This window comes from Methanospirillum lacunae (genome assembly GCF_003173355.1).
GTDB classification, from domain to species: domain Archaea; phylum Halobacteriota; class Methanomicrobia; order Methanomicrobiales; family Methanospirillaceae; genus Methanospirillum; species Methanospirillum lacunae.
The window spans coordinates 1-57,671 of sequence record NZ_QGMY01000014.1; the positions used below are offsets into that span (position 1 = coordinate 1).

At 41.1% G+C, this 57,671-nt stretch carries 41 protein-coding genes (1 of these 41 running past the window's edge); 27 read left to right on the forward strand and 14 right to left on the reverse strand.

Annotated features, from left to right (window positions below; all coding sequences use genetic code 11):
• Positions 1–185: 185 nt before the first annotated feature.
• Positions 186–539, reverse strand: coding sequence for a winged helix-turn-helix transcriptional regulator (locus DK846_RS14815; RefSeq protein WP_109969779.1), 354 nt, complete (start codon positions 537–539; stop codon positions 186–188).
• 97 nt (positions 540–636) lie between these two features.
• Here DK846_RS14815 and DK846_RS14820 point away from each other — a divergent pair, with 97 nt between their 5' ends.
• The 3 genes from DK846_RS14820 to DK846_RS14830 all read left to right on the forward strand — a co-directional run bounded on the left by DK846_RS14820 (position 637) and on the right by DK846_RS14830 (position 5,865).
• Positions 637–1,287 carry a DUF1847 domain-containing protein gene (locus DK846_RS14820; protein ID WP_109969780.1) on the forward strand — a complete coding sequence of 217 codons (651 nt, stop codon included), beginning with the start codon at positions 637–639 and terminating at the stop codon, positions 1,285–1,287.
• A 109-nt stretch (positions 1,288–1,396) separates the two neighbouring features.
• Complete coding sequence (locus tag DK846_RS14825) at positions 1,397–3,724, forward strand: PAS domain S-box protein (RefSeq protein WP_109969781.1); 2,328 nt, start codon at positions 1,397–1,399, stop codon at positions 3,722–3,724.
• Positions 3,725–4,107: 383 nt separating this feature from the next.
• Complete coding sequence (locus tag DK846_RS14830) at positions 4,108–5,865, forward strand: C1 family peptidase (RefSeq protein WP_109969782.1); 1,758 nt, start codon at positions 4,108–4,110, stop codon at positions 5,863–5,865.
• 114 nt (positions 5,866–5,979) lie between these two features.
• Here DK846_RS14830 and DK846_RS14835 read toward each other — a convergent pair whose 3' ends face one another.
• Positions 5,980–6,726: a hypothetical protein gene (locus tag DK846_RS14835; RefSeq protein WP_109969783.1), complete on the reverse strand. Its 747-nt coding sequence runs from the start codon at positions 6,724–6,726 to the stop codon at positions 5,980–5,982.
• 202 nt (positions 6,727–6,928) lie between these two features.
• On the opposite strand from DK846_RS14835, the gene DK846_RS14840 reads away from it, so the two are divergent.
• Positions 6,929–7,390 carry a hypothetical protein gene (locus tag DK846_RS14840; RefSeq protein ID WP_109969784.1) on the forward strand — a complete coding sequence of 154 codons (462 nt, stop codon included), beginning with the start codon at positions 6,929–6,931 and terminating at the stop codon, positions 7,388–7,390.
• Between the two features lie 227 nt (positions 7,391–7,617).
• Here DK846_RS14840 and DK846_RS14845 read toward each other — a convergent pair whose 3' ends face one another.
• Positions 7,618–8,067, reverse strand: coding sequence for a response regulator (locus tag DK846_RS14845; RefSeq protein WP_109969785.1), 450 nt, complete (start codon positions 8,065–8,067; stop codon positions 7,618–7,620).
• A 325-nt stretch (positions 8,068–8,392) separates the two neighbouring features.
• Here DK846_RS14845 and DK846_RS14850 point away from each other — a divergent pair, with 325 nt between their 5' ends.
• Positions 8,393–9,796, forward strand: coding sequence for a PAS domain-containing protein (locus DK846_RS14850; protein ID WP_181391809.1), 1,404 nt, complete (start codon positions 8,393–8,395; stop codon positions 9,794–9,796).
• Positions 9,797–9,894: 98 nt separating this feature from the next.
• On the opposite strand, the gene DK846_RS14855 is transcribed toward DK846_RS14850, so the two are convergent.
• Both DK846_RS14855 and DK846_RS14860 read right to left on the reverse strand, forming a co-directional pair.
• Entirely contained in the window at positions 9,895–11,943 is a 2,049-nt protein-coding gene (locus DK846_RS14855) for a methyl-accepting chemotaxis protein (RefSeq protein WP_109969787.1), read from the reverse strand.
• 142 nt (positions 11,944–12,085) lie between these two features.
• Positions 12,086–14,383 carry a sensor histidine kinase gene (locus DK846_RS14860; RefSeq protein ID WP_109969788.1) on the reverse strand — a complete coding sequence of 766 codons (2,298 nt, stop codon included), beginning with the start codon at positions 14,381–14,383 and terminating at the stop codon, positions 12,086–12,088.
• An 858-nt stretch (positions 14,384–15,241) separates the two neighbouring features.
• Between DK846_RS14860 and DK846_RS14865 the strand changes: the two genes are divergently transcribed.
• From DK846_RS14865 to DK846_RS14885, 5 genes are all read left to right on the forward strand, one after another.
• A complete protein-coding gene (locus tag DK846_RS14865) occupies positions 15,242–17,476 on the forward strand; it encodes a PAS domain S-box protein (RefSeq protein WP_109969789.1) in 2,235 nt (744 codons plus the stop codon).
• A 76-nt stretch (positions 17,477–17,552) separates the two neighbouring features.
• Positions 17,553–19,961, forward strand: a complete 2,409-nt coding sequence (locus DK846_RS14870) for a methyl-accepting chemotaxis protein (protein ID WP_245926574.1) — start codon at positions 17,553–17,555, stop codon at positions 19,959–19,961.
• A gap of 9 nt (positions 19,962–19,970) precedes the next feature.
• Positions 19,971–20,537 carry a chemotaxis protein CheW gene (locus tag DK846_RS14875; RefSeq protein WP_109969791.1) on the forward strand — a complete coding sequence of 189 codons (567 nt, stop codon included), beginning with the start codon at positions 19,971–19,973 and terminating at the stop codon, positions 20,535–20,537.
• A gap of 47 nt (positions 20,538–20,584) precedes the next feature.
• Positions 20,585–22,813: a methyl-accepting chemotaxis protein gene (locus tag DK846_RS14880; protein ID WP_109969792.1), complete on the forward strand. Its 2,229-nt coding sequence runs from the start codon at positions 20,585–20,587 to the stop codon at positions 22,811–22,813.
• 8 nt (positions 22,814–22,821) lie between these two features.
• Entirely contained in the window at positions 22,822–23,328 is a 507-nt protein-coding gene (locus DK846_RS14885; protein ID WP_109969793.1) for a chemotaxis protein CheW, read from the forward strand.
• Positions 23,329–23,410: 82 nt separating this feature from the next.
• Here DK846_RS14885 and DK846_RS14890 read toward each other — a convergent pair whose 3' ends face one another.
• Positions 23,411–24,685 carry an ABC transporter substrate-binding protein gene (locus DK846_RS14890; RefSeq protein WP_109969794.1) on the reverse strand — a complete coding sequence of 425 codons (1,275 nt, stop codon included), beginning with the start codon at positions 24,683–24,685 and terminating at the stop codon, positions 23,411–23,413.
• 571 nt (positions 24,686–25,256) lie between these two features.
• Between DK846_RS14890 and DK846_RS14895 the strand changes: the two genes are divergently transcribed.
• The 5 genes from DK846_RS14895 (at position 25,257) to DK846_RS14915 (ending at position 32,703) form a co-directional block, all read left to right on the forward strand.
• Positions 25,257–28,037 (forward strand): methyl-accepting chemotaxis protein, encoded by a 2,781-nt coding sequence (locus DK846_RS14895; RefSeq protein ID WP_109969795.1) that lies wholly within the window; start codon positions 25,257–25,259, stop codon positions 28,035–28,037.
• An 8-nt stretch (positions 28,038–28,045) separates the two neighbouring features.
• Entirely contained in the window at positions 28,046–28,552 is a 507-nt protein-coding gene (locus tag DK846_RS14900) for a chemotaxis protein CheW (protein WP_109969796.1), read from the forward strand.
• Positions 28,553–28,809: 257 nt separating this feature from the next.
• Complete coding sequence (locus DK846_RS14905) at positions 28,810–29,448, forward strand: cobalamin B12-binding domain-containing protein (RefSeq protein ID WP_109969797.1); 639 nt, start codon at positions 28,810–28,812, stop codon at positions 29,446–29,448.
• Positions 29,445–30,485: a uroporphyrinogen decarboxylase family protein gene (locus DK846_RS14910; protein WP_219970728.1), complete on the forward strand. Its 1,041-nt coding sequence runs from the start codon at positions 29,445–29,447 to the stop codon at positions 30,483–30,485. Before DK846_RS14905 ends, DK846_RS14910 begins: the two co-directional genes overlap by 4 nt.
• A gap of 7 nt (positions 30,486–30,492) precedes the next feature.
• Positions 30,493–32,703, forward strand: a complete 2,211-nt coding sequence (locus tag DK846_RS14915) for a PAS domain S-box protein (RefSeq protein ID WP_181391810.1) — start codon at positions 30,493–30,495, stop codon at positions 32,701–32,703.
• Between the two features lie 228 nt (positions 32,704–32,931).
• Here the strand turns inward: DK846_RS14915 and DK846_RS14920 are convergent, their stop codons facing one another.
• Complete coding sequence (locus DK846_RS14920) at positions 32,932–33,600, reverse strand: flavodoxin family protein (RefSeq protein WP_109969799.1); 669 nt, start codon at positions 33,598–33,600, stop codon at positions 32,932–32,934.
• A 138-nt stretch (positions 33,601–33,738) separates the two neighbouring features.
• Here DK846_RS14920 and DK846_RS14925 point away from each other — a divergent pair, with 138 nt between their 5' ends.
• The 7 genes from DK846_RS14925 (at position 33,739) to DK846_RS14950 (ending at position 40,966) form a co-directional block, all read left to right on the forward strand.
• Positions 33,739–34,308, forward strand: a complete 570-nt coding sequence (locus DK846_RS14925; RefSeq protein ID WP_109969800.1) for a flavin reductase family protein — start codon at positions 33,739–33,741, stop codon at positions 34,306–34,308.
• 820 nt (positions 34,309–35,128) lie between these two features.
• Positions 35,129–36,067 (forward strand): ABC transporter substrate-binding protein, encoded by a 939-nt coding sequence (locus DK846_RS14930; RefSeq protein ID WP_181391811.1) that lies wholly within the window; start codon positions 35,129–35,131, stop codon positions 36,065–36,067.
• A 201-nt stretch (positions 36,068–36,268) separates the two neighbouring features.
• Entirely contained in the window at positions 36,269–36,400 is a 132-nt protein-coding gene (locus DK846_RS18175; RefSeq protein ID WP_281269851.1) for a hypothetical protein, read from the forward strand.
• Between the two features lie 84 nt (positions 36,401–36,484).
• Positions 36,485–39,862, forward strand: coding sequence for a PAS domain S-box protein (locus DK846_RS14940; RefSeq protein WP_181391812.1), 3,378 nt, complete (start codon positions 36,485–36,487; stop codon positions 39,860–39,862).
• A gap of 263 nt (positions 39,863–40,125) precedes the next feature.
• Complete coding sequence (locus tag DK846_RS18375) at positions 40,126–40,302, forward strand: PocR ligand-binding domain-containing protein (protein WP_394339601.1); 177 nt, start codon at positions 40,126–40,128, stop codon at positions 40,300–40,302.
• Between the two features lie 300 nt (positions 40,303–40,602).
• The gene (locus DK846_RS17785; protein WP_181391813.1) at positions 40,603–40,773 is read left to right on the forward strand and encodes a hypothetical protein; all 171 of its coding nucleotides are present in this window, start codon (positions 40,603–40,605) and stop codon (positions 40,771–40,773) included.
• Positions 40,727–40,966: an ATP-binding protein gene (locus DK846_RS14950; protein ID WP_109969805.1), complete on the forward strand. Its 240-nt coding sequence runs from the start codon at positions 40,727–40,729 to the stop codon at positions 40,964–40,966. The genes DK846_RS17785 and DK846_RS14950 overlap by 47 nt, the downstream gene beginning before the upstream one ends.
• Before the next feature lie 97 nt (positions 40,967–41,063).
• Here DK846_RS14950 and DK846_RS14955 read toward each other — a convergent pair whose 3' ends face one another.
• Positions 41,064–43,169, reverse strand: a complete 2,106-nt coding sequence (locus tag DK846_RS14955) for a cation:proton antiporter (protein ID WP_109969806.1) — start codon at positions 43,167–43,169, stop codon at positions 41,064–41,066.
• Between the two features lie 162 nt (positions 43,170–43,331).
• Between DK846_RS14955 and DK846_RS14960 the strand changes: the two genes are divergently transcribed.
• Complete coding sequence (locus DK846_RS14960) at positions 43,332–44,939, forward strand: S8 family serine peptidase (RefSeq protein ID WP_109969807.1); 1,608 nt, start codon at positions 43,332–43,334, stop codon at positions 44,937–44,939.
• A gap of 246 nt (positions 44,940–45,185) precedes the next feature.
• Here the strand turns inward: DK846_RS14960 and DK846_RS14965 are convergent, their stop codons facing one another.
• From DK846_RS14965 to DK846_RS14975, 3 genes are read right to left on the reverse strand one after another with little or no spacing between them, the layout of a single operon-like run.
• Positions 45,186–45,863 carry an ABC transporter ATP-binding protein gene (locus DK846_RS14965; RefSeq protein ID WP_342769674.1) on the reverse strand — a complete coding sequence of 226 codons (678 nt, stop codon included), beginning with the start codon at positions 45,861–45,863 and terminating at the stop codon, positions 45,186–45,188.
• On the reverse strand, positions 45,860–47,059 hold the full coding sequence (locus DK846_RS14970; protein ID WP_109969808.1) for an ABC transporter permease: 1,200 nt from the start codon (positions 47,057–47,059) through the stop codon (positions 45,860–45,862). Before DK846_RS14970 ends, DK846_RS14965 begins: the two co-directional genes overlap by 4 nt.
• Positions 47,056–48,336: a COG1361 S-layer family protein gene (locus DK846_RS14975; protein ID WP_181391814.1), complete on the reverse strand. Its 1,281-nt coding sequence runs from the start codon at positions 48,334–48,336 to the stop codon at positions 47,056–47,058. The genes DK846_RS14970 and DK846_RS14975 overlap by 4 nt, the downstream gene beginning before the upstream one ends.
• A gap of 81 nt (positions 48,337–48,417) precedes the next feature.
• Here DK846_RS14975 and DK846_RS14980 point away from each other — a divergent pair, with 81 nt between their 5' ends.
• Positions 48,418–48,993, forward strand: coding sequence for a TetR/AcrR family transcriptional regulator (locus DK846_RS14980; RefSeq protein ID WP_181391815.1), 576 nt, complete (start codon positions 48,418–48,420; stop codon positions 48,991–48,993).
• A gap of 128 nt (positions 48,994–49,121) precedes the next feature.
• Here the strand turns inward: DK846_RS14980 and DK846_RS14985 are convergent, their stop codons facing one another.
• Both DK846_RS14985 and DK846_RS14990 read right to left on the reverse strand, forming a co-directional pair.
• Positions 49,122–50,507: an NAD(P)H-dependent oxidoreductase gene (locus tag DK846_RS14985; protein WP_181391816.1), complete on the reverse strand. Its 1,386-nt coding sequence runs from the start codon at positions 50,505–50,507 to the stop codon at positions 49,122–49,124.
• Between the two features lies 1 nt (position 50,508).
• Positions 50,509–50,751, reverse strand: a complete 243-nt coding sequence (locus tag DK846_RS14990; RefSeq protein ID WP_109969812.1) for an AbrB/MazE/SpoVT family DNA-binding domain-containing protein — start codon at positions 50,749–50,751, stop codon at positions 50,509–50,511.
• 136 nt (positions 50,752–50,887) lie between these two features.
• Here DK846_RS14990 and DK846_RS14995 point away from each other — a divergent pair, with 136 nt between their 5' ends.
• On the forward strand, positions 50,888–52,414 hold the full coding sequence (locus DK846_RS14995) for a hypothetical protein (protein WP_109969813.1): 1,527 nt from the start codon (positions 50,888–50,890) through the stop codon (positions 52,412–52,414).
• A 153-nt stretch (positions 52,415–52,567) separates the two neighbouring features.
• A complete protein-coding gene (locus tag DK846_RS15000; RefSeq protein WP_109969814.1) occupies positions 52,568–54,010 on the forward strand; it encodes a PAS domain-containing protein in 1,443 nt (480 codons plus the stop codon).
• A 68-nt stretch (positions 54,011–54,078) separates the two neighbouring features.
• Here the strand turns inward: DK846_RS15000 and DK846_RS15005 are convergent, their stop codons facing one another.
• Complete coding sequence (locus tag DK846_RS15005) at positions 54,079–55,206, reverse strand: MarR family transcriptional regulator (RefSeq protein ID WP_109969815.1); 1,128 nt, start codon at positions 55,204–55,206, stop codon at positions 54,079–54,081.
• Positions 55,207–55,345: 139 nt separating this feature from the next.
• On the opposite strand from DK846_RS15005, the gene DK846_RS15010 reads away from it, so the two are divergent.
• Positions 55,346–57,671, forward strand: the 5' portion of a protein-coding gene (locus DK846_RS15010; protein ID WP_109969816.1) for a PAS domain-containing protein. 1,877 nt of this gene lie beyond the right edge of the window; only the first 2,326 of its 4,203 coding nucleotides appear in the window; its start codon is at positions 55,346–55,348; its stop codon lies off the right edge, out of view.

The window sequence follows — 57,671 nt, forward strand, 5'->3', positions numbered from 1 at the left end:
TATTTTGGAGGATTCAAACATCACTAATAACACATTTATTTTGATTAGTGGCAAAGTTGGGTTCTAATATCCCCATACATTGCATATCGTGAAAAATCCGGGTAAATTTCTCTTATTATCTGAATCCAGATACAATATTTGATTATATCAACGGAGTTATTTTAAAAAATACTGGTGAGGACTGGTTAACAGACATCCATTGTCATTCCTTCAGACTCCAGATACTCAGCCCCCCAGACTCTGATAGCATCAAACACCGGAAAGAGGGCTTTTCCATGTTCAGTCAGGGCATATTCTACCCGGGGAGGGATTTCAGGAAATATGGTTCGTGTAATGATCTTCTGATTTTCAAGTTCGCGGAGATTGAAGGTGAGGGTATTTGAATTCACATTATGCATCTTTTTCTGGAGGTCAGTAAATCTCAGCGGGGAATTTCGAAGGTGCCAGATGATGAGGATCTTCCATTTGCTCCCAAGAGTTTCAATAAACAATTCAACCAGGCATTTTGATTTAATTTCATGTTTTACCGATGATTCCACAATAGTTATTTTTTGATTACTATATTAATTCTGTTTCTCTGCTTTGAATAAATAACTAAAGGGATAATAAGAACGGTATTCTAAAAGGAGTCAAATCATGGATAAAAATAGCCCTCAATGTGCCAAGTGTCAGATGATGAGATGTGGGTCTCAGGATAAGACCGGTGGTGTCCCATCCTCCTGTCCAACAGTCCGGTATGCAGATCTCATCGAAGAAGTAAAAGAAAAATACCAGCTCTCTGAAAACCAGGCCGTTATCCAGGGGTGGTATACATTGATGAGTACTATCCTGGATCCTCAAAAACCACGTGAGAAACTATCCTGGACAAGAGTCGATGAGATCATGGAGTATGCGAAAATCCGGGGCATGACAAAAATCGGGATTGCGACGTGTTATGCACTGATGTTTGAATCGAAGTTGCTGACAGATATTCTGGAGATAAACGGGTTTCGGGTTGTTTCAGTCTCATGTCTCTGTGGAGAGATAGATCCAGAAAGCATGGGAATGCACGGGCCAGTGTTTTGTAACCCAATATTGCAGGCAGAAGTACTGAATAAAGAAAAAACCGAGTTAAACATCATGGTAGGCCTGTGTGTCGGTCATGATATTCTGTTTCTCCGGTATTGTACTGGAGAAACAACACCTTTGATTGTCAAAGACCGGGCACTGGGTCATAATCCCGTTGCTGCTTTATATATGAGCCAAAATGCATTTTACCGGGATCGATTCATACGGAACCGTTCATGATCTACCCATCATCACGGATTTGTATACTCAGTATCGGTCAGGTGAGCAGAATTGATCATAGTAATAGTGTCAGCTCAAGAGCCTATTAATCCTTGAAAAAGAAGTATTAATGCAAATGTCCTTGTTTATATCTGGGGTAGTTATTTCTGATGAACGACCGCTAATGCCAGTAATACCCAGGTTTCACAAGAATTATTCTTATATTGTCAATATCGGACTCATTATCTTTATCATTTTGGTTTTGATACAGGCATTATGTCCTGTAGTATCTGCAGAAGATCCAACTCACTTTCAAAACACATCACCAGTTTTAGATCATCCTAAAAAAACTATCCTCTTTGTAAGCGATACATCAAATAAATACCCTATATTCCAACTTTGGGAAAAGGGACTGGCACAAGGACTAGCAAAAGAGAAGGACTTTACAATTGATCTTGTTGTTGAACCCCTGGATATCATCCGATATAAGGACCCCGTATATATTGATCAGATGATCACTCTCTATCAATATAAACTTGAAAAGTTGAAACCCGATGCCATATTTACATTTAATCAAGAATCACTGGATATTTTACGTCGCACAAATAGTACATACATACAAAACATTCCCATTATCACCACTCGGATGAATGGTACAGATAATCCACCAAATATCCTCCTTATCCCATCATTTCCCATTTTTTTTAACCAAACCATCGAAATGGCTCTCTCACTCTTACCTGATACCAGGCATGTTTACATCATCGCTGGAAATAACCCATCAGACAATGCTGATACCCTTCAAGTAAAACAGTCAATCGATCAAATGGAACTGAAAGTTCCTGTTGAGTATTTAACAAATCTTACACTTGAAGAGTTAGAACAGCGGGTATCCAGTCTGCCAGATAAGTCAATTATCTATTATATAAGATATTCAGGTGATTCACAGGGCAATTATTACATCCCTACAGATATTGTTAGCAAAATCAGGGAGATAACAGATGTTCCGATATTTGGCGGAACTGATACATATATTGGTAAAGGAATCGTAGGGGGTTATATCCCCAGTACTCCCATTAGGGGAGAAATGGTTGCACAGACCATTATTGATTATTTACATGGTAAAACTCCAGGAGATTCATATTTCCGTCCTTCTGAATATATGCAATATGTTTTCGACTGGAGGGAGATCAAACGGCTTGGGATTAATCAATCAAATCTCCCAAAAAATGCTCAGATATTGTATAAAGAAGACAATATCTACGAGAAATATTACGGCCCCATCCTTCTGGTCATTTTTATCATTTTCGTAGAGTCACTTCTCATAACCGGGCTTCTCATCAATCGAAGAAATCGTATTCTGGCAGAACGAAATCTCAAAGAAAGTGAAGAAAGGTTCCGTGTTCTTGTAGAACAGGCACCTGAAGCCATTACCGTGATTGATATTGAGAATAACCAGTTTATTAATGCAAATAGGAATGCTGAACGATTATTTGGATATAATCGGGATGAAATACTCAAACATGGCCTGAACCTGCTTTGTCCCCCTGACTCAACAGACTCCATACAGATCAACCGAAGTATACAAGACAAGATGGAAAAAGTAATGAGTGGGGAAGAAGTCATTTTTGAGCAGACTATCAGGAGTATAGATGGCGTCAGCACTCCCTGCGAAATTAGATTTGTCAAACTCCCTTCTCAAAAAGCACAATTAATCAGGGCTAGTTATATCGATATCTCCAGTTATAAACAGACAGAGGCAGAACTTGAACATCGGGTACAAACCCGAACAAATGAGTTACAAATCGCTCAGGAAGCATTCAAACAGGCCAATATCAAGTTGAATCTGCTTTCAAGAATTACGAGGCATGATATCCTGAACGGGGTTACCGCTCTACTTGGATATCTTGAGATGTCCCGTGATTTGAAGCCAAGTGAACAAATTGATGAGTACCTGAAGAGTTGTCTCAATATCACGAAGATTATTCAGAGCCAGATTGATTTCACCAGTGTTTATGATAACATCGGAACAGAATCCCCTAAATGGCAGAATATTGAATTAATTCTGGAAAAAATTAAGAGTAATTTTTCAACTCAACTCAATTTCCATGGTAATGTACATGGTATTGAGATCTATGCAGATCCGCTCCTGGAGAAGGTATTTTTCACATTTATTGAGAATACTATCAGACATAGTGTACATGCAACAGACATATGGGCATCATATGAATTGAACAATACCGATCTCATCATACGGTATGAGGATAATGGCATTGGGGTGCCAAATTCAGATAAAAAGAAGATATTTAAACGAGGTTTTGGAAAAAACACGGGATTTGGACTTTTCATATCTCAGGAGATACTTGCCATTACACAATTAAACATTGAAGAGAATGGCGAAGAAGGTAAAGGAGTACGATTTGAAATTACTGTCCCACAAAAACAGTATAAACTCTGAATCGCACTACATATTCCTGAACTTAATGAATCAGGTAAAATATCAAGTATCTGGAGAAAAACCATAATCCATGAGATGTCTTCCGATAACAAAAGGAAAAACACGCAATGGTATAATCTGGGCTGTATCCCCACCAGTCTTCATGGATTATGGAATTAAAAGTACTGATAGTGTTTCCTATTTTTCAATCAAGATAACATCACGTTAAATCTGTTTTAATGCAATATTTCACCGGTTGATAATCGTTAATTTGAGTATGTTCTTTCATAACATTTGAGCGTTCTGATACACAATTCAAAAGATTTAGTAAAAGATCTGTATTATATCTCATAATCTCATCATATACATTCAGAGCATTGAATTTCATTTCAGGGGAATCTCATATGACCATCAAAATAACCACAAATCCCATTCAGAGTGGGCAGGTAATCCATAGAAAAAAATTCCCCTTCAATGAAAGAGTAATATCAAAATGTTTAGTTGTTTTTATACTCTTTATCCTTTCAGGCTGCATACTCCTTGTAGTATCTCCAGCAGCGGCACAAAACCCGGATAATAATAATACATCAGGAAGCAATTTCAGTTTGAATGGTTTATCACAGGGTCTTCAGACAAACAATTCATCCATTGTCCCCCAGATTTCAAATCATACCAATGCTTCATCAATACCAGAATCACAGGAGGATGTTTCTGAACAGACAATTCACAACTGTGTAAATTGCACGACCAGTAATGAATTGTACACCAGTTGGGATAAAATGCCCCGGATTAGTCAGAACGAAGAGACAGAGAAAATTGATGCGATAAATAAGAATATTACCAGGGAACGGAGGGACTGGGTGGCCGGTCATACTTCGGTCTCAAACCTGACACCAAAAGCATTCAACCAGTTACTGGGATTTAAACTTCCAGCAGAACTGAATAACACATTCTCCTCAAACTTAACCGTATCAACAGAGGCTGCAGATGATGTATCTTTTAGTTCACTCCCATCCTCTTTCACCTGGAGGGATAATGGTGGTGATTATACAACACCAGTCCGTAGTCAGGGTTCCTGTGGTTCCTGTTGGGCATTTGCCTCAACGGCAGTATTTGAATCATTTTATGAACGCCTATACCAAAACCCATCATTAAATCCTGATTTTTCAGAACAGTACCTGGTGAGTTGTTCAGATGCAGGATCATGTGCTGGGGGATATAATGCAATCAGATACTTCATTGACTATTCAGGAGGCGGAGGAGTCGGGACTGTCCTGGAGTCTGTCTATCCCTATACAGCATCCGATTCAACGTGTATTAATTTGAATGGGTATACCCGATATAAGGCACCAAGCGGAACATTCTCAAGTGGGGCAACATTCCCCTCTGTTACTCAACTGAAGCGGTATTTGTATACCTACGGCCCTCTCCTGATTTCTCTTGGAGTAGATAGTTCCTTTAGTGCATACACCGGGGGGATATACTCCAGTTCATATAGCGGAGAAGTCAATCATGTTGTCCTTCTTGTTGGATGGGGAACAACAAGCAGTGGTTCTACGTATTGGATCTGTAAAAACTCCTGGGGATCAGGATGGGGGGAATCTGGTTTTTTCAGGATTCTTGATGGTTCAAACTATATTGGCACGTATATTGCCTATATGGGATATTCCTCCCTGACTAAACCGACAGTTTCATCAATCACACCACCCACAGGAACCACGGGAACAACAATATCAATAACAAATCTTTCTGGTTCGAATTTTTATACTGATTCTCATATAACGCTGACTAAATCAGGATATACTACCATTGATGCCACCGATGAATCATTAAGCTCAACAATGAAAATGACAGGGAAGATAGATCTTTCAGGGGCAGTCCCTGGTTCCAGGAATGTAGTGGTGACCAACTCAGATGGAACGACCGGGACACTGACTAACGGGTTTACCATACTCCCAAATATTTCTGCACGATTTTTCGGTGTTCCCGAGACCAGCGTCTATCCCTATACTGTGCATTTTTATGATGTATCTGAAGGTAATCCAATCTCCCGGATTTGGAATTTCGGTGATGGAAATACCTCGACCGAAAAAAATGTCACCCATACATACACGAAGGTAGGAAACTCTACAATCACCTTAACTGTGTATGATGGATATTAATCGAGTATATGGATTTAAAGAGTTTTCAAGCCGTATCCTAATGATACTCCTTTTTTAAATCCCTGAATAGATGCATTCCATACTCCTCTATCTCCAGTTTTATCGACTTGAAAATTACTCCCGTACAATGGAGTCCTCTGCCTCTGTAAACGGATTTGTCCTGATTGCAAGTGAGAACAGGTATGGATAATCAGCCTTTAAGTATTCCAGATATGTTATCCATACCGGAACAATTTGGGAATAGATCCGTGTTATGTCACCTGAAAGGTGGATGAGATCACTATCAGGCAAGTCTTCACACATTCCACGGTGTTTTAATTCATCGGTCAGATGAAACACTGCCTGCAGAACATCAGTGAACGATTCATGCTCTAATAGAAAGGGATTTTCCAGTAACCTGACGAGGAAATCCTCTTTGCTTATAAGCATCTCCCGAAGAATAAGAAGATCATTGCATGAGAACTGAACTTTGTATTGGGCCTTCATTGACTCTTTTTTCTTACGGACATATATAGAGTGATCCCAGGTTTTCAATGATGAATAAAATTCCATTTTAGCCTGAAAATCCATGTCCCGGATTGAGAAAAATCTCATAAGAGGTGCTCCTATCTCTGAAAAAAACAAACCGATAACCATATTGAGTTTATTGAGTTTGCTTTTTCGGGCCTGTCTTTCCAATAACTGGTGAAGAATGAGGGTGACAAGAAGAACCTCAATCGGGAGGAAGGCAAGATCATGGAGAGTATATATCAGAATGTGATCAAGGTCATGAAATGCCAGGTAATGGAGAGCAAACAGCGCTAAAGAGGAGAAGAGAAGACATATTGCAAAAACCGTGAGCCAGTTTTTGTTTGATACCATGCACATACATTAGGGTTAGCAAGTATGTTTCTTTCGATAATGGATGATCCGAACACCCATCAAATGTATCAGAGTTCTGTATGAATGCATATGTGGGTGGTGATGCAAAATAACAGGATTAATAATGTATTCAATTCTCATTATTATCTATAATCCTGATGTCGGTATCAGGATGAATCCGTGTATATCAGATTGAGGTACCATGAGTAATAATGCAATTAAAGTTGTAAGTATCCTTTTTGCTGTAATGATAATACTGCTCCCAATGAGTTGGGCATTTGTTGTAACTCAGACACCGGGACCGTATTTTGCAACCGAATCAAACCAGGTGCTTGATGCATTAAAGGCAGCAGGCCTCAATTATTGTGAACAGACCGAATCAACCTGGCAGGTTACCGGAGCTCAGGGAGGAAAGAGTGTCCGTATCTCTTCTGACTGTTCCAAGAAGTCATCTGACACAACGATATTCATCCACACTCAAAAGTTTGACTCAGCCCAGGATCGTGACGACGCGGTCAGATTAATACAGAAAACCATAAACATGAACGACCTCAACGGAGGAGTCTACACCTATGGTTCATATGTCATTGCAGTTCAGGGACCAACCGGAGGAAAACCAATATCTGAAACACTGAGTCAGGTAAAGGCTGCATTACAGAAATAACACATCTTCTTTTTTTCTCAAAAACGAGTTTATTGTAAACCAACATCAGCCACAATATATTTGCTTTTCTATAAAAACCATTAACATCGAGACGATATGAGTTAAAAAGAAGAAAACAGGAAATATATTTGCATATATCAAAAAAGGGGACTATTCAAAGTTTTAATGCGGATCTGAGAAAATATAATTCTACTTAAAAGCAGAGTCACGATCAAATTTAATACGGGTCATTCATAGGATAACCGACGATTAATACACCCTATCAATGTATCATACATGCACCGAGGTTCTGTCCCTTTCTCCAGAAACAGTATTTTCTCTGATATTGTGTGAATACTTTTAATTTCAGCCTCGGTTTTGTGTGAATGAATGACAAATGGAGTTGTATCACCTCTATACCTGATAGTTTCTAAAAATGCAATTCCATTTACCACTGGCATTTCATAGTCTGACATGATGACATCATACCTGCACTCCTTTAATTTTTCAAGACCTATTTGAGCTGAACAGGCAGTATCTATCACAAAAATGCTGAAACGTTCAAGTAAACGTTTTGTTATAAAGAGAATCTCTTCGTCATCATCAACAATGAGAAGGTGAAACTGAGGGAACGGATGAATACGGTCATACATATGCATTGGATACAGGAAATCCCTGGAAGATGCAAATTCATCCATGCAATTCACCACAGTCTCTATATATTATCTTCAAAGAACCCGGAGTTTTATTAGAGATACATGAAACAACAAAGGTATCATGATATTGGAGATGCAAAATGGGTTTTTTTGCATAATGATGAGATCATATTTCTCCCCTAAAAAACTTTCAATACTTTTTTGCAAGCCAAGTATTTATATTATTGACTAGTGGCGCCACTTAGCATTCAAGTATATATTGAATAATGTGGTTTATCGTATGGATACAGAACAGAAAAAAATATTTTCAATCTTATCATCTGCTACAAAACCGTTAATGATATCAGAAATCGCTAACATATCCTCAATGAACCGCCATACTGTTGCAAGAAAACTTGATTGCCTGGAGATACTCGGGAGGGTTAGAAAGATAGAAATTGGAAATGCCAAAAAGTATTTTGCAACCAAGGCAGTTCAAATCTCCAGTATCATAGATATCAGTACTGACCTCATCTTTATACTCAATGAATCCTGGGAGATTCAATATGTGAATCAGGCTGCACAGAACTTTTTTGAAATATCTCATACGATGGTGGGAGGAAAACGGTTTGATCTCCTCAATCTTGAGATCTTTTCATACCCTGAAATTATAAGAGAATTAAAACGGTTTTCATTCGAGAGAGTATCCAGAGTTCGTGTTCCTCATACAATACATGATGAAACGCAGTGGTATGAAATCTCTCTTATGAACATCTCACTCAGACCAGGATCAGTGTCTATCGCCTTGATTGCTTCCAACATAACAAAGGAGTATCAGACTGAACAAAGGCTTCGTGAAAATGAGGCTATGTATAGATCCCTTTTTCAGTATGCACCCATAGCAATAAACGAAGCAGATTTATCCCAGGTTAAAATATACCTTGACAATCTTGAAAAAACAGGGGTCAATAACATCAGGTCTTTTATGGATACGCATCCTGAAGTTCTGAAAGATTGTATGAACCTGATACGTATTAATAATATTAATCAAAAAAGTTTAACCGATTTTGATAACATCTATATAAGCCAAAAAAATGTGTTATCCTATCTGTACCCGTATTACACTCCTGATACACTGGACAACTTCAAAGATTTATTTATAACTCTGAAAAATGGGTCGGAATATGCACATTTTTACTCAGAAATCATCAGCATAACAGGGAAAATCTGGTATTTTTCAAATTATGTTTCGGTTGCATCTCCTGATCATGATCTTTCACGAGTATATATTTCATATCTGGATATTACCAAACAGAAAAATGATCATCTTCAGGTACTCAAAACAAATAAAGAACTCATTGATGTTAGTGAAGAGATAATAGCAAGAGATCGTGAGATAAAGGAACTCATCAATAAACAACAGACAGAGATACATAAATTAAGAACCTTTCATTCACTTTTCTCAGACATTCTCCATGCAACCAACCTCCCTATCCTTATCTGGGATTCATCCCTGACAATTATCTGGATTAGTGTAACATTGGAGAATCTCTGCGGATACAAGGAATTACATCTCTTAGGAAAACCAATATGGAAATTATTCCCCAAGTCCCTCCAGACTTACCAGACTCAACTGATATCAAATTCTCCCAATAAAGATGAGATAGGGCTTGTCATAACCTTGACAGATAAATCAGGAAAAGAGAAAATGTGCCACTGGAAATGTATCAAAAAAATAGCAATACCAGATTCCAATGAAATGTCAGGAGCTATCCTGAAGGAAATTTCCTGATATCAACACAATCAGATCCATAATCTTCACTGCAACAATGAGGAAAAATCTTTTCTGCATATGAAAAGAGCACGAAAAAAGGAGCCAGGATGCGAAAATCAGGCATTGAGCCTTGACATGGATTCATTTATCCGGGTTGCAATAATTGAGAGATTTCGCACCACCGTGGAGACCTGGTGAATACCAGACGATGATCTCTCTGATGCAGCAACAACTCCTTTTGCATCGGTGACCATCTCTCTTGAAAGACTATCCACTTCGGTAATACTGGCGGTGATCTTTTGAGCTGCAGCAGTTCCTTCTTCGGTCAGATCCGCAATTTCGGTCATATGATCTGAAATTTTCCTGACCTGTCCTGCTATACTATGGAAATTATTGATAGAATCAGTGATAGCCTTAGAGCCTTTTCCTACTTCAGAAGTTGCCAGATTCATGGCACTCGCTGCATGTTCAGACTGCTTTTGAAATGATGATATGATTGCTGCAATATTTTCTGATGAGTTTTGAGACTGCTGAGCAAGAACTTTGACCTCATTTGCGACTACGGCAAATCCTTTTCCAGCATCTCCAGCACGGGCAGCCTCAATTGCAGCATTTAACGCAAGAAGATTCGTCTGGTCAGCAATATCACTGATAATTTCAACAATATTTCCGATTTCATTCATTTGCTCTGTTATTTCATTGATGATAGTATCCACATCACTCACTGCACTATGAATCCCTTTGATCCCATCTTCAGCAATAGCTACCTGGGAGATTCCATTGGATGAAATGACATTCGCTTCCTGACTTATCCGGTTTACCATCTCAACTTTGGATGCTATTGTAGAAACGGATGATGCCAGTTCATCCATTGCACTCATGACATGCTCTACAGAATCAAGATTGGTTTCAGCATTCGTACTGACTGATGCTGAGTTCTGCATAACTGAGGTGAACTCTGTTGTCACCTGATCAACATGTTCTGTGACTTCCTGGGAAGTCGCACTCAATGTATTGATTTCATGTGTTACGTCCCTGATTGCTGCTCCGAGTTCAGTTCCAACATGAATACCAATCTGATTTATCTTTTCTTTGAGCACCAGGAAATCTCCCTCTACTTGTAGGGATTCATCAAATCGTGCGCTAAAATCTACATGTGCATACCGTTCTGCTACCCTCAGAGTTTCATTGACCGGCTTGGTTACAGTATCAAGCAAATCATTTACATTTTGCACTGTAACAAGATATTCTCCATCAAAATTCTGTGCCTCAATTTTTGTATCCAGAATCCCGCATTTTATGTCATGAGCCGTTTTCATAATCGCTGCATTGGTCTGCTTTGACATCTCCATATTTCGTTTAATTTCGTTATTGTCTGCCTGAATCCGCTCGGCCATAGTATTAAACGATCTTCCAATCTGGGAGATTTCATCATTTCCGATAATATTAATCCTGTATGAGAGATTTCCGTCCCCTATCTCTTTCATACCCTGGAAAAGAGCATTGCATCTTCGTGTGAGATTACGGATAATGAACCAGGAGATAAATAGGAGAAGTATTGAGCAGATGATGGTTATGATGATGGTTGTGACTATTAACGATTCGTATATGGAATGACTGTCACTATAACTCTTGTATGCACTCTGATTGTTGAGTTGAATCAATTCCTGAAGTTTTCCATAGGCTTTCATCCGTGGTGGAATCGCTACCTGAGAATACTTTGCATTTGCTTCATCATCTTTCCCTTCAAGTCTGAGTTGGTTTATCTGGGAAGCTGCAGAGAAATATTCTGATGAGCCTTGCTTAAGATCGTTGAAGACTTGTTCCTCATCACCGGTCATTTGAACAGATTTATACTCATCCAACAGTTTCTGATATGAGATAACTTTAGGATCGACCTGAGTGGTAATGATATCCTTCTTTTTGGTCAGGTTTGGTTCCAAGGACATTTGATAGGCAGCAATCGCATATGAAAGCATTTCAGAATAGGTATTGAGCGCAACTGTAGAATGATAATATTTGTTTTGGTACAGTTCCTCCATCTGTGAGTTTGCTTGCTGGGTAGAGTATACTCCGAGTACCCCGACAATAACGATGACAATAATGGAAAAAGCTACCAAAATGAAGAGTTTTTTCCGTAATGTCAGATCATCGATATGGATCATTACGTGAAGGTTTCGGTGTACTGGTATAATAGAAGATTGATTTTTATCTCTATCGTTATATATATAATATAGAAAATCCTTACAAGTTTTTTAATTACTCCTCATCAGCCAGGAATCCGGGATCCGATGAGGAATTTGCCTATCATGTGGTCAAATTAAAAATTACAGATTTCCATTTTCCTGTTGGAACAACCATCTCAAACCTTACCCCTTCTCCGGGTACTCCGAATTCCCTGATTGTCACTTCACTTATCGCCAGGATCTGTTTTGAGACGAACAGTCCAACCCCGGTATGCTTTCCAAATGACCAGTCAAAGATACGGGGTTTATCAGCCTCAACAATCCCAACTCCATTATCCTCATATTCTATGATAAGATCTGAATCCCGGATTGTTGCTCTGAATGTGATATCAGTCACATGACCACCATGTCGTGATGAGTTTTCTACGAGAGTGTAGAACACCTTTTCAAGCATCGGATCAGCCAATATCTCGACAGGTACAAGATCAAGATGCCATTTGAATGTAATTGTTGGAAGAAGCAGGTGAACACGGTTAATGAGTGTTTCCAGGTTTTGCCAGATTGGATCAGTTGTTCCGATGTTTTCATAGACCCTGGTAAATTCTATTTGTGCCTGAACAGCCCGGGTCAGATTCATGCAGGATTGCAGGTATGATCTGATATTATCTTTGGTAGTATCCTCAAGACACAACTCCAGATATCCCAGAAGTCCGGTAATCTGGTTGAGGATATCATGACGGGTTATACCAGTCAGGAGGTTTAGCCTGATATTTGCCTGTCTGAATGCTTCCTGAGTTGCATGAAGTTCCCTGGTTCTCTCTGATACAATGGTTTCAAGATCCTCATACAGTCGGGTCAATTTGTCTTCGGCAATTTTTCGAAGAGTGATATCAGTAAAACTTGCCCTGATTACTTTTGGACCAAGATTTGGGAGGCGAACAATGGTTACGTCACAATAGATCTCTTTTCGATCATATGTGGTTATGACCCGCTCAAAACCAACAACCTGTCCTGAAAAGATCTGTTCAAGATGCTCCTGAACAATTACCGGTAGATTACTATCAAGCTCTTGTGCTTTGGCATAAAATCCGGAATAATCCAGAGAGCGTAACTGCTCCATTGAGCATCCAAGCAGACTCAATGCTTTGGGATTGGCTTCAATAAATCTATTCTCACCAAGATCATACACAATGATGGCATCAGGGGCGTTGTTTATAAGTGTCCGGTACCTCTCTTCGCTTTCATGAAGACGTTTTTCTGCTGATACCCGTGACCTCCGGTTTAGTACAAGTCCGGCAATAAGCAGAGTTTCAGAAGCGATGATGATGAGAATTATAATAATCGGTAGCGAGTATTTATCCCAGACAGACTCCTCTTTGTCAACAAGGATGCTCTCCTTGGGAATGCGGGAGAGATCAATATTAAACCGGGACAGTTCTTTCCAGTCAAATTTGTATACTCTGATCTTATCAGGATCGACTATTTGTGATACCGGGAGCGTTCCAGATAATGATTCTAGAGCAAGAGACCCAACTTCATTTCCATACTTTTCTGGGCTGAGCAGGTACCCTCCGACTATCCCACGCTGAATATATGATTCGCTTGGCCCAAATATGGGAGCCCTGGACTTTGAATATATCCGGATAAGAGAGTCTTCAGGGCTAAAATGGTTTCCTTCTATGTCCTGTGCGAAACTAATGTAATAGATTGCCGAATCAGAAGTAATATTTGATATTTCAGGCAATAATTCGTCATGGGTCTGATTAATGAGGTAGGTTACCGGAATTGACAGGTTCATCCCAGAGATCTGTTTTTGGAGTACTGTTAATTCATCAATTTCATCACGACCGAATCCTGATATCACATAAATGTGTTTTACATGAGGAAGAAGAGATAAGATCACACGGATATTTTTACCAGAGTCATATCCTTTTTCAGTAACAACAGGGATAATCGTCAGGTTTTCTACAGGCCCTGGATCAACATCACTGATAATTGGAATACCTTTGACAAGTTCCGGTGGCATTCTTGATAATAATTCAATAGCCAGAATATCTTTGGTAATGATTACATCAGGCTTTAGGGTTTCAATTTTATGCCGGTACAGATCATCAAGTATTGAAAGATTATTGTCGTTACGATAATCAGGAATATTCAGATATTCTGTTACGAATTTTAATTGTACCGAGGTATTTTTCTCAAGTTCTTCACTAATGCCTTTGATGAACAGTGATTCATAAGGGCTCTTCCCATCAGTTGAAACAAGTAACAATACCGTTTTTGAAGAGTAATCCTGAAAATTCAGGGATTTTTGATTGTCAGATGGAATAATAAATTCAGCTGATACCTGAAATGAAAAACTACAGAGTAAAATCAACACAAGAATAGTCTGCTTTATAGCCAGCGTATAGGGAATCATGTATCAATAAAAACGATTTTTGAATTAATCAGAATCAATGGAGAGCTTTAATATCTATATTGAATGTAATCATTGTTCAACGATTTTTAAAAAGGTTGTTGTAACCATATTCCAGGATACTTGGTTTCCCGGCAGGATCATCAGATGATAGTAAATGAATTCATTTGCCGTGAATTATTCTTAATTGATACCATTGTATCTGTAATGGCCTTGGTTTATCTGGTCAATTGAAGCTGTGACCTCTTTTGTTGCTACTGCTGATTCGTTTGCTTCTTCTGCAGTCTTCTGCACCGCCCTGTTCTTTGATCGATCTGATATCTTCCATCATTTTGTAATCTACCTCTTTAATTATCCTAACTATCTGGTCAAAAAATTCAAGTACTTCAGTCACAGCATTGTTTCCTTCCTTGACTTCTGTTGCTTAAGTATTCATAGAGTCTGATACAAGTTGTAACATTTTCTGAAGGATTCCATTCATTTTTTTACAATATTTTTTAAGACTATATTAGTCCCCAATCTAATATTTGATACTTATAACTACTACAAATGAACAACCATCTTCATCTACTTACCAAGTTTTGATGGTTACAAAAGGAACATGGTGAATTATAAGATCTGCAATATCGAGAATCTACACGATGGTCGATATCTTTTATCTTTTTTTTGAGCAGTGTAACACATTTCATTTTCTGAATCGTTACTTTATTCAATCTAAATTTAAAGATCTAAACCACACGAAAAAATAATAATATATGAATATTATTATAATCAGTGCATTACCTAAAAAGATCGGATACCGCTATTTCAATCCGCATGGATCAACAATTGATTTAAATACTAATAGTGGAAGGAATAGATATGGCCTCTTCGATGAAGGAGAATACCACCCCCCAAAGGATTCTCTCTTATCTGAAGGAATGTCCAGAAGGGGCCAACATTATTGAGATATCAAAACAACTTGGTGTTGGGAGAAACCAGGTTGCCAGACATCTGGCTAACCTCAGTCAGGTTGGTCGTCTCGACCTTTTTACAGATGGGAATAATAAGATCTACCGGCTTGCCCACCGGATACCGTTTCATTTATTTTCCGTATACCCTAAGGGGGGAGCGATCGGGTTTAATCGTTCACTTCTTGTACAGGAAGTGTCAGAACGGGCTCTTACCATTCTTGGATGTTCTGAATCTGATCTTATCGGTACATGGATTGAAGATCTGCCTCAACCCCTGTTTCAGGAATTGAATCTTGGCTCTGTCACCCGGGGGATACTTGATGAAAAGATATCAACCCCACATACTGTTACCGGTGAAGTTGGGGGAAGATTTCTGGAAATTTCACTCTCCCCTTGTATCTTTGATGATTCAACAACAGGCGTAGTTGTTGTCATTTCTGATCTTTCTGATACTGAAAAGATACTGGAAACAGAGCGACTATTATCAGATCGGTTTGATGCACTCATGAGAGAGAGTGAGGAGTTTATAGCTGACCTTGATGCAAATGACCGGATTATCAGGGCAAATTATGCACTTGCACGTTGCTTTGATACTGATCCCACCAATCTGATTGGTTTACTCGGGCTTCCATCTATCTCCCCGGAAGATTTGCTTTTAATTAAACAAACAGCATTTTCAGATCCAAATACTTCAGGCAGGACCTCTGCCCCGGTTGAAGTCAGGGTTATCACACATGATGGAAAGATCAGATACCAGAAATGGCTTGCATATCGTGAAGAAAGGAATGGGATCCTCTGGTCATTACACTGTATCGGTTCTGATATAACAGAGCAAAAAATACAGGATGAACGAATCAGGCTCTATGAATCCGGCTTATCTGCAATAGTAGATGAGAGGACGAATGAACTTCGGGAGATTATAAAAAATTTAAAGTCCCAGATTGATGGTCTACAGAGAATCGAACAGCAACAATACATAAACGAAAGCAGGTATTCGAGACTTACCGAAACCGTCAGTGAGATCATCTGGGAGACTGGTGAAGAACACCAGTTTACCTATGTAAGTGATAAAGTTCAGGAGAGCATTGGGAAAACTTCCGAGAACCTGATTGGAAAACATTTCTTTGATCTCATAGACGATTCAGTTGGACAGGCCAGGGCGTTAGATTTTGTCTCTCTTTTGATATCTGGCAAACCAATTGATCGGATGGTTACACCCATACGAAGTGTCGACGGTTCAACCCGCTGGTTCGAGATATCGGGTGTCCCGAATATCGGTCCTGACGAAAGTTTTCAAGGATATTGTGGAATTGCAAATGATATCACCGAACGGGTACTGCAAGACGAGTTAAAAACAGAACTTCTCTCAATTATTGAATCGGCAGCACATATTGTTGCAATTACACGCGAAGATGGTTTCTTTTCGTATCTCAACAAAGCAGGTAGGAAATTTTTCGGCCTCTCTAATAAATCAGACATTACTAAGGCCTGTTTTTTCTCCTTTATTCCAGAATCAGATTACCAGGATTATCTTGCAAAGAGAGCAGAAGCCGTCGAGATTGGGTACTGGATGGGCGATTCCACCATTATGTCATATGATGGAACATTGATCCCGGTTTCACAGATTATTCAGTATCACCGGCATGAATCAACGAAAAAATCCTATTTCTCAACGATAATCAGGGATATTTCCGATCGTCTGGCTTTTGAACAGGAACTCGCAACTGCATATGAATATTCACGGATGCTTACCGAAGTCAACCCTGATCTCATAGCCACATTTAGTGTTGAAGGAAAAATCCTTGATGTGAATGCCGCTGTAGAGCGGGTTACCGGATATCATAGACAAAAACTCATAGGAAATGAATATTTTCAGTTTTTTTCAGAACCTGAAGAGATTAAGACATTACATGGCAAGGTGCTTACCCAGGGTTCAGCAATTGAGTTCACAGCAGAGATTACTCATAAAAACGGGAGGAAAACTCCAGTAATCGGAAGATCTGTTGCATTCAGGGATCAGTCAAAAAACATGAGAGGGGTGTTTGCAACTGCAAGAATAATTCAACCCGGGTCTGAAGAAAAAAGCAGAGAGAAAGGACCTAAAAAACTAAAAGATAAACTCCGGAAACCTCCTCCCGGATAAAAATTATCATTGCCCAGGTCTGGAGGAAACCTGGCGTAGTCATTGAATGAAGAGGAGGCTTAGTGAGGTGGAAATTATGAGGAAAATTGAATTCAAGTCTATTAAAACAAAATTAATCGTATCGATGGTTGCCCTTGTGCTGGTCAGCTGTATCATCCTTGCATCGGTGAGTGCAATAAACGCACGGAACACTGTTGAAGGGAAGATGCACGGAACGTATAACGCTGTCGGGCTCAATTCTGCCGGACAGATGACCCTTATCCTGCAGGAAGGATTGGATCTCGTAAACATGGTGGCAACAAGACCAGCAAGCATCGACCTTCTTACAATAGAACAGAAATCCGGAATAAATCAGGAGAAACGTACAATCAGTAATACTGGATTTAAAACGTCTGCTGACAGGACCAGTGACGCATTTGACAATGTCATGCTCGTCAACCTGGCAGGAGATGTTATCTCATCTAACAAGCCGGAGAACATCGGAAAAAGTTACAAGGATATTCCATTGTTTACCGAGGGCCAGAAAGGCAACTATATCTCAACCCCGTATCTTGACGATAAAAAGGTTCCAACACTTGGATACGCAACCAATGTCATAGACTCAGAAAATAAAACTGTAGGAGTGGTGTTAGTCACTACACCGATGGAATCGGTTGAAAAGATCGTCCTCGATCCATCGGGCTTAGGTTCAACTGGCAAAGGAATGATTGTTGATCTCAATCAGGGAGGTCTCATTATCAGTCATGTTAGTGGTTCAACTGATGCATTCCTGAACAAAAAAGCCAAGATAGACATGATCCAGGAAGGAAAACTCAATTACTGGAACAATTTTATGGGTGAGAATGTTCTTGGGAGCAGATACGCGGTAAAAGAAAAACCCGGATGGTTCCTCGTGTACATGGAAGACCAGGGAGATGCTCTCAAAGATATCAATGCCATGATCATGATGATGATCATCATCACGATCCTGATCATCATCGCCGGCATTGCATTTGCCTATTATCTCGCAAGGAGTATCGCAACCCCGATCATCGCTCTTTCAAAAGCATCTGACGATCTCGCTCTTGGAGATGTCAACCAGGAGATCACATACGTTTCACCGGATGAACTAGGTACTCTGGCTGATTCATTCAGACGAATGATCGAGAATTTTAAAGGAAAAACACAGGTCGCATCAGCCCTTTCAGTGGGAGATCTGAATGTTACGGTTCCGGTTGCATCAGACAAAGACTCACTTGGCCTTGCCATGAGCCAGATGAAAGATACCATTACCGATATGGTCACCACCGTTAAGCGAATTGCAACCGAAGCAGAAGCAGGACACTTACAAGAGAGAGGAGATACGGCTCTTTTCAACGGTGAATACCAAAACATCATTTCCGGCCTCAACAACACCCTTGATTCAGTCATTAATCCGGTTAATGAAGCCATGCGACTTGCCGGATCCTATGCAGAAGGTGATTATACAGATAGAATCGATGAAAACCTTGTGGTTAAAGGAGATTTCATTCCATTCAAAGAAGCCTTAAACCAGATTGGTATCGCAGGCAGTGTGGCGATTGGCGGAGTGAAGAGTGAAGTTGAGAGCCTCACTGCGGGAATGGAAGAGACCACTGCTAGTGCAGAAGAAGTGGCGGGCGCCACAAACACTGTTGCACAGAGTTCTACTACTGTAAGCACCCTTGCCGAAAGGAGTGGAAATGGTATTATCCAATCCCTGAAAGCAATGGAGGATCTCTCCAATACCGTGACCGAGGTTGCAACAAAAGCTGAGCAAGCTTCAGCACTGGCTAAACAAACTGTTGAACTATCAGAAAAAGGTGCAACACTTGCCGGAAAAGCAGAAAAAGGAATGGAAGGGATCATGCTGTCAGTTGATGAAACAAATGAGATCATCACTGATATCACCGGTCAGATGGAAGAGATCGGCAAGATCGTGGACGTTATCACAGGAATATCAGAACAAACCGGACTTTTGGCCCTCAATGCAGCTATTGAAGCAGCTCGTGCCGGAGATGCAGGAATGGGATTTGCAGTTGTTGCTGATGAAGTCAAATCCCTGGCTCTTGAGTCTCAGAAATCAGCGGAAAATATCGCTTCAATCATCGGAAACCTTCAGAAGAAGTCACAACTCGTATCAGACTCCATGAAGACTTCAGCTACTGAAGTCAAAGCAGGAAACAGTGCTGTCACTGAAACACTTGATGTTTTCAACGAGATCGTCATGGCAATCAATGAGGTTCATCACAACATGATGGAGGTTGCCGGAGCAACTGAGGAACAGGCAGCTGCAGTTGAAGAGATTACTGCAAGTGTACATGAGGTTGGAAACCTGGTGCAGAAGACTGCAGAAGAAGCAGTTGGTTCTGCAGCAGCCACAGAGGAGGTCACCGCCTCAATTGATCAGATCTCAAGAGCCATTTCAGAAGCTTCTTCATCGATTCAGAGAATTTCAGAGGAGATGAATCGATTCACGACTGCCTGATGAAACAAGATGAAACATATTACAGTTGAGAAGAGAGAAATGGAGCAAATAATGCCTGAACCAGGTATAAACCGGGGGAGAGGTCTTACCTCCCGTTCCCGGATCAAAGATACTGAACAGGTGGTGGAATTTGTTATCGGGGATGAGATGTTTGCAGTAGACCTCTTTGATACCAGAGAAGTGATCACTACTCCTGATGTTACACCAATTCCAAATGTACCTCCTTTTATTACCGGGATTATCGATCTCAGGGGCGTCATCACTACAATCATAGACCTTCGGGTGATGATGCATATCACCCGGGAATCAACAGGAAAGAAACAATCAAGGGTGATTGTTCTTGATAAAACGGTGAGTGAGAAGATGATTGGAATCCTCGTGGATGATGTCTATTCGGTTACAACCTATAGTAAGAAAGATATTGATCAGGAGGCTCATTCATCAAACGAGGGTTCACGTGATATTCTTGGAGTAATACGCAAACATCGCAAGGATGGGATGGGAAAAGATAAGAATATCCTTGTGATATGGCTTGATATAAAAAAGATGATACAGCGAATAGAGACGGATCTTTAATCATAGAGAACCAGGACGTTAAAAAAACCACAATATTAGGAGATATAATGGATTTGAACAATGTTGATCTACTGAGCACTGAAGAATTAAAAGCAGTAATTTTAACCCTTCAGGAAGAACGTAAAGAATTAAGCATTTTTGTTGAAGAAATGGCCCTGATGAGGCAGAACCAGAAAGCCGGGGATATAGAGTGGTTCATGCCTGTAGACAGATTCACCGGTGTGTACCGCACCATGGCAGAAGGGGTGAATGAGCAGGTACGTGATCATATTGGGGTTAAAAAACGAATTGTAGAAGTAATACGACATTTCGGAGAAGGGGATTTCTCTGTTGAGATGGAACAGCTCCCAGGGAAAAAGGCATTTATCACTCATGATGTCAACATGTTCAGATCCCGGATCCTCGAACTCTTCTCTGTTCTCAATGATTTAACCACCGCTTCAGCAGAGGGAAAATTATCAACCCGGGCAGACATCTCAAAATTTGAAGGAGACTGGAAAAACCTCGTGCAAAATATCAACAAGATGCTCGATGCCATCCTTCTCCCTATTGGAGAAGGAAACCGGATACTCCGGCAGATCAGGGGAGGAGATCTGCGGGAGCGGGTTGAGATTGAGTGTTATGGCGATCATGAGGAGATGAAAAACGCCATCAACGGAGTGCATCAATGGTTATCAGAACTCATCGAGTATGTCACGAAGATCTCAGCCGGAGATATGACTGCCCAGATGAGTATGGCATCTGATAAAGATCAGATCTATGAATATCTAATACAGATGAAAGAGAGCATCAAAGCACTTGTTGCAGATGCAAACATGCTCTCTCAGGCAACCATTGACGGAAAACTCGAAACACGTGCTGATGCCACAAAACACAGGGGAGATTATAGAAAGATCATAGAGGGAGTCAATAAAACTCTTGATGCAGTCATTGGACCTCTTAATGTGGCTGCAAATTATGTAGACCGAATCAGTAAAGGTGATATTCCGGTTAAGATCGCCGATTCGTATAATGGTGACTTTAACACGATCAAGGTTAATCTCAATATTTGTATTGACGCAGTCAATGCGTTGGTTGCTGATGCAAATCTGTTATCTAAAGCGGGAGTAGAAGGGAGACTTCAAACCCGTGCTGATGCTTCCAAACATCGGGGTGATTTCCGCAAGATCGTGGAGGGAGTAAACGAGACACTTGACAGTGTTATCATCCCGGTCAATGAAGCACTCAGAGTATCAAAAGAGTATGCAAACTCTAACTTTTCTGCACGGGTTGATCCCTCTCTTAATGTATCAGGTGACTGGATAGCATTCAAAGATGCCCTGAACAACATCGGAATCCAGGTATCAGAGGCAGTCGGGCTCATCAATAAACAGGTAATAGATCTTGCTTCTAATGCAGAAGAGGCAACTGCAAGTACTGAGGAAGTGGCAGCTGGTGCACAACAGGTAGTGCGAATCACCGGGGAAGTCAGCAGTAACTCTCGGCAAGGAGAAGATAGTATCATCCAGGTACTTAAGGCAATGGAAGACCTGAATATCACTGTAGCTGAAGTATCAAGAAAGGCAGAACTAGTCTCCATGACAGCAACCCAGGCCAACGACTTTGCAAAGAACGGGGTAGAACTCGCTCAAAAGTCTGAAACTGCAATGAATGAGATTAAACGTTCATCGTCAGAGGTTGATCAGATTGTTAAAGACATTAATCAGAAGATGGATGAGATCGGTAAGATCGTCCGTTTGATATCTGACATTGCAAATCAGACCAACCTATTAGCCCTGAATGCTGCAATAGAAGCTGCACGGGCAGGTGAAGCAGGACGTGGATTTGCTGTAGTTGCAGCTGAAGTCAAATCACTGGCACAGGATTCTCGCAGTTCGGCTGAGAATATCGCAGATATGATAACTGATCTGCAAAATAAAGCTAAAATGGCGAATACTGCAATGGGGCATGCAGGTGAGACAGTGGAGATGGGCAGTTCAGCCCTGCTTGAAACCCTGGATGCTTTCAACCAGATTGCATTATCGATTGATGAGATAACCAAAAATGCAACCGATGTAGCATCTTCATCTGAGGAACAGGCTGCATCTGTAGAGGAAGTCACTGCAAGTATCAATGAAGTGAGCAGTCTTATTCAGAATACTACAAAAGATGCAGGGGATGCTGCTGCAGCAACTGAAGAAGCATCAGACGCTATTGAACAGGTTAACAGAGTTATCGGGAATGTGAGCGGGATCGCAGATGTAGTCTCAAAGGAGATGGCAAAGTTCAGGATTTAGGAGCGAAGATGGAACTTGCTAACAGCAGAACACAATCAGGAAAGGAGACTCAGGAAGATGAAGTACAGGTTGTCGAATTCATTATTGGAGAAGACAAGTTCGCGGTCAATCTTTTTGATGTCAGGGAGATCGTAGAGGCTTCAAAGATCACTCCTCTTCCTCATGCCCCATCCCATGTCAGAGGAATTATTGATCTACGTGGTGAAATAACGACCATTGTTGATCTTCGGCAATTACTCAGAATAAAGGCATCTAAAGATACATCCACTGCTGACCTCAGGTTCATTGTAATGGACGATACGGTCTCTTCACAGAAAACCGGTATCGTCGTTGATGAAGTAACTTCAGTTCTGACTGTTCCGGTTACCGATATTGATCAAACTACGAAAGGTGGAACTAATGAAGGAGGACACATCCTCGGGGTAATTAAGAAAGAGGTTGGAGAGCGGGGAGAAAGTAGAAAAGAACTGGTTATCTGGATTGATGTCAGGGAATTAATCTCCAACATGGGATAAACAGTGATGAGTCCGGGAAAACCTAGTTAATTCTTTTTTTTAATTGGCTCTATGAACAAAAAAAGGGACCAGGTTCTGGTCATTATTTTTCTGGATAAAAAACTACTACCGGATTGGCACCAAAATTATACCAGAATGCAACTTCTGCAAGCACTTTCTGGCTATACTCTCCGTTATTCTTTACCATTCCCCAAAGAGCATAATGCCCTTCTCTACTATCTCCTGCTGAATTTTTCGCTGATAACCCTGCAACTCCCACATATGATTCTGAAAGATCAAGTATCTCATCGCGAAGTATCTTTGCATCGGTATTTCCATCCAGATTCAGAGCCATAAACGCAATTTTTGTTGCATCATAGCACCCATATGCATATCCATCAGGCTCTTTTCCAAGTGTTTTCTTCAGAGACTGGTATATAGGATTGTTTTTGAAATTAACTCTCGGGCTGATAGAAAGAGCGGTAAAGTTACATGTATATGCATACTCAGGCACTTTACCTGAACCAGTCAAGGCAGGTGTCAGAGCATTACCATCACACCCAATCCATCTCACCTTATCAAGATATGGATATTTATTTTCGGATGCTTCTTTCATAATCTGCTCTAATTCGCTAAAGGATACCACATACACGGCGACATTTTTACCGTCTGTTGTTTTCAGACTCTCTCCGACTAATTTGTCGAGATTTTTGAGAGAATCAGCATATGATGTTGTGGTAGGATCATACCAGATTCCTTCCTCCATTGTCATGCCTTCTGAAAGATTCCCTTTCACCGCTTTTACAAGACCCTGACCCCAGATGTCATCTCTTGCGTAGGGAATTATTGCGGTGATACCATTCTGTTTGAATAGTTCAATGGTTGAGAGAGCCTGAACAGAATCATCAGGATTAAACCGAAGGATATTATCATCTGGTATTGATAATTCAGGAGCTGAGGATCCGGCTGAAAGTATGAGAACTCCGTTCGAATCTGCATATTCTTTTATAGCCTCTACCTGTGCACTGGATATATACGAGATAACCATCGTAACACCAGATTCGTGAAGCTTTTTAATGGCTTCAAGGGCCGAACTAGGATCTGAACCGACATTTGTCGCCACTCCATTTACATGGATTTTTGATCCACCCTTACTCAGGAATGTATTAATATCTGATATTGCAAGATTGAAGGCTGCCTGAGAGGATTCTCCACCAGAAGTCAAGGACCCGTTTGCCGGGAATACACCATTAAGAGTAATTGTCGAATTATCAGAACAGCCACTTTCCGCAACACAAATGGAACATACACACATCCCAATAAGAAGAACTACTCCGGTGATTACCCGAAATGTGTGTTCCTTACTAAAAGATAACATAAACTAAATCACGTGTTGAACATTTTATATTTTTGATTTATCCTTTTGATAACCGGCCTTGTCTGATGGTTCGATGCACACAAACACGAAAGAGGATAAAACAGAAAAACCGGTGCTCGTTGATTGATACGTACACCCTCGTTAAGGCTCCAAAAACAGGTGAGAATTGTCACCGATAAATCACTGAACTGATAAAAAAAGAGACGTTTTTCCAAAGATGGGGGTATGAATATAAAACACCACTATCCTGTGAACATTACTGACAGTGCGACAATTATTTATAAGGATCACGATATTGAACAGATACTCTGATCAATCATTACACACCATAATCCTGACTGTATCATATTGAAAATTAAAAACCAAAACAATTTGCATTTTTAGATAGAATCCATTACTATCACTCTGAAAATGTTATCTTATCTCAAGATGCTTCGGATAATCCTAAAAAAAGTTCGTTCCATTTATATTGGAGGAGCAGAGAATATTACTCAAATGAGTCATTAACAATAAGATCGTCCAAGAATCGCCTGAGTGAACATCAATTTCAGAACCTTTACCGCATAATATAATGAAAAATACATTTGCTGATTATATCACCGCAATTCGTGATGGAGATTACGAAGCAGAGATTAATATTGAAACTGTTACGGATCTGAGCCCAGACCTTGCTATACTAATCCGGGATACTATCTCAAAACTCATCGCAAAAAATGAGTGGTATGAATCTATTCTTGATGCAGTCCCATTTCCTATGTCAGTAACTGACAGGGATATGAAATGGACCTTCATTAATCGTTCTACTGAAGATATGATCCATGTATCACGGAAAGAGGTCGTTGGAAAGCATTGCAGTAACTGGGGAGCTAATATCTGCAACACCCCAGAATGCGGTATTGAATTGCTTAATAAAGGCAAATCATCTGGAATATTTAAACAGGGAGATGGATTTTACCAGACAAACGTTGCGTATGTTCAGGCAAAAGACGGGAGTCGAATCGGACACATAGAAGTTGTCACTGATGTTACTGATGTAACCAGGATGAATAACTACCTGCGAAAGGAGATAGATCATACCACTCTTAACCTATCTAAACTTGCAAAAGGAGAACTGAATCTTGATTATTCACTCACCAAGGCCGATGAATACACAAAAGATGTATCAGATCTCTTTGTTCTCACTAATAATAGTCTGAAACAGGTTGTAGATGCCTTGTCTCTGATGACTTCAGATGCATTAATCCTTTCCAGGGCAGCAATTGAAGGGAAACTCGATGTTCGAGCAGATGCAACCAAGCACCATGGCGATTTCCGTAAGATTATCGAAGGGGTAAACGAAACCCTTGATGCAGTCATCAACCCCCTCAATGTTGCTGCAGAATATGTGGATCGGATCAGTAAAGGAGATATTCCGCAAAAGATTACAGACTCATATAATGGAGATTTTAATGAAATTAAAAACAATCTGAATGCCTGTATCGATGCGATCAATCTCCTTGTTACTGATACATATTCTCTTGTTAATACAACGATTGAAGGACGCCTTGATGCCCGTGCTAATGGTACAAAACACCAGGGAGATTTCCGTAAGATTATCGAAGGAGTAAATTCCACGTTCAACATTCTGGTAGGATATTTTGATAGAATGCCCCTTCCCTTGATGGCAATCGATCGTTCTTTTAGCATATTATTTATGAATAAAACCGGGGCAGATCTTCTCGGGACGAGTAGAGAAGACCTTATCGGGAAGAAATGTTACGACCAGTTCAAAACAACCGACTGCCATACCCAAAATTGTGCCTGTGCACGGGCAATGGAGCAAAATACTGATGTAAACCACCAGACACATGCAAAACCAGCAGGAATGGATCTTGAGATCTCATATACCGGAATCCCGATACGAAACAACAGAGGGGAGAGTACCGGTGCATTTGAATTTATCCAGGACCAGACTGCTTCAGTCAGATTGTCTGATTATCTCAAAACTGAAATAATGAAGATTGGTGAAAACCTAAACCGTCTCAGTAAAGGGGATACAAACCTTCAGACTGTCGTCACCGATGCTGATCAATATACCCGGGAAGCACATGAGAATTTCGTCGAGATTAATAAGAAACTGGACCAGGTAAACGATGCAATAAAACTTCTTGTTTCAGATGCCCTATTGCTTTCAGAGGCGGGAGTTGCCGGAAAATTAGAGATACGTGCTGAAACAACCAGACATCACGGGGATTATCGCAAGATTGTGGAAGGATTTAATGAAACGCTGGATAGTGTTATCCTTCCGGTCACCGAAGCACTCAGAGTTTCAAAAGAATATGCAAACTCAAATTTTACTGCCCGGGTAGATACCTCTATCGAGGCATCAGGAGACTGGATTGCATTCAAAGATGCTCTTAATGAGATTGGGATTCAGGTATCAGAGGCTGTCAGAGTTATCAATAAACAGGTGTTGGATCTAGCCTCAAATTCAGAAGAGGCAACAGCAAGTATTGAGGAGGTATCAGCTGGTGCACAACAGGTTGCAAGAAGTACCGGAGAAGTTAGCAGTAACTCATTAAAAGGAGAAGATGGGATCATCCAGGTGCTCAAAGCAATGGAGGACCTGAATATTACCGTTGCTGAGGTGTCAAGAAAAGCGGAACTTGTCTCGGTCACGGCAACCCAGGCTAACAACTTTGCAAAGAACGGGGTTGACCTCGCTAAAAAATCTGAAACTGCAATGAATGAGATAAAACGCTCAACTGCGGAGGCTGATCAGATCGTTAAGGATATTAATCAGAAGATGGAGGAGATTGGAAAGATTGTCCGTCTCATTTCAGATATCGCAAACCAGACAAACCTCCTTGCCCTGAACGCAGCAATTGAGGCAGCACGGGCAGGTGAAGCGGGACGGGGATTTGCCGTTGTTGCATCTGAAGTGAAATCTCTTGCCCAGGATTCCCGCAGTTCAGCAGAAAGTATTGCTGATATGATTACTGATCTGCAGAATCAGGCTAATATGGCGAATGAAGCAATGAGTCAGGCTGGTAAAACGGTTGAGATCGGCAGTTCAACTCTACTTGAAACCCTGGGAGCATTTAATCAGATTGCAACGTCTATTGATGACATAACCCGGAATGCAACAGATGTGGCATCTTCATCAGAAGAACAAGCTGCATCTGTTGAGGAAGTTACCGCTAGTATCAATGAAGTGAGTAGTTTGATCCAGAACACTTCAAAGGAAGCAGGAGATGCAGCAGCTGCGACCGAAGAAGCATCGGCTTCTATTGAACAGATTGCTAAAGTGGTCGGGAATGTGAGTGGGATTGCTGATGTTGTCTCTAGAGAGATGACAAAATTCAGGATTTAGGAGCGAAAATGGAACTTGCAAATATCAAAGCACAGTCAGGAAAGGAAGTAAAGGAAGATGAAGTACAGGTTGTCGAGTTTATCATTGGAGAAGATAAATTCGCAGTCAACCTGTTTGATGTCCGGGAGATTGTAGAGGCTTCAAAGATCACTCCTCTTCCTCATGCACCATCCCATGTAAGAGGGATTATTGATCTCCGTGGCGAGATTACTACCATTATTGACCTTCGTCAGTTACTCAGGATAAAAGCAGCAAAAGATGTATCAACTGCAGATCTCCGGTTTATTGTCATGGATGACACAGTATCTTCGCAGAAAACCGGCATTGTCGTTGATGAGGTAACCTCGGTGTTGACCGTCCCGGTGACAGATATCGATCAGGCAACAAACGGAGGGGCCGATGATAGAGGGCATATCCTCGGGGTTATTAAGAAAGAGGTAGGAGAGCGTGGAGAAAGCAGAAAAGAACTGGTTATCTGGATTGATGTCAGGGAACTCATCTCAACCATGGGGTGAGATCAGGTCAAAGGCTGAAAGACGAGTTGAACACCAGTCACATGTATGTACCAAAGAACATCATAGGTTCAACTGAATAGATCTCAATAGTAATGAAGGCATAACGAGAGATTTTTATAATACCACCGTGAGAACAGCAGGATAGGGTTTAAATTTAAATTTTTTATCCACCTTCTCTCACCTGTGACACGAGTCAGTTCTTGTTTTCTTAAATATATTACGAAAGGTATAGAAATACAAACTACCTATGTGATGTCATGGCCCTTGATAAGATTGACAACCGGGTTGTAGATCTTATTACTGCCCTTATCAACATGGATCGATTGAAGATAAGGGAGATACTGAACCCTGAGGATGGGGTTATATTTAAGGAACAAATCATCGATACAATAATAGTTCCTGCCCTGGATGAGATTGGCAAAAGATGGGAAGAGGGAACGGTTGCCATCTCACAGGTATATATGGCTGGAATCCTCATCGAAGAGATGATCTCCAGCATGGTTCCGGATATCAAATCTAACCTGAAAAATGAGAAGAAATTAGCTACAGTTGTTCTTGAAGACTATCATATGCTTGGAGAGCGGATCGTATCTGCGTACCTCATAGGTGCAGGATATACTCCTATTCGATACGGGCGACGAAATGTTCAGGAGGTACTCTCGCTCGTATCTCATGACAATATCAAATATCTTATTATTTCTACGCTTATGCTCCCTTCAGCTTTACGTATCAAGGAGGTTACGACCGGACTTGAAGGAAAGGGAGTGAAGGTAATAGTGGGGGGAGCACCTTTCAGATTCGATCCTGAACTTGGGAAAGAGGTAGGAGCGGACAGGGTATGTTTTACCGCATCCGATGCTGTTACTGCAATTCGTGAGTTGGAGATAATGTCATGACAATGACTTCCAGAGAACGAATTTTGACAACGCTCAGCCATAAAGAACCTGACCGTGTTCCGCTTATTCTCAACCCTACCATGCATCCTGCACGTGATTTGGACATTCCATTAAGAGAATACTTCAAATCACCTGAACTCGTTGCCCAGGGGTTGATTACTTCCCGGGAGAAGTTTGGTACCGATGCATACATCGGATTCCATTACACTCCGGTAGAATACGAAGCATTCGGCGGGAACGTCATATTTAGAGATGATGGCCCTCCAAACAGTGGAAGACCGGTTATCAATACCGGGGAGATAATTGACAACCTGCAGGTTCCCAATATCCATGAGACACCCTGTCTTCAGATGGTTCTGGATATGATCCGGATCCTGAAAGCAACATCACCTGATGATGCACCGATATTTGGTGTGGCACTTTCTCCCCTCTCACTTCCGGTCATGCAGATGGGATTTGAAGATTATATCAAACTCATTTACACTGACGAGATTAGGTTTCAAAAGCTTATAGCCGCGAACAGCCGTTTTTTTCTGGGTTGGGCAACCGCACAGATAGAAGCAGGGGCCGATGGAATTATCTATTATGATCCTGTCTCATCTCCTACGATTATTCCACATGAATTGTATCGGAAAACTGGGCTGAAAATTGCACAAAACCTCATTCCTCAGGTACCAGGGCCTGTCGTTTCTGCTTTTGCTTCAGCCAGGGTACTTCCCATCATTGACGATGTTCTCACAACAGGGACTATTGGCGTCGCAGTTTGGGCCGGAGGAAATGAAGATCTCAACGAAATTAAAGTGAAATGTTCTGGAAAATTAACAATCATCGGAAATTTGAACGGCATAGAAATGCGGCACTGGACCCGTGAACAGGTCTTTTCTATTGTAAAAAGAACGATACGAAGTCTTGCTCTGGGAGGAGGATTTATCATGAGTGATAATCATGGGGAGATTCCGCTCCAGGTACCTGATGAGGTGCTGTATGCTATCCGGGATGCAACTAGAGAATATGGGGGGTATCCGATCTCTGTCTGAAGATCCAATGAGTGATCTTATACTCTTTATTTGTGAGACAGTTAAAGAGGAGATCACCAAAGTCGTTGCCGATATTCCTGTGCAAAACATCAAGATCTGTGTGTTTCCCCATTATTGTACTTCTGGCACTCATCGGCCAGACAGTATCATCTCATTCATGAGTGAACAGATTCAGCCTGGTCAGACAGGGCTCTTCTTTGGTGATACGGATCTCTCAAGAAAAGGCCTGTTGCCACCCGGGATCTCTCATGTTGGTCCTCATACATGTTCAGGACTTCTCGCTCCGGAAGATTTTATTCAATCATTCATCTCCCAGGGATCATATGTCATTAATCCGGGATGGTTATCTTCCTGGGAGAGATATGTTACAGAAATGGGGTTTAATCCCCAGTCATCCACCTCTTACTATTCTTCAAACCTGAAAGAGATTGTTGTCCTTGATACAGGGCTGGTGCCTATCGCCGAAGAACGAATCGCCTCACTGAAGGTTTTTTCTGGACTGCCAATCAGAGTCATTCAGGTTGGTATTTCTCATCTCTCTGGAATTATCCGTGCTGAGATCCTTCAGTGGCAGGCTGACCATATCCAGGCCGACTGCAAAAAAGAAGTCTCATCAGCATTAGAGACCACCGCTCGTCAGATGGCGGTGTTAACATTACTCAGTGATATCTCTCAGGTTAGTGAAGAAAAGGAGGTTATCTCCCGCATACTCACGACCTGTCAATTATTGTTTGCACCTCATTTCGTGGGCTATCTTCCATTACAATCAGATGGTCCGGAAGAAATGATTCGTATGCCACCCGATTCAGAGAGTGGAATGAATAACGAACTGCTCTTCTCGGTTACTGATAAGGACTATCTCTTTTCTCCGGATGGAACCGGGTTCTGCGTTCCTATTATTAATCTCCAGGAAACTGTGGGCATTCTTGAAATATCCGGGGTGTCAGTTCCTAGCCGGATCAAGGAGTATCTCAACCTGACTCTTTCATTTACCCGCTTCCTTGGTCTTGCGATCAAAAATGCCAGATCCTGGCAGGAGTTAAAACAAACCCGGGATGCCCTTGAGTCTGCAAATAGTGAATTGCATGATAAAAATGAGGAGTTACTTGCTATCTCCCAGGAACTCCAATCATCAAACCAGGAACTGATTACCAGTCAGAAAGAACTGAGGGAGAGTGAACAATTTATCAAAGGAATTGTAAACTCTGCACAGGCGGGAATTGCGGTTTTAGATCATGATTTTCGTATTTTGTTCTGGAATCCTGAGATGGAGAGGTTGTTTGGTATATTCTATACTACCATTATGGGAAAAAGTATTTACGAGATTATTCCTCATTTTTTATTGGATCAGACAAAATCCCTTCTTATTCAGGGACTTTCAGGTAAAACAGTGCAGGCACCAGATTATGAACTTCCTGCATCCTCATCAGGAAAGACAACCTGGATATCAGCAATTTTTAATCCCATATTTGATATCAGTCAGAACATCATCGGAGTCATCATCAATGTCTACGATATCACACAGAGAAAGGAATCTGAACATGATCTTGAACGTGCATATGATGCCATCCATATTGCTCAATCCAAACTTGCAATATTAAGTAGTGTCACAAGACATGACATCCTGAACCGGGTAATGGTCATATCAGCTTACAGCGGAATGCTCTTAGAAAACGTCTCTGACGAAAAGGCATTAAAACAATTAAAGAGTATGGCGATTGCCAGTAAAGATATTCAACATCTCATTGAATTTACAAAGGAATACCAGGAACTTGGATATAAGAAACCTGCCTGGCAACTGATTCGTAATGTCATTAACAGCCGTTCTATTCAGTCTGTTCTGACAGGAATCGAACTCTCGATTCAGGGTGATCCGGTTGAAATTTACGTGGATCTCATGCTTGAAAAAGTTCTGTATAATCTGGTGGAGAATTCAAAACGCCATGGAGAAACGGTTACTGTAATTACCATTAAAATTGAGGAGGCCGGAGAAGAACTGTTAGTAACGTATTCAGATAATGGAGTCGGGGTGGCAGAAGATGAGAAGAAACTTATCTTCAAGCAGGGTCATGGAAAAAATACCGGTATGGGCCTGTTTTTGATACGAGAAATCCTGGGATTAACTCATATTACCATCAGGGAATGTGGAGTGCCTGGTGAAGGAGTCAGGTTCGAGATGAAGGTTCCAAAGGGTGGATGGCGCAGGATCACAGAATAACATCCGTATCTGCCATACATATCACCAGACCTTCCACATAGAGTTGTGCATTCTGCTACTACCTGGAGATTTATCAGGATAAAACCCGGGGTTGTCACTCCATCGGCATGCAGTTGTAAGGATATTCATGACATATATGTAATAAAGAATCTGAACTGTGGAGTCAGGACCCAATGAGAGTTCCAGGCATCAAAATAAGTATTATTTTCCTCTTGCTCTTTTCCTCTCTTATTTCATCCAGCCCCTATCAACATACCAGTCATACTCGTGGGCAAACCGTTCTTTATTGTATTTCACTAGTTGACAGAAGTAATCCCTGGTTTGAGCATGCATCTCATCCTGTTCAGGATATGAGTGTTCTCCCCTGATTGACTGAACCAGTTTTTTCCCGAGATCAAAAGCCTCTTTTCTCGCTGGCTCAAGTGCAGCCGGGTTCCTTCCAATGGCAACTCCCACACCACCAACAACAGTTACTCCCAGTGTTGTCAGGACACTGTTCATGTACCCGACAACATCCATCTCATGTGCTCCACCTGCTGTGCAGACAGAACAGCCGTATTTTTTGTAAAACATCTGGCAATGGATTGCATCAGCCATCCGATCAAACATTGCCTTCATCGGGGCAGATACCGAGTTGATGTAATTTGGTGAACCAAGGACGATACCATCAGCATCCATCATCTTATCAAACAGATCTGAGAAATCATCTAGAAGGGGACAGTCTCCTTTGGCATAACAGACCCCACAGTCGTTACAGTACAGAATTGTGTACTGATACAAGTCAAGAGACTCAATCTCAGCTCCTTCTGCTTTCGCCCCTTTCAACACTGCCTCGACGAGTTCAAGCGTTCTGCTCTCATTACCCTTTGGGCTGGCATTTATCCCGATAATTTTCATGGTATACCAGACAGAGGATCAGCTCTATCAGGAGAAAAAAGGATCATATTCTGTATGTTCCCCATTACTGGATAAATCAAAACGTTCAAAATAATTCAATGATAAAACAAGAGATCACAGGCAGTTGAGGGAGAGTACATGGTAAAACTATCTGGAGGCAACAATGTTGCAATTTGTCCAATGCCCGTTACTTTGGTGGGATCTATTGTTAATGGGCACCCCAATTTTATGGCTGTAGGTTGGATCGCAAGAGTAAACATGAGCCCCCCATTAGTAAGTCTGGGACTCAATCATGGATCTGCAACAAGGAGTGCGATTCTTGAAAATAAGGAGTTTAGTATAAATTTTCCATCATCAAAGATGGTCAGAGAAACAGATTATTGTGGGCTAACATCAGGAAAAAAGATTGACAAATCTAATATATTCACGGTATTCTATGGTAATTCCCACCAGGCACCCATGATCTCTGAATGCCCACTCTCACTAGAATGCACATTGATAGAATCACATGATTATGCCTCTCACACTTGTATTATCGGGGAGATCATCGGTTCTTATATTGATGAATCCTGCCTTACTGACGGGAAACCGGATCAGATCAAAATAGACCCACTCCTTCTTACCATGCCTGATAATACCTATTGGCGGATTGGAGAAAAAGTCGGAAAAGCGTGGCATGAAGGGAAGTCATTGATTGATAAGGATTGAGAAAAACCCCTTGTAACGGGTGGTATATTATACCTGATAATTAAACATCAGACAAATTACAATTAGAATAGGATAACACCATAAGGACCTGAACAAGAAGACAGAGAGAGAATCAAATTTCTGGATTCATAAGGCAGAATTTACTTGCTAAAGTGAAATGGATGGTTAATTATTTGGTTTTTTTCATATGAGACAATCCATTTCACAGGTGTATTAGAGTTGCTTCTGGTTATAGATAGGTTCTTTGTTTGTTCTGTGCCTCCTTGCTTTTTTATAACACAGTTGCGGAACAAAACTGGTTCACCTGGACTTTGTTCAGATGACCACAATACATATGTAAAGAACATTTTACATATACTTTCTTCTCAAGGTACAAATATTCAAAATGCAAGATCGTTTCTAAATTTGTGATAAAAATTACATGAGTTATAATTCCTAAATTCAATTTCTTACTTGGTTTTTCACTGGATCTGTATTTGGGATTCCCAAAAATATTTTGTTTTATTATTTTTGATATCCACATATCGGGCAGTTTTTTATAGTGAGTTATACGTTTTCAAAATATTATGAATTGTGTTCATTTTTACTTGAATAAACACTCGGGGATTTTTTTCAAAGATTTATTATTTTAAGTTTTTTTATTAATATTAATAGACTGATTTATTAATATGAATCAACTAAAAAAGTACACGGTATTTTTATAATGAAACTAAGATCTTTGAGCAAAACTAAAGTATTATTCTTAATTCTCATTTTGTCTGTTTCTACATCAGTATATGCTGATGGTTCTCAATCTCATAACGAACGGACAATTACTGATATGGACGGAAATATCGTTACTATTCCAATTACAATAGAACATACAGGGACATCATGGCCAGGATTCACCGATGTTTTACTTAGTATTGGAGCATATCCTAAAATTGTAACAATTTCAAGTGCTGAAAATAATTATCCCTGGGCTCTAAAGATATTCCCAGATCTGAAAGATGAAACAAAACAGTCGTTTGCAACAGATGGGGCTAATATCGAACAATTAATTGCAAATAAACCTGATGTGCTCTTCTTGCGATCAAGTGATCCAGTGGATAAAGTGAAAGCTACTGGTATCCCAGTAATTATGATAAATAACACCAATAGTCTGAAGACAATGGCCTCTTCTCTCAAACTTGCAGGTGAAGTTCTCGGAAAGGATGAATTAGCCCAGGCTACATCTTACACTGATTATCTCAATAAAACAATCGACGATATTACCTCAAAGACAGGTGGAATTTCATCTGATTCAAAACCTAAAGTGCTTTACGTTTCGATTAAATCAGGAAAAATTTCAGTATGGGGTAAAAATTTACTTCAGGATGAAATGATTACGAAAGCAGGAGGAGTTAATATTGCTGCAGGTGATGTAACTGGTTCGAAAGAGATATCACCAGAAATGCTATTAAAATGGAATCCAGACATCATTATAGCGGATAATCCCCAAACATCCAAAGCTTTATTTGAAAATGCAGATTACGAGAACAGTTTATCAGCACTAAAAAATAACAGAGTCTATGTTGCACCAGCGGGAGTATTTTACTGGACTAATATGGGAGCAGAATGTGTCCTGCAACTTCCATGGCTGGCTCAAAAAGTTCACCCAGAATTGTTTACTGATATTGATATGGAAAACATAACGAAGAATTTTTACTCTACATTCTTTAAATACAATCTATCTGATGACGATACCCAAAAAATACTAGCAGGACAACCTCCAGAATAATCCTGTTTATAATTTTTTTCTCTTTTTTACTAGATTGCTATATCGTATTTCATAGTATACTCAAATATTCAGGAGGATATAGGATCCAATACAGCATTAGGTTTTCTGCACTTTTCTTCCCATCATTCCCAATTATATTTAAATTTCAGGGTAATGACCGTGATTGCGTTGACATTCTCACATTTTGGGGGTATTTCTATCATGCCTGTAATTCTTGCAATACTCGGGAAAACCGAGGAAAAATTGGGAGATCCTTCTCCTGCTCTAAACGAAAAATTTATCGAACATATCACACAAACTCTGACGATTTATTATGAATTCAGGATAGAATAAGTTTAATTAGATACAATCATCAATAACAGCATATCGATGCTGATATTTCTGAAACGCATTGAGGCAATCATCCAGTCAGGTCCAATGAAAATTTCAATAATATACCTGACCATCGGCCTGCTCTGGATTTTTTTTTCTGATAGAATTGCCTTTATTATTGCCGAAAATGAACAGGATCGCTTTCTCTTTCTCTCAACTTTTAAAGGTTTTGGATATGTATTCGCTACGGCAATTTTGCTGTATACTTTGATACGATATTATTTTCAGAAATTTTCAGAAGAACAAGGTAAGGTTAAAGAAACTCTCCGGACCAGTGAATCTCTTTTTAGAGGAATATTCAATACCATGCCATCAGGGGCGATAATCTATTCAGTCAAAAATGATGGTTCACGGGGCAGTGACTATATCGTTACTGATATTAACCCGGCAGGTCTGTCTATTGAAGGGATATCAAGGGAAAAAATCATCGGAAACCCAATTACTGTCATCAGGCCGGGAATCGAAGATTTTGGTATCATCACCATTTTTCAGAGGGTCTGGGAAACAGGTGAAACAATATATTATCCTACAAAGGTTTACCCGGGTAGCACCACGATAAACTGGTTTGAAAATTATATCTTCAGGCTGCCTGATAACCAGATCGTCGCCATTTACAATGATGTAACAGAAAAAATGCGAACTGCTGAAGCCCTTTCAGCAAGTGAAGAACGGCTCCGTCTCTCACTGGAGGCTGCAAACGATGGCATATGGGACTGGGATATTAAAACCGGTTTAGTCAATTGCAATCCCCAATGGTATACCCTGCTTGGATATGTTCCCGAAGAGATGCCCGCTACCTACGATACCTGGAGAAACCTCCTTCACCCGGAGGATCTGGAAGAGGCCGAGCAAACCATCCAGGAGCAAATCCACCAGGAAAACGGGAAATTTTCCCTCGAACTCCGGATGAAAACCAAACAGGGAGAATGGTCGTGGATCCTTACAAGAGGGAAAACAGTAGCATGGGATGAGGAGAACAACCCTATCCGGGTAGTCGGAACTCATACTGATATCTCAAATAGAAAAAATGCTGAATTGAAACTGATCGCAAGCGAAGGGAGGTTGCATACACTCATTCAGACAATCCCTGACCTGGTGTGGCTCAAGGATATCAATGGTGTCTATCTTGCCTGTAACCCGATGTTTGAACGATTCATAGGCAAGAAAAGTGAAGAAATTGCCGGAAAAAGTGATTACGATTTTTTTGAGAGAGAACTCGCTGACTTTTTCAGGAGTTATGATCAAAAGGCTATCGATGAAGGAGAACCATCTATCAATGAAGAATGGATAACCTTTGCCGATGATGGCCATCGTGCATTACTTGAAACAATAAAAACACCAATGTATGATTCTGAAAGAAACCTTATTGGCGTCCTTGGAATCGGTCACGATATAACAGAACGAAATGCCAATAATTCTTTAAATCTCATTCAAAAATGGCGTTTAGAACAGGCTGAAACCATCGGACATCTAGGCAGTTGGGAGTTTGATCTCAAAACCGGAACTATTTGGGGGTCTGATGAAGGATTTCATATATATGGGTTAGAACCTCCCGATGGAAACCAGCTTCCAATCAGGGAAATTGAAGCATGCATACAAGAACGTGATCGCGTCCATCAGGCTCTTATTGATCTGATCGAGAACGATATTCCTTATAACCTTGAGTTTGAAATTAATCCTGCTGATGGTTCGCCACAGAGAACGATCATTTCCATTGCTGAATTGACAAGAGATGAGTCAGGGAATCCTAGCCGGGTAGTAGGTATAATCCAGGATATCACAACGAGGAAATTGATCGAAAAAGAACGTGAAACCCTTCTTGAAAACCTTGCACAAACCAATGAAGAGTTGAATGCAGCATATGAACAACTGAAAGGATCAGAAGAAGAACTGAAATATCAGTTTAATTCTCTTGCATTGACTGAAGAACATCTCAGAGAGACTACCCAATATCTTGAAAGCCTGATCGCTTATGCCAATGTTCCTATCATTGTATGGGACCCGGATTTTTTGATAACCAGGATTAACCATTCATGTGAAAATCTCATCGGCAGAAAAGCTATAGAAGTCATAGGAAAATCAATAGAGATCCTGTTCCCACCTGATCAGATAGAACATTCAATGCGGCTGCTCAAAACTACCACGGCAGGAGTGCGGTGGGATACTGTTGAGATGGATGTACAGCACCAAGATGGATCAATCAGGTCTGTCATCTGGAATTCATCTACAATATATGATGCTAATGGATCCCTTCCTATCGCAACCATTGCACAGGGCCAGGATATTACTGTAAAGAAGAGACTTGAACATGAAAATAATTTATCATTAGAACAGATTCAAAAAAATCTGGCTCAACTTGCGATTCTTAATGACCAGATCCGAAATCCGTTGTCAATTATTTTATCCATTACAGAGAGTTCAAATGAATGTGATCTTTTTAAGATTATTTATGAGCAGATAACCAGGATCGATGATATTGTTACCCATCTTGATCAGCGTTGGATAGAATCTGAAAAAATCTTAAAAATGCTTCAGAAAAATTATAATATCATCGCATCTCCATCTGCCATCCAGGCAATTCAGACCTATACCAGAAGATCCGACGATAATGAGCATGAAGATAGAGAATTTTCACTGAAATCTGCAGGACTCCTTATTAAGGAGATGGAAGCTGAACTCTATACAATTCTCGATAGTATCGATTCATTTATATTTGTGGCCGATTATGAAACATATGAAATATTATATATAAACGAACGTGGAAGGAATCTTTTCGGAAATATTACCGGAAAAAAATGCTATGAGTTTATTGAGAAAGATCAAAACGAACCCTGTCCTTTCTGTACAAATCATCTTCTCATGGATGAATTCGGTCCAATCGGTGTCCAAAAGGAAGAAAAAAGAAACACGCTAAATGGCAGGTGGTATGATTGCCGCAACCAGGTTATCCGGTGGAATGATGGAAGAGTCGTTCATCTTCAGATTGCAACAGATATCACCGAAAAAAAGAAAACCGAAACTGAACTGAAGGAGAATGAAAATACCTTCAGGAAAATATTTGAAGAATCGCCAGATCCCATATTGCTGATGAAAGAAGACAGGTTTATTGAATGTAATCAGGCTTCGTTGGATCTATTGCAATTTGAAACCAAAGAGCAACTCATCGGTTTAAGTCCGTTGGATTTTTCTCCAGAGGTTCAGTCTGACGGCCGACTGTCTTCACAAGCATCTGTAGAATATATCAGAAGTGCTCATGAAAATGGCAGTTGCCAATTTGAGTGGATGTGCTACAAAGTTGATGGTTCACCTTTACTTTTAGAAGTATCCCTTCTGTCGATTTTTTTTAAAGGCGAACGGATGCTTCATACTACCTGGCGGGATATTACCAGGGAAAGAAGCAGAGAAAGCAATCATCCGAAGTAAAAGCAAATTAACACCGAAAGTCGATGCTATTCTTTCTCCAGAGGGGGATATTGGGACTCTGAATCCTTCGGATATTATAAGCATACCCGAAATACAGCACCTGATGGACGATTTTTTATTCCCTCACAAAAATCGGGGTAGGGGTTATTGATGTCCTGATATCTCCTGGTAACAACCGGCTGGCAGTACATGTTCTACATTTCACCGGGTAAATCCACAAACCTGTACAGACTGTATTGAAAGTGATATACTCCTTTCAGAACGTGTTACCCTCCGGTACCTTCAGAAAGTACCGATGTAAGAATTATATGTGGGATATCGCCACACCAATCATGGCTGGTGGAGTCCATCTGGGTAATCTCTTCTTTGGACAGTCTCCCTTTGATGATGATACGATTGATTACGATTTTTTCCGAAAAATCCAGGGATTATTGATTTGATGAAATAGATTACATGAATGCTCTTGAACAGGTTCCACGATGGAGTAAGGAGACAGTCGATACGATCATGATATCCTGAACCAGGTATATATCTTCCAGTGGTTACTCGAACTATACCATGAAACATCAGATTTAGATGATATTCATGGATATATTAGCAAAGCGCAAAATTCGGGAAAGAAAACTGAATCCATAATTGGGTTTATCCGTATTTATGAAGATTTTGGAACTGTTTCTTCCGGATGGCTTCAAACCTTCCAGATGGTTAATGATGCAGTGTAGGAAGTGACTCCTGGAGATATGGTCGTAGAGAATCTTATTACTAAAAATATTGAGGTATACGGCGATCCCTTGATGAGAAAAGTCTATACAAATCTTATGGAAAATGCAATCAGGCACGGGGGAGCGATAGCCTTTATCAGATTTGATATTAGTCAGGACAAAAACCAGATTAATTATTTCCTGTATTGATGATAAAGTCGGAATTCCTCCAGATGAAAAAGGAAAATTTTTCCCATGGTACGGTAAGCACACAGGAGTAGGCCTCTTTCTCTCCAGAAAAATCCTGGCTATTACCGGCCTTTCAATCAGAGAAACCGGAAAGGAGAGAGAAGGTGCACGGTTTGAAATTGTCGTTCCCGAAGGAAAATATCGTTATATTTAGATAATTTGAGGTTAAAGTGGCATTAATGTTTGAATTAAAGCCAATCAAATTGTTCATTCGTTCTGATACTTGGTCATTATAATAGGACAGACGATTTTTATCGACACGACCTGACCAGTTCAACCCTGGCATTATTCTTCTCTTCAATCAAGCGATCGATATATCTGGTCAGAATCTTCTCATCCCCGACCCCGTCTTCAAGATGCTTGTGAAGCTCAGAGATCATCCCTGCTCCGGCTGTTCTCTCAGCTATGAACGCACTAATATCCTTGAGACAGGGTGATGTTCTGACCGAATCAGACTGCACGTATGCTCTGGCATCGCTCTCGATTCTTTTGTAAACAGAAAGAGTATCCGCGATATCTTCGGTTTTCAGACACACAACTCCTGCCAGTTCACGCAGATACCGGGTTGTTGCTGATGCTGCAACCACAAGTGCAATGGCAATGAAGACCCGGTTCAAATCACTCCTTCTGGTAAGAAACCGTGAAATCCTACTTTCGGGAGCGATACGGTTGATGTACTGTGTCAACCATCTCCTGAACCTGGCACCAGGTCCGACTTCACTCTTTCCCGGATGGTAATCTCCTGACTGGATCAGATCCTCCCTGGATGCTGCGTGAAACTGGAGTGCCGCATACACAGCAGGGAGGATTAACCCCTCATCATACATCAGTCTGTACTGTTTCTGCTCAAATCTGAGGGCTTCCAGCCAGAAGAGTCTGATAATTTCCTTCCGGTCAGGATGCTTCCTTATCTCACTCCAGAAATCTCGGATCTTCTCCATTCGGGATGCTGACATCTTCCTGTATTCCTTGATATATCTCATGCCAATATCATGATCGATGATATCGCTCATCGGTGAGTTCTGCAGGCTTTTCTCTCCTGACCGGCAGGTGACGAGATCGGTGTAAATTTCGTGAAACTGTTTTACGAGCCTTGTCTGGCCAAGACCAAGGTGATGGATCAGGGGACCGATTGTCAGGCCCTGGATGAGTATAGTAAACAGGACAACAGTTACAGAGAACTCAACGATTATGTCACGATACGGGAACGAGTACGGAAGAGAGAGTGAGAGGGCGATTGCTACCGCTCCCCGCAGACCTCCCCAGAAACTGATCACCTGGTACGAGAACGGAACTTTACGGGGAGTGAAGAGATTGTAAAAGCCGAATATGCCAAATACCGGGATAAGCCGTGCAAACGTAACCACTGCAACAAGGAGAATAACTCCGAGGATAGCTCCGCTCATGAACACGGAGAGATCCTGAAGTGATGCGATTGCTATTCCAACCAGGAGAAAAATCAGACTGTTAGCCAGAAATCCGATATACTCCCAGAACCGGTTGAGATCCTCCCTACGGTCCGGCCCGATCCAGTCAGAAGCAGCTCGTGCAGCAAGACATCCACAGACCACAACGGCAATCACCCCGGAAAATCCGAGGATATGATCACTAATGAGATACGAGAGATACGCTGCAACCAAAGTTGCTGTCTGGTGAATGTGGGAATGGAGGGGGGTGCGTTTGAGAACACTCCTAATCAGGTATCCGGTGACTGCCCCGACCAGAATTCCACCGACAAATGAGATCAGCACCGAACTTGCAAACTGCATTGAAGTCTGTGAAAGTGAGATCTTCTGATCAAGCAGCGATGCACCGATGAGAGCAAGAATCATTTGAAACATGACGATTGCAGCTGCATCGTTGAGAAGACTCTCTCCTTCAACCAGAATCTGAAGTCGTTTGGGCACTCCTATCTCCTTGAAGATGGAGATGACCGCTGCAGGATCGGTTGCCGAGATAAGGGCACCGAAGAGGAGGGCATAAAGGAGGGGCAGGGGAGAGAAGAGAAAGAGCAGTACACCGATAATGACTCCTGATACTATCACCCCGATGATGGCAAGCCCTAGCACAGGAAAGAGATTTCTGCTCAGTAGCCTCGTGTTCAGGGCAATTGCTGACTCAAAGATCAGGAGAGGGAGGAAGAGATAGAGGATAATATCTGTGCTTGGGACCATCCCCTCAAACGACTTGAGCGAGGAGACATGAGGGACGATAATTGATGAAAAGACATAGCCTGTGATAACAAGGCCTATGGTATAAGGCATTTTCAGATGTCGCAGGGTTATTGCAGTTATTATGGCGATGAGCAGGAGCGTAATGACGATTGTTTCATCGGCTATGAGCAGGTTTTGATTCATGGCCAGTGTATCCTAATGATTCTTTGATTTTCGGGAGTTATGAACTATAGGATTGAGTAATCAGAGAGAACGGAGTACTGACTTCAAGAGAATGATTATATCCGAGATATATAATTCATCATATAAACTAAAAACAACAACAATTGAAGTGTATTCGAGATTATGAAACCAAACTGGATCGCATATACAAATGTTCTTTTTATTTTTTTATTATTTATTCAATTTGCCATATGGCCCACAGCAGGAGTTCTTAATCAAACCGGAACCAGTAATATCAGCATTAACAACACTATACCAGCGAATACTACAAATTCCTCTTATGCATCAGATCGGGTAATCGTCAAGTACCGGAGTAATGTAATTTCTGCCCTTGGATCTGTTGAACCAGTATCAGAAAGTGTAAACAGCGCAATAGGAGCAAATATCATTAAAAATGATACTGAATTAGGTATTTCTGGACTTCAGGTAGTGGAGCTTTCAGGTAACAAATCAGTATCAGATGCAATTACCCAGTATGAACAGAATCCACTTATTGAATATGCTGAACCAGATTATATCGTTCATATAATCGATCCAGAGCCGGTAAACACGAATAATTTGAGTATATCCGCTCAGGAGGCTAGCTCAGGAGATAATTCTGTATCAAGCAGTATAATTCCAAATGATACCTATTTTTACCGGTTATATGGGATGCATAACACCGGACAGGCATTTTATGGTTCTTTGAGCGGAACAACAGACGATGATGTTGATGCACCTGAAGCATGGTCATATTCTACAGGATCATCAAATGTCATTGTAGCAGTGGTGGATACAGGAGTTCAGACAGATCACCCCGATCTTTCAGGAAATGTTCTTTCTGGATACAACTTTATTACTGATACTGCAGGACAGACCGATGATAATGGCCATGGAACCCATTGTGCAGGTACAATAGGAGCTATTGGAAACAATGGAAAAGGAGTTGCAGGAGTATGCTGGAATGTAACGATTCTGCCATGTAAATTCCTTGATTCTTCAGGCTATGGTTATACCAGCGATGCAATAGAGGCAATAAATTACGCAAAAGGAAAAGGTGCCTCAATTATATCAAATTCATGGGGAGGAGGTTCATATAGTTCATCTCTAAAGTATGCAATTGAAAATTCCGGTGCATTGGTTGTCTGTGCTGCAGGAAATGATGGAGTAAATACAGATTCCGATCCTCAATACCCTTCATGTTACGATTCCAGCAATATCGTTTCAGTTGCAGCAACCGACTGGAATGATAACTTGGCATACTTCTCTAATTATGGAAGTACTACAGTAGATGTCGCAGCCCCTGGAGACTATATCTACAGTACACTAAAAGGAAGTACATATTCCTTTAAATCAGGTACCTCAATGGCAACCCCCATGGTTTCGGGTATTGCTGCCCTGATGAAGTCAGCAAACTCCTCGCTAACTGTGTCACAGATGAAAACCACCATCATGAATACTGTAGATACCAGATCATCATTAACAGGTACATGCATTACCGGAGGGAGAGTTAATGCTTATCAGGCTGTAAAATCAGTATACACACCTTTACAAGCCAGGTTTTTTGGGATTCCCGGAACTGTAGTCAATCCATTATCCATACAGTTTCATGACGCATCTACAGGTGATCCAACCGGCTGGCTTTGGAATTTTGGAGATGGAAACAGTTCAACAAGTCAAAATCCATCACATACATATTATACACCTGGAAATTTTACGGTTCAACTGACGGTAAATAATTCAAGAGAGTGATGTAAACCTACATCAACTCGTATTGTTTCAATAAATATAGATATTGGGGAGTGTCTACCGTTCATTCTCTTATTCCCCATTAACTGATTATTCGTTCATATTGTATAATTGAACCTAATTATGGGATGATGCAAAACATTCTGGAACAATTCAGAACGTTTGCTTAAAACTATGAAGCGATTATAGATAGTACGTTCAGAATTAATCTCCGTTTCTCTTCGAATATTTCAAAAAAAATGTTATACACTATTCACTTTTTTTCTCAATTCTTCCGTCCCTGAACAGAATGATTCGGTCGAAAAATTCGGTGTGCCATGGTTCATGTGATACCATAACCACAGTCTGATTCTTCTCTTCGTTGAGATGCCTGAAAAGTTTGAGAATGGTTTGAGATGACTCAGTATCCAGGTTTGCACATGGTTCATCTGCAAACACAATCGCAGGACTGTTCATCAGTGAACGTGCTATAGCAACCCTTTGTTGCTGTCCGCCTGATAATTCCTTCCTGAGGTGATCGGCCCTGCCTCCGAGCCCGACGTCATCAACTAGCCCACCGGCTATCTCCATGACCTCATGATAGTCACGACCGAGACCAAGTCCCGGAATAGCCACATTTTCAAGCACTGTCAAGTCTTCAATAAGGGCATAATCCTGGAAGACATACCCCATCTGATCCAGACGAAAACGGGCCTTTTGTTCTGAAGTCATCAACGATGTCTCCTGTCCATTGATACATATCGTTCCTGAACTCGGGGTGTCAAGAAGGCCGACTTGGTGGAGAAACGTTGATTTTCCGCTCCCACTCGGCCCCATAATCCCGACGAATTCGCCCTTTTCAATTCCGGTAGATACACCTCGGAGTGCGTGGACCTGGACATTACCCATGTGGTATGTCTTTGTCAGGTCTCCAGTCTTGACGATCATCCATTCACCAACTCCAGAATATCGCGATTTGCCGTCCGGTACGCTGGAATCAGGCCAGCGACAATTGAAACAATTCCAAGAGCCAAGAACGACGGCAGGATTATCGTGAGATCCATCATCGGATACACGAAACCAGCCGGAAACTGAAGTGGTGAAGCCTTGAGATACTCCCTGATACAGGTAAAGATACAAAATCCAAGCAAGGCACCTGAACAAAAGATGAATAATACCTGGATCAGGTAATCCCTGATGATATCCCGCTCCGGAATTCCTACTGCCTTGAGAATTCCAATCTGTCTCCGCTGGTTGATCGTGTTGATATAGATAATGATGAAGATGACAATACTCGCGATAACAAGCGAGAAGACAACCATGATCATACTCAGAAGGTTGAAACTCTTGATCGCGTCTCCAATCATTCCTTCCCCCTTCTGAGCGCTGGTTTTCACTTTATCCCTTATGCCATACTCAAGCAACCGATTCTTTCCCTCATCAGGATCAGTTCCGGGCGTAAGGGAGACGAGGATTGTGGATGATCGATCGCTTTGACCAAGGACTTCAGTCATCTCTTTTCTGGTGATAAATGCCTGCGAATCAGTACTGAAGAACCCGGTTTCAAATACCCCGCTGACTGTCATCTTTTTGATAACACCGTTAACAAATGTCACATCCAGACTGTCACCGGTATGAACACCGCCAAGTGACTCCATCTTGTCTTTACTCTCGTCTTCGTGTCCTGCAAGAATGCTTCCCATCAGAATGGTGTCAGTGTCCCCGTCTGAAAGATACCGCCCTTCTGTCATCTTTCCTACAAGGTTGATCACCTCCCGGTCATCTGTCGGAATGATGGCAACAATCCCGCGTGAAAGAGTCCGGGTATCAGATTCAAGAGAAGTACTGACCGATGCACGTGAACTTGCAGCAGCAACACCCGGGATTTTTTTTATCATCCTGATCTTCTCATGGGTATCAGCAATGAACGTGTTATCATCATCGGGATCAATGACAAGGTTTCCATACTGGTAATCTGTAACCTGTTTTGTGTATGCACTGGTAATCCCACCAACCAGTGATGGAAGAAAGACCATGAGTACAAACGACATGGCTACGACCAGAATGGTTAACACGAGAGTTCCCTTGTTTCCCCGTCTGATGGCCCGGGATGCCAGGTAGAAGGGTATGGACACCTTCTTCATTCAGTGTTCCTCTTGCGTTTCCACAGGAAAACCACGCCACCGAGAATAATGATGATCCCCAGGACAGGAAGAACCGGGAAGTCAGGTTTTTTTGATACCGTGATCTCTATTGTATCATTGAGTACATCAGTACTATTCCTGGTGTAGATAGAGATAGGAACCGGGATATCACCGGCTGGTGCATGCTGAATGTAAAAAACCGCAGGTGCATCATTATCCGGCTCTATCTTTCCAACAAATGCCTCTTTTGTTCCATTAAGTCCTGTCTCAATCCTGGCCCTTACCCCATCCGCATCACCGGTTCCTGTATTTTCAATCCTGACGATCAGGCTAAACTGGGCACCTTCCTGGACTCTTACCGGATCGGTGGATACTGTAGATATTGATAACTCATGTTCTCCGGTAACCCTGACAGGAATCTCCTCTTTCTGCTCAATGATACGGCCGGATGCAGTGTTAAACCTGATATGACATTGAACCGGATGAATTCCTTCGGTTACCTCCCTGCTTGTCAGTATGGTAATATCAACAGGGATCTCATCTCCCGGACCAAGCCTGCCAATGTGAATGGAACCAGGACTTGCAAGTGATACCTCCCTGCTTTCTGAACTTAAATTCAGAATGACCTCATTAGCCGCAGTCTCACCGGTGTTCTTGATGACTAATTTTCCTGTCAGTTTCTGGCCTGGCACAACATGGTCAGGGAGAACTTTGTTGATGATCAGAGCCGGACTCTTTTGTACGAGCCGGTCATCGTTGACATTTACCGGTATCGGATATTTCAGGCTCCGCCCTCCCTGCGTAGCGATATGGAGTTCTGGGAAGTAGATCCCGGTCTTCTGTGGAGCTTTAACGAGGAAAGTGAGCGGGATAGACTGCCCGGGCCCAACTTCACCAACCCGCCGATAGTCACCTGATATAACCTCAAGACCGTTTCCAAAGAGTTCAACATCATCGATATAGGCATTGATCTCTTTGGTTTCTGTGACTGATTCCATCGTTTCACTCCCGGTTTTTAATGTTGTAGAGGCGGCTTTCGCGGTGTTGGAGACGGTAGCCGTGATAAGTGCAGATCCCCCGGGCATGATTACCTCGGGCTGAACCTGGTATCCCGTAATAACAATGGTAGGTTCACTGGCCAAGCAGAATCCACAGAATAATGAGAGGAATAGCAGGCAGATGAATATTGAAGCTGGTCCTGTTCTTATGAACCGTGTTCTGGTTTTATGCAGGAATCTCCCGGAGCCCTGGATCTGTTCTGACACGCGTGTCAACATAAATGACACATGTGTCAGCATCATACATATACATTACTGACACCCGTGTCATTATTACATTCAGAATATAAATTACTGGGTATGCCACGGGTTTTGCCCGACTATAAGGAAGAGTCACGAAAACAGATACTCCAGATCGCAACACGTCTCATACTCGAAAAGGGATACAAAAATGTGAATATGGGTGATATCGCTGCCGAGGCTGGTATGTCACGCCCGACATTGTACCTTTACTTCAAAGATAAAAAGGACCTGCTTATGGCAACATTGCAGAATCTAATCGAGGAGGTGGGCAACGCTCTTGAATCATCTCTGGCTTCAAGTGATACATCACCTGATGGCGGATTTTTTGATCATGTTCACGAATTGTATGGAGATAAATTTACCATTTTTTTGGAGATCTTCAATGCTACCGGCATTGATCCCGACCTGTTTCACGAGATAGGCAGACTTCACGAGAGGATACTGGAGCGGATGGCAATCCATATTGAAAAACGGATTCCGGCTTGCAAGGATAAAATGGATCCCTATATTGTTTCAAATGCTCTTCTTGCACTGTTTATCGGGCTCCAGTTCAGGAGAAAAGTCGGGCTTCCCCAGGATCAGGTGAGGGAGTCATGGAACACAGTGCTCCACGCCCTGATCGGTGATACATGAAAGATTCAACCAGACTGGATTTGAACGGGTATATTCCGGCCTATCAGCCCATATCCTGTAAATCCGGGCAATCTTTCCTTTCTGACTGATACCTTCACAAAGGGGATGTTTCAGGTTAATTCCAAGTATTAGGGGCGCTGAGCCTCTTTCAGCACCTTACTCTCGGAAAAGATCCTGGCATAAGATTGGACCATATGTTTTGACATCATCGGTTTCACTTTCTTCTGAACCGGCCCAAAGCCCATCATCAGAGAGAAGAAGAATCGCGATAATCGCTTCCTGTATTGATACTGGGGGAAATCATAGAGACCATGTTTTTTGTAGTACCGGTGATCTGCTCTGAAGATTGGTCTCAGATCTCCCCATACGGCATCCCTGAGCACGATATGCCCAGCAACCGCGGGAAACATTGGGGGTTTTTTATAGCCATCAAGTGAGGCCTGTACTGCCCGTTCTACTACTGACCTGATGCATTCATCGATAAAATCCGGATTCTTAGGTTCATCTGTGATGATATCTACGAGGTTACCTCCGCCAAGAAGACTGGTAAGGTTCTCTCTGAGCCCCGGAACCCTGGCAAGCGGGCCTTCGACCATGAGTACCTGTTGTTTATTTTCAAACCTGGGAACATGCCCAAGGAAAAAACTCCGGTCAAAGAACTGCTTCCAGGAAGCCGAGAGATAGCGATCCCTGACAGATCCGGCATAGATAATGATGTCTGCCTGCTCAACCTGGCTCTTCCAGAATGAACAGAATCCGTCAGAGTACACGCAATGATTATCAAATGCACACTGACAACAACCCAGGCATCCACCTTTCATCCCGGTTTCATTAAGGTGTACGGACTTTGCATCAGGAAATGCACAAGTCATTTGCCTGACCATTGCCTCAAGATTTGATCCCGGTCCTGCATCATGGAGGATCAACACCTGTTTCCCATGGGTTTCAACAGGGCTGATGGTGCCAGGAGTATATTTTGCCGATCCAGTAGGAAGTGGAGGGTACGCTGGAAGCTCCGGTCTCTTCTCATTGCAGGCCGAGAGAATATCCATACCAAAAAGTACCAGTTGATGTTGGTTCTTCTCTTCAAAAAGATCGTTCATCGCTGCAGAAAACGAACCTGCATAATTCATTCCAAGATCTTCGCTGATTCCCTGGAGATACTCGTGGACCTTCTGATCAAAGAAGTGGACAGAGGTACTGAGAGAAGCTGCATATTTTCCTGCAAACAGATCCCGGGTATTTCGCTCTAACAGGAGCTCGATAAACCGTTTATACTGGGCGGGGACATGCTGGAAGTACACCGGTGTAGCCCAGAGGATCAAATCTGCACTCCTGATGGCTGAACAGATCTCTTCCCACTCCTCTGGTTTCTTCTCAATTGCGACTATCTTTCTACTGATGTGACGAGTGACAAAGGAATGATCAGGATTTGCCAGTTCAAGAAACCTGACATACTGCATGGTGACACTCGTTTCTCCTTTCGGACTTCCGTTCAGAACACATATCTGCATATTACTCCCCCTCATCGGTTTTTTCTTCGAACATCTGCAACATCTTTGCTGCAAGTGCACGAAATTTATCGGCTTTTACAAGAGCAATGCCACGCTTCTCATCACCAAGAACCATCAGGGTATCTCCGGGACTAATCCCGAATAATTCCCGTGCATTCTTTGGAATGACAATCTGGCCACGCTCTCCAACTTTTACTGTTCCGAAGATGTGTTTTCCATCTCCACAACTCTCATCTTCATACATCTGAATTGTTCAACTCACAGATCACACTATTCATACCAGTGTGATTTGTATGAATATAATGAAATCCCCTGCCAACACCCGTGAACCAAACACCCATCAGGTCAGTCATTAATAAAATAATCACGAAACATTTCGTATGAAGCACCTGTTCTCGTTTCAGATATTGACAGTTATCATTCTCATCATCTGTTTTCTGCCGGCGGTATGTGCAGTGGCAGATGCCACTGACGACACACCACAATCACTGGTGATTACCCAGCCGAGCGATAATGAGACGAATTTTGGAGAGAAGCGTGACTTCTATGTGTATGGCGTTTTCCCAGACCGCCTAGAATATCCGGGAGATATCAGAATTGAAGTGATGAAAGGTGACAATGCTGATGGAGAGCGGGTACGTCTCCTTGAGAGTCATGTTGATCCCAGTTCAGGTACAACTCCCATGAGTTCGATAGAAACGAATTATTCTGAAGGGCTGGACTGGGGCAACAAAATGGTCGCAGACCTGGTGAAAGAACCCGGGGGGTTGTATGATCCTTCCAATAAACTTGTTGTGACCAACGATTACTATCTGGGCATGATTCTTGGAGGAGTTACCAAAGACTTTGATACAACATACCGTGACAATAACGGAGATCCTCTGGAAGATCTCACTGCTGGAAATTACACCATTAAAGTAACAGGTCTTTCAGGAAACCTTTCAGGGCAGACTGTGGAAAAGAATATCACATTTGGTCTGACTGATTCATTGTTCGGGACAGATCGTCCTCCGGTTAACCTGCAGAACAGAATATCGTATGCAGGGATTCACCATCTCAGGATCGATCGTGACTGGTTCCCGGGATATTTCCTGTTTCCAGGGTATAATAACACCGGGTATTCTATTCCAAAACGATGGAACCCGAACAATGCGATTGAATCCATCAATGATCAGAATGGAACGGTAATTGATACACCAGTAGTGGCCAACAATTCACTGATTCTCTATAACATTAATGAGAAGAGCACAACATACGGAGTAGAACTATCTACAATACTCAAATACGGACTCGAAGACAACAGGAATACGACATTTTTATTATATGATATCGGTGAGCCATACCTCACCTATATTGATTCAGGTACCGGAACGAGGGTGAATGTAACCGGAACCCTCACATCATTCCAGGAGGGTAATAGGATGGCATTTACCAGGGCAGAAATGTATCAGTCAGACTTCCCAGAGCATGAAAATACCTTTGATCCATGGAACAACACAACTCTCATGCAGGTTGACTATAACCTCTCCGATGGAATAACGGTTCCTTCAGGTGATGTTTTTATGCTGTATGGGGTGACAAAGCCGATTCAGTCTTCAGTCAACGAAACAAACATCCCACACAGGTACACAATCAACAACCGGATTGCACATGTAACATATCTGATCCGCGATGAAGACGGAAATGATGTATATAACTCAACCCGGAGTGTAAATCTTTCGCGGTTATTTAACCAGGGATCTTCTGATCGGTTCAACTCAATCTTCGAGTTCGGTCATGAGTTCAGGATGACAGATAAACCAGGACGGTATACGATCATTTCACAAGGGATTGATCTGGCAGGAAAGCCGGTAGAGGGAGCTGAAAATACAATTACGGTTACTGTTCAAAGAACTGATAAAATCTAAAATATTCATAGGTCACCCATTATATTGTAAATACTAAACGTTCTGTATAACCCGGAACGTTTACTTACTATTATAATTACATAATTGGTCTGTAGATACATATACAGACACATGAGATTGTCATTAAGAAATAATAAATTCTGGATTTAACCGATGAAATTTGTTAAAGTATCAATTATTCTTGTTACATGTATAATTCTTATCGTTACCGGGATGACCATCATCTCACTTGTGTATAATCAGCCAATACCACGCTCTGATATCAGTTCAACCCTCTCCAAAACTCAATATCTTACACCAATAGAAGAAGATAAGGAGTGGACAGTACATGTCCCGGTTCCATCAATAATGAATAAGGAATTATTATTTATCATTAGTACCATTTTCGGATTCCTCATTATATGCGTCATTGTCATTTTAATCAGGAATTACAAATATTCTGAAGCGTTAAAAGAAAAAATAGCCACAATATCAAGAGAACTTGAAATTAATCAGCAGGATCAGGCTGAATTAACCACAAAAAAAATCGAGGTTGAAGTTGCATATGAGGAACTGACTGCTATCGAGAATGAAATGCGAAGTAATTTTTCATTACTTGAGAAAAAACAAGCTGAACTGGAGATCGCCCAAAAACAATATCATGATGTTGTGGAAGATCAAACTGAACTGATATGCCGGTATAAACCAAATGGCGAACTAATATTTGCAAACCAGGCGTTTTGTAAGTATTTCAGGATTGATTCCAATAATTACAAAGGAATTAAAGTTAAGGAAATGATCTCTCAATCAGAACGTAAAACTCGTTCTGACCACTATGCATCGATAACAAAGGAATACCCGGTAAAGACTACAATACACAAGTCTTTGCTTCCAGGCGAGCAGTTCAGATGGCAGGAATGGGCAGACCGTGCCATATTCAATGAACAAGATGAAATTATTGAATACCAGTCAGTAGGGAGAGATATTACCGAACGGGTAATAATGAATGAAAAACTTCTCCAAACGAGGTATTCTCTCGATCATATGAATGATCTCATGATCTGGTGCAGGAATGATGGAACGATCATTGATACCAATTCAGCGGTAACCAGTCTTCTGGGGTTTTCCCAGACCGAACTCATCTCTATGAATATAATGGAGATAATGTGTGCAGATTGTAATCTGGATATGAAGCAATTCGGTGAACAGGTCCTCACACAGGGTGGAGAAGGGTCTTTTGAAAAGGAATTACTGGCAAAAGATCAGACCCGGATTATTGTGGAGGTCTTCATGAGTTCCTTTAAATATCGTGGTCATACGTTGTTTCTCCTCTGTGCACGGGACATAAGGGCAAAAAAAACTGATGAAGCGTTAATAAGGCAGGCATTTACACAGATTGAAAAAAATATTGAATATTTTTCAATCCTGAACGACCAGATACGCAACCCGTTAACCATCCTTTTAACATTATCCTCTGATCTAGATAATGACCAATTTGTAGAGTTTGAAAAACATATTCACAAAATTGATGAAATTGTGGATAAGTTAGACAAAGGCCTTATGGAATCTGAGAAGGTAAGATCCTTTTTAAGAAAACATTACTGGGAGGAGGAGTAAACCGGTATCTCATCATATATTGAAGATGCGTAACTGAGGTATCCAGGCACAGAATCGGAGAATGAAGACTAATGAAAAAAGTTAAACTTTTCTTTAAGTGTATAGTTTTCCTGGATTAATTCTTCAAGAATTGTGAACATTATCTCCTGTTTTTGAACTAATTCAGATTGTAATAATTTAAAATCGGTAATATCCTGGAACACGGTAAAAACCCTGGACAGATCTGATATATCGTTTTTAATTACCTTTGATTGGATCAAAAAATACTGGCTTTTTCCTCCGCGATTATTCACAAATATCTCATACCGATGAGATGGTATTTTATTATACATAGAGAGAATAACCATTCTTAGAGCATCGTAACTATCTTGCGATAAATATGGGATCAAATCCATTTTAACTGACAAAGGCATATTCATCGCTTTTTGATAATATATTCTACTCAATGCATTTGTGCGTAATATTTGTATACAAGAAATGCATTCAATCAACATATCGGGATTATTCTGTAAGTACAGGTTCAGATCCAAAACTCCGTTTCTTGTTAAATTATCCAGATATTCCTTTACTTTTGACCAGTCCTCCTCGTTGATTGCAACCGGAGCAAACTCAAACAAAGAACGGAATCGCTCTTCACTTGCAAGAAGTTGTTTTTTTAAATTTACCTTTTCTGTAATATCGACAGCACAAATGACGGTTGACATGAACCCAGGTTTAAAAGGAATACTCATTATTGATACTTCATAATACCTTTCAATTCCACGAACATCATACGATAATTCAATTTTTGAAATATTCTGATAATCAAATTTTTTTAGACCCTCAATTACGGGATGGGACGAAAATAGTTCCAATTTGAGATCATCAACCCGTTCACCAATAATCGGATGATCGAGAAGATTGCATAATTTCTGAGCTGATTTATTAATATACTGGATTCGCCATTTATCATTGATAACAAGTATCAGATCTGAACAGACATCAATAAGATTATTGGTTGATAGTGTATTGTTCAAAAAGTATCGCTTTGAATTTCCTATCTCTAATTTTCTTACCTGTCCAAGAATCTCCATACGGTCCAATCGTCTGCTAACAGTATGGCGGTCCAATCCGCATATTTGTGCTATCTCCTTGATCATGAGTGCCCGGTGTTGACCATAGAGTGACTTGATGATAAGGTCTTCAGCATGGTCCATGTTGATTTCCAAGAATGGTAATATTTATTTGTAGGGGTAGGGGTAACCGCATTCAATCAATACTTATAGAAAAAACCAGAGAGGTCAATTAACTTTCATTTTATCTGTTCAGCCCAGAGAGAATGAATGCGGTGAAACTATGAGTATATCAGCCCTTCCTGCAACCTCGAAAGAACTAGAGTCTCTTCAGACATTATACGACTCTATACCCTTTGCAGTATTTGTTATTGGATCAAACGGACTTTTTATTGATTGTAACAAGACAGCACTCAGCATATTTTGTGCATCCAGCCGTGATAACCTTATTGGGAAGCCTCCAGGAGTATTGTCGCCTCAAAAACAACGAAATGGTAATGATTCAGAGACAGAAGCAAAGAAACATATTCAAGATGCACACCAATCTGGATTAGCCAATTTTTATTTTGATCATCAGACCCTTGATGGCAAGATATTTCCAGCAAAAGTAATCTTGAGCAAAATTGCCTATGTTGGTGAAGAATGTCTCTTAGCAACTATTGCAGATATAAGTGGTCAGGTGAGAGTGGAAGAAAACCAGGCTCTTATCGATGAAAATCCATATGCCTTGATCAAATTAAATCCTGATCTTACCATTGCAGATGTCAACCCAGCCTTTTTGCAGATTACTGGGTACAAGAGAGAGGAATGGATTGGAAGATCAGCAGGTGACTTCAATGTTCTCAAGAGAGAGGGTCCAACTCCTCTTGATGCAATCAAAGCCAAGTCAACATTGAAAGGTAATTATGTTGCAGATTTCCCAAATGGTATCACTTCAATGGAGTATTCATATATTCCAATATTTGATGCGGATGGAGCAATATTATATATTTATGCAATTTTTGCTGACAGGACCAAATTGGACTCGAAAATTAATGAGTCAAATACCCTCATAAAAGAAAACCCTGCTGCAATATTGTCTCTTGATTTGAATGGAAGAATACAGGCATATAACCAGGCATTCTTAGATTTTTCACATATATCTCAGGAAAAAATCCTCTTAATGAATGTCAAAGAGTTTAAAATACTTGAGAGGGTAGGCCAGTCAATATCAGAGGTAATTTCTTCAGGAAAACCTTCCAAAGGGAAAATGGTGGTTGACTTCGATTGGAGTGTACGAATTCTTGACTTTACCTACATACCAGTGTTTGATGCAAGAGATGAAGTTACCGGACTCATAGGGATGTTTGTAGATGTGACTGACCAGGACAGTCGAATGAATGAGATGGATTCATTTCTTAGTGAGAATCCTCACGCTATTATGACTCTCAACCCAGACATGGCAGTCATGGATGTAAATCCAGCGTTTTGTAAGATATCCGGATATTCACATGACCAGGCAATTCGAATGCAGCATAAAGAATTCAAATCTACAGATCGCGTAGGTGCAACTGCTGCAGATGCCATTAACAATAAGAAAGCCATGGGCGGGAAGATTACGTGCCTCTTTCCGGCAGGAATCAGACATCTGGAATATACCTACATTCCAATATTTGACAAAGCAGGAAGAGTCACAAAGGTCTTCGATATTTTTGCGGACGTCACATCACTTGTAGAAAAAATCAACGAATCAGAGAGTCTGATAAAAGCGAATCCGGCGTCGATTCTGACAGTTGAACCAAATGGAAAGATCCTATCCGTTAATCCATCATTTATTGCAATCTCACATTTGTCAGAGGAAAAACTTCTCTCAATGAAGTTACAGGAGTTTAACATTATCAGTCGGGAGGGTCTGCCATTATCTGAAATTTTAAGTAAAAAAGAAATATCTAAAGGGATGCTGGTGGTTGATTTTGGATGGAGTGTAAGAACCCTTGATTTTACATATATTCCTGTCCGTGATGCAAATGAAACCGTGACCAGTCTGGTAGCGATGTATATTGACGTCACAGAGCAAGTTTCCCGCCTGGATGAGATGGAATCCTTTCTTGGCGAGAATCCTCATGCGATTATGACACTTAGTCCGGAAATGGCAGTGTTGGATGTAAACCCTGCATTTTGTAATATATCAGGGTTTTCTCATGGCCAGGCAACCCGGATGCAGCACAAAGAATTCAAATCTACTGATCGCGTAGGTGCAACTGCTGCAGATGCCATAAACAATAAAAAAGCCATGGGCGGAAAGATTACATGCCTCTTTCCCGCTGGAATCAGACATTTGGAATATACCTACATTCCAATATTTGACAAAGCTGGAAGGGTCACCAAAGTCTTTGATATTTTTGCAGACGTCACATCTCTGATTGAGAAAATTACTGAATCTAATTCCCTGATTAAAGAAAATCCTGCATCCATCATGTCTCTGGATATACAAGGGAATATTCTATCAGTAAACAAGGCATTCCTTGAGGTATCTCACATATCTGAAGAGAAGTTGCTCACAATGAATGGGCGAGATTTGAACTGTATAAAAAGAGATGGTCCCTCCATTTCCGAAGTCGTATCTTCCA

Excerpts from the sequence above, each read along its gene's own strand:
- DK846_RS14940 (WP_181391812.1), top strand. The coding sequence starts at position 36,485 with ATGAAAATTTCAATAATATACCTGACCATCGGCCTGCTCTGGATTTTT.
- DK846_RS14850 (WP_181391809.1), top strand. The coding sequence starts at position 8,393 with ATGAACCGCCATACTGTTGCAAGAAAACTTGATTGCCTGGAGATACTC.
- DK846_RS14905 (WP_109969797.1), top strand. The coding sequence starts at position 28,810 with ATGGCCCTTGATAAGATTGACAACCGGGTTGTAGATCTTATTACTGCC.
- DK846_RS14840 (WP_109969784.1), top strand. The coding sequence starts at position 6,929 with ATGAGTAATAATGCAATTAAAGTTGTAAGTATCCTTTTTGCTGTAATG.
- DK846_RS14885 (WP_109969793.1), top strand. The coding sequence starts at position 22,822 with ATGGAACTTGCTAACAGCAGAACACAATCAGGAAAGGAGACTCAGGAA.
- DK846_RS14925 (WP_109969800.1), top strand. The coding sequence starts at position 33,739 with ATGGTAAAACTATCTGGAGGCAACAATGTTGCAATTTGTCCAATGCCC.
- DK846_RS15000 (WP_109969814.1), top strand. The coding sequence starts at position 52,568 with ATGAAATTTGTTAAAGTATCAATTATTCTTGTTACATGTATAATTCTT.
- DK846_RS14960 (WP_109969807.1), top strand. The coding sequence starts at position 43,332 with ATGAAACCAAACTGGATCGCATATACAAATGTTCTTTTTATTTTTTTA.
- DK846_RS14880 (WP_109969792.1), top strand. The coding sequence starts at position 20,585 with ATGGATTTGAACAATGTTGATCTACTGAGCACTGAAGAATTAAAAGCA.
- DK846_RS14965 (WP_342769674.1), bottom strand. The coding sequence starts at position 45,863 with ATGATCGTCAAGACTGGAGACCTGACAAAGACATACCACATGGGTAAT.
- DK846_RS14980 (WP_181391815.1), top strand. The coding sequence starts at position 48,418 with ATGCCACGGGTTTTGCCCGACTATAAGGAAGAGTCACGAAAACAGATA.
- DK846_RS14910 (WP_219970728.1), top strand. The coding sequence starts at position 29,445 with ATGACAATGACTTCCAGAGAACGAATTTTGACAACGCTCAGCCATAAA.
- DK846_RS14865 (WP_109969789.1), top strand. The coding sequence starts at position 15,242 with ATGGCCTCTTCGATGAAGGAGAATACCACCCCCCAAAGGATTCTCTCT.
- DK846_RS14915 (WP_181391810.1), top strand. The coding sequence starts at position 30,493 with ATGAGTGATCTTATACTCTTTATTTGTGAGACAGTTAAAGAGGAGATC.
- DK846_RS18175 (WP_281269851.1), top strand. The coding sequence starts at position 36,269 with ATGCCTGTAATTCTTGCAATACTCGGGAAAACCGAGGAAAAATTGGGA.
- DK846_RS14955 (WP_109969806.1), bottom strand. The coding sequence starts at position 43,169 with ATGAATCAAAACCTGCTCATAGCCGATGAAACAATCGTCATTACGCTC.
- DK846_RS17785 (WP_181391813.1), top strand. The coding sequence starts at position 40,603 with ATGGTCGTAGAGAATCTTATTACTAAAAATATTGAGGTATACGGCGAT.
- DK846_RS14995 (WP_109969813.1), top strand. The coding sequence starts at position 50,888 with ATGAAGCACCTGTTCTCGTTTCAGATATTGACAGTTATCATTCTCATC.
- DK846_RS14870 (WP_245926574.1), top strand. The coding sequence starts at position 17,553 with ATGAGGAAAATTGAATTCAAGTCTATTAAAACAAAATTAATCGTATCG.
- DK846_RS14830 (WP_109969782.1), top strand. The coding sequence starts at position 4,108 with ATGACCATCAAAATAACCACAAATCCCATTCAGAGTGGGCAGGTAATC.
- DK846_RS14985 (WP_181391816.1), bottom strand. The coding sequence starts at position 50,507 with ATGCAGATATGTGTTCTGAACGGAAGTCCGAAAGGAGAAACGAGTGTC.
- DK846_RS14975 (WP_181391814.1), bottom strand. The coding sequence starts at position 48,336 with ATGTTGACACGCGTGTCAGAACAGATCCAGGGCTCCGGGAGATTCCTG.
- DK846_RS14855 (WP_109969787.1), bottom strand. The coding sequence starts at position 11,943 with ATGATCCATATCGATGATCTGACATTACGGAAAAAACTCTTCATTTTG.
- DK846_RS14920 (WP_109969799.1), bottom strand. The coding sequence starts at position 33,600 with ATGAAAATTATCGGGATAAATGCCAGCCCAAAGGGTAATGAGAGCAGA.
- DK846_RS14820 (WP_109969780.1), top strand. The coding sequence starts at position 637 with ATGGATAAAAATAGCCCTCAATGTGCCAAGTGTCAGATGATGAGATGT.
- DK846_RS14845 (WP_109969785.1), bottom strand. The coding sequence starts at position 8,067 with ATGGATGAATTTGCATCTTCCAGGGATTTCCTGTATCCAATGCATATG.
- DK846_RS14895 (WP_109969795.1), top strand. The coding sequence starts at position 25,257 with ATGAAAAATACATTTGCTGATTATATCACCGCAATTCGTGATGGAGAT.
- DK846_RS14835 (WP_109969783.1), bottom strand. The coding sequence starts at position 6,726 with ATGGTATCAAACAAAAACTGGCTCACGGTTTTTGCAATATGTCTTCTC.
- DK846_RS14860 (WP_109969788.1), bottom strand. The coding sequence starts at position 14,383 with ATGATTCCCTATACGCTGGCTATAAAGCAGACTATTCTTGTGTTGATT.
- DK846_RS14990 (WP_109969812.1), bottom strand. The coding sequence starts at position 50,751 with ATGTATGAAGATGAGAGTTGTGGAGATGGAAAACACATCTTCGGAACA.
- DK846_RS14825 (WP_109969781.1), top strand. The coding sequence starts at position 1,397 with ATGCAAATGTCCTTGTTTATATCTGGGGTAGTTATTTCTGATGAACGA.
- DK846_RS14900 (WP_109969796.1), top strand. The coding sequence starts at position 28,046 with ATGGAACTTGCAAATATCAAAGCACAGTCAGGAAAGGAAGTAAAGGAA.
- DK846_RS15005 (WP_109969815.1), bottom strand. The coding sequence starts at position 55,206 with ATGGACCATGCTGAAGACCTTATCATCAAGTCACTCTATGGTCAACAC.
- DK846_RS14875 (WP_109969791.1), top strand. The coding sequence starts at position 19,971 with ATGAAACATATTACAGTTGAGAAGAGAGAAATGGAGCAAATAATGCCT.
- DK846_RS14890 (WP_109969794.1), bottom strand. The coding sequence starts at position 24,685 with ATGTTATCTTTTAGTAAGGAACACACATTTCGGGTAATCACCGGAGTA.
- DK846_RS14930 (WP_181391811.1), top strand. The coding sequence starts at position 35,129 with ATGGACGGAAATATCGTTACTATTCCAATTACAATAGAACATACAGGG.
- DK846_RS14970 (WP_109969808.1), bottom strand. The coding sequence starts at position 47,059 with ATGAAGAAGGTGTCCATACCCTTCTACCTGGCATCCCGGGCCATCAGA.